We start from the raw sequence: 56,325 nt of genomic DNA on the forward strand, positions 1-56,325 counted from the left end.
AGCGTTACACAGGGAAACATTCTTACAAGTATTAGAAAAACACTTACCACCAATGGAAGTTACACTGCAATTGGTGGTGCCACGGTTAATTATGTAGCAGGTACAGCAGTTACGGATTATATTTTATACGCTAATACTGCGGGAACTCACTTTTATGTGCTTGCAGATTCTCAAATATCCCCCGCAGGGGTAGCTAGTGCTAATGATGCAGTTTGGACCACTGGCTATAAATCCAATATCAGAACAAATTCCAGTACGAATTCTCTGATTAGTTGGTCTCCAAACACCAACTCATTGCAACTGGATACCAATAGCACATATACCGTTGGAGCATCAGCTTCAGCCACAGGAATAGCTCTTAGCTTTAGCTACTCTTGGAAGGGTGCTCCTTCAACAACAATGCAGTCTGTAGGGGATAAAGTAACTGGTCTGACCACTGAGTATGTTTATAAGACCAATGGCAAGGCTCTTGCCACTGATAAATTCACAATCGGTCATGGCGCTTTGATTCAAGCTACAAATCGCGTGCTCTCATTCTCGGCAAGCCATCAATTTAGAAATGAGGTTGTTTACACTTCTGGAACAACATGGTACTCTACAAATGCAACAAACTTATCTTATAGTTTCTAATTAGACTAACTTTTCACCAAAGAGATGGAGTTTTCTCTTTGGTGAAAAGTAATTCCAGGAGGATGATTATGCTCAAATTACTGCTCGGATGTACTTCCATTTTGTCTTCTGTAATTATCCTGTGTACTGGCTTCATCATTTCTGCTCTAAAGTCTGTTCAAGAAAGCTCAAATGAAAATAGCGGAGCTTTTAATTATGGAATCTTTGATATTAACTTCCTCTGGTTTATCATTCCTTTAATCCTTTTGATAATAGGCTTCACATTTCTCTATTCATACAGCAAAAATAATAAGGTCCCCCAGCATTAACAACCAACCAAATAACCCACAACAAAAAAAGCTCCAGTGACAGCCACAGGAGCTTTCCCTTTACATCTTCACTTCGCCAACAGATCCGCCAGCTCTTCCGAATTCTTCGCTCTTAGGTCTAGCATCCTCTCACTATTGCTGTCCTTAATCAGAAAGCCGTTTTTGGTTTCAAAATCCATGTATACACTGTATTGCACGGCTTCAGAATCATCATAGGTAACGGTCATCCGGCAGGATGGCGGGCCTACATCAACAGCTCCGGGCATTTTTTTAACAGTCCTTATAGCATCTCCGATGATTTCAAGGCTTTCAGCATCAGTGTAGGTGATTGTGGCTGTGTCGGAAACGAGGCTAACACTAACAATTTCTCGCTTAGGCAGGATCATTACAATGATTAACGTCACCAATACAATTAATGAAGTGATGTAGATGATTTTCCTCTTCATAAGCTCCTCCTTCATACCTTAATCCAAGAGCGCCCATAAACATCCCAACAGAATGGCAGCAACTAAATGAACCAAAGGCAACAGGGGCAGCTTCGATACCAGAACAGCACCATTCTTATTTTTGTTTTTGATCTTTTTTATCAAATACAGCACCAAACAAATAATATAGGTTATAGGATATGAGCTCGTTAATATTATAAATAAGAGCACGATTGCTTTTAAAATAGATTCTTCTTGCCCTGACCAGCTTCCGGCTAAAGACATTATGTTAGCTAACAAAACGAACGGATAGATAAACAAAGGTAATGCACCCAACACAAAAAACGTTATATATCGTATATTCCTTGACATTAATACACCTCTTATATTCTGATTATAGGTCCTGCCCCTCCCCGGCATAAACCTCCAAATACTCCATCATCTCCGCGATTCCCTTAAACTGTAGCTTAAGCCGCTCATTCAGATTCTCCAGCGCCACCTGAAAAGAACGCTCGAGGCGTTCTCGGTACAGCAGGAATCCGCTCCTGCTCTTCATACCTTCTCAGTGTTGTGGTGCTGACCTGCAGGATGCCGGCAATTCGGTTCGGGGTGTATGTCAACTGCTACGATAACATAACTGGCTTTTGCCGGGGAAAAGGATACGATTGTGTACGGTGAGAACTTCGGCAGTGTTACCCTCGATATTGTCGGCAAGTACAAAGCTCACTAAATTTCATGCTCTACCAGTTTTTTGCGCTTAACAAAGAGGTCAGCTTCGACATCTTTTTTTATCAATCCAAATTTATTATTAAACATACAGATTGCTTCCGAAAAATTGATGACTGTCATTGTTTTTCCCGATGGCGTTAATTCTTCTGCTACGAAAAACTCTACGCCCGCAAGATTAAGACTAGATGGCTCCGTCTCTTCATCGTTACTTAAGCACAGCTCACCTTTAATGTTCAATCTTGCATTTTCAATGGTCCAATGAAAGGTCTCAATAGAAATGGAGCCCCAATTCATGATTTCAATCCAGCCAAAGCCATTTTCCTGGAAAATAACTCTTTCGTCTCCCTGCGCTCCAGGCTCGTACATGCAATCCACTGACCAGATTCCTTTTATATCTTGGCTTGTCATCACTGCTCCCCCAATGTATAACTAAACACCGTCTTCACTTTCTTTCCGTTCGTGAATTCGAACTGCAGCTCTGACCCGTTCCCGCCGCTTCCGGTAAACCGGAGGCCATCGTTTTTGAAGCCCGGCATATCGGTTGGGTTAATACCAAACTCCGTATAGAGCAGTATTGCTTTATTAGCCTTAAGATCAATTAGCGTCAGCAGTCCTTCCGAAGATGAACGGGCTACCAGGTAGTTCTCGCCAATAGCTTCAATAGCGTAGCTGTCATCCGGTGTGCCTGCTAACTTGGAGACATTCCAGGTTTGCTTAACCGAAGCATCCGGGGCAATTAAACGGACCGTATAGCCATCGTTCATAACAGCGTTACCGTCATATGTCTTGATATTCTCGGGATAGAACTGCCAATAATGAGCTTCAGACTGGCGAAGAATGGCACCCTTTTTCACAAAAAGATTAATGACGGTCAGGTTTATCGAAGGCTCGCCGCTGGAATTTTCAATGGTTACTAAGTCTGCATCCTCGGCAATTTTGACGAATGAAATCCGGGTATCTGCAACATAACCTGGAGCTAGCTTTGCTATGGATGTTCCCAGAGAACGGACCACTCCTGCCCCATCCCGCTTATATAAAGTTCCGTTCACACCATTGATAAAATACGCATCATTGTTAGTCCTGCCGTCGCCAACAAATTCCGGATAACTGATCACGGCCTCGCGGCTTGCTGCATTCCAATTCAGTGTGCCTCCGATGGCATCACTGACAAAACGCAGGGGCACATAAAGATGCTTATTGATCTGCTGAGGTGCTGCTGAATATGTAACCTTTTTCCCGTTAACGGTTGCGTTCCGCTCCCCGGCCTTCATGGTGCCTTTTGTGAACATATTCTCGATCGAGATTACCTTCGTACGTTCGTCATACTTAACTGTTAAGCCGCTAATATAATAGAAGCTGTCCAGCGGAAGCATAACCGTCCCTTTTACCAATGAAGGAGCCCCTAAGGAAGAGGTTATTTGCTGGTTGTTAAGATAGACCCGGATCACAGGTAATACGGAGGACTGCGCTTTACCTGCTGCTGCCGCTGCAACGGATGGAGCGGACTGAATGAAACCGATGATTAGAATGCCAAGCGCGAGCATCCGGATGAACAATTTTAAGATTTTCACTGATGACCCCTCTTTCTAGTTTCAGGAATTATTTTCATTAATATAACATATTAACATCCCGGCAATATTCTTTATATGAAAAAACGGCGCAATCCCAAACGCAGGACTACGCCGTTCTTATTATAATCCCGTTCTAATGTTTACTGCATCCCCTGCATAATCGCATTAATAATTCCCTGCTGCGTTACCGTATTATTCGTACGGTTGAACAGACCAAAGCCATGCTGGCCGTTATAGCCGTTATCCCAGTAGACCGGTACTGCGCCGTATTTCTTCGCTGCTGCTGTTACCGCTCGGGCAAAAGCTGCACGGTACACGTTATTGCTGGAATCATAAGCCGTTTTATCAATGGAGCCGAACTCGCCGATTACGACCGGATAGCCTTGGGTCACAAATTTGTTGTACATGGCTTGGAGCTGGGAATTCAGGTAATCCTCCTGACCCCAGGTTGATTTCTTGGACGGGTTGGTGGCCGACGCCCCCCACTGCGTAATATTTCCTGATTCCTCTCCTGCAAAATCCCACGGGGAATAGTAGTGCGCGGAAATCATGATTCTTTTCTCCGAGCTCGGAATGGTAGAGGACCGGAACGTATCGGTTGGCAGAACAAAGCCGTAATTGCCGGCCGTGTAGTCGATATTCGTATTCCAGCCCGGAATCAGCAGCCATCTTGCGCTATTGTTGCCGCTGGTTTGTCTGACCGTATCCACAAAGATTTGATTGTAGGCATTCAGGTTGGCATAGTAAGCAGCATTCGGATTGCCATAATTGCCGTCAAACACCTCGTTCATGGATTCAAAAATAAGCCGCTCGTCATAGCCCACAAACTTATTGGCAATCTGCTGCCATACAAGCTTGTACTTCTCTTTGATCGCCGTCTGGTTCCCGCTATTCACCAGCAGCCAGCTGCCCTGAACGGAATTATAGCCATCCCCGTGAATATTGATGACCACATACAGGCCTTCATTATATGCATAATCTACAACCGTCTTCACCCGGTTTAGCCAGGTTGAATTAATCGTATAGTTCGGAGCGCTTCCAATGTAATTCAGGTAAGACACGGGAATGCGGATCGTTTTAAAACCCGCAGCCTTCACCTTCTTGATCAGTTCCTGGGTGACAACGGGATTCCCCCACGCCGTTTCGCTTGGAGTACCGTTGCTGGATGCCTCAAGCTGATTGCCCAGGTTCCATCCGGCACCCATTTCACTGACAACTTGTGAAGACGACAGGGATCTGAAATCCGAGGTAATAGGGGTAGCAGCGGCTGCCTTTGCACTCCATCCGGTCACAGCAGCAGAAGCCAGCAAGAGTAGAGCCAAACCGTAAAACCCACATTTTTTCATTTTGGCCAGCATGTCAAAACCTCCGTTTAAATTGTGGTTATGCATCATGCAAACGCTATCAATAAACAAATCGATTGGACCACAAAAAAATCCGAGTGCCCTCCTTCCCAAGGAACTGGATTCTACCAAGCCAAGAACCGGATGCCACTATCAGAATAACATATATTTGGAAATTATAGTATGTTTTTAGAAAATAAATAGAATAGGCTTATGGGATAATCCGCAGCAAAAAACTCCTGTGATAACCACAAGAGCTTTTGCCATTCGTCTATGAAAATCGTTATTCCCTCTCCGCTTATTGTCATGCTCAAGCCAGCAAAGCACCAGCCACCTGATCCAAAATACAATTGATCCCTGTCGGCCCATAGCAGCCGATCCAGGTAGCGGCATCCACCGGGTAGATCTGCGGCTGCTCGTTCGTATGCAGCATGACCCGGGCACTTTGCTCGGTTGCAGATATTCCGTCCTGCATTAGCTCGCCACTGAGCAGAAAGTAGTGATTGGCGTGCACCGCCGGCAGTCTGTCGACCGGGATATGATAAGCCGTATCGCTGGTATCTGCCACAAAAAGCGGAGCAGGCAATCCCAGATCCCGGTACAGCACAGCACCTGTGCGGTGTGAGGCGGTATGAACCCGGACCAGCGATTCTCGCGGGCGGATCAGGGCGACGCTCTGACCGGCAAGCACGGCTGCCAGGTCTCCTGACAGCAGGGCTGTACGCCGGTGATAGTCCGCAATAATAGCTTCCGCTCTCGCCTGCTTATCCATTATGATACCGAAAAGGCGTAATATCGTCTGCCAGCTCTCATTCCGTTTAAACATTAGGGTTGGGGCGATCCGGCTTAGACGCTCATAATACGGGGCGTGCACCTCGGTACAGACAATAAGATTAGGATGCAGCCGTTCGACCGCTTCCAGGTCCGGGTACTCATAGCTACCGGTCATTTCCGTTGCTTTAAGCCTCTCCCTGATATATTGGGGAAAATGTAACGAAGAACTGCTGCCCGTACCAACACTACCTGCCGGAGCTACGTCCAGAGCCAGCAAATGGTCGGCATACTGAACGTCGAGCACCGCGATGCGCTTTGGAACAGCGGTGACCGTATATTCGCCCCGCATATGGCAGATCACCGGGCCTTGCTGTGATTCATGCGAGGAGGCATAACGGTCCGGGAGCCCTGAATTAGCCTGTACTGCCCCAATCGCTAATGCGTCCGTGCGCCGGTACATCTGCGGAGGGAGTCCAAAATATTTTTTGAATGCCCTGCTGAAGTAATACATATCGCGGTAGCCTGTTCTTTCAGCGATTTCACTGATCGGGGCATCGGTATGGCGCAGCATCCGCTGTGCGCTCTCCATCCGCATCCGGATCACATATTCCATCGGTCCGACCAGCTTCTCCTGCTTGAACCGCCGCTGCAGCTGCCTTGAACTGCAGCCGGCAAGCGCGGCAAGCTCTTTAAGCTCCAGCTCCTGCCGGTAGCGACCCGCAATATAAGCAGTGACGATATCAACCATATCCGGTCCGGTACCGCCCCGGCCGCGTTCAACCTCCATCATCAGCTCGTACAGCATACCTTGCAGCAAGGCATTAACATGAAAACGCTCCAGCCCTTCGCCCCTGCTCCATTTGATTCTGATCTCATCTGCCGCCTGATGCAGTTCAGCCGGCTGCTCAAGCTGATGAACAAACGACGTGTATAGCGGGTGATTCCGCTGCGGATACAGCAGATGTGAAGCGCCTTCCATTAGGACGCCCTTATAGGTAATAACAGTATAATGAATGCTTTCTGCTCCGGCAGTTAAAGCAAATGCTGACCCTTTAACAGCATGGCAGGCAAAAAAAGCCTGGACACGGCAATCCTCACCGTTCATCTCAAGCCTTCCTTGCCCGCCGCCTGCCAGCAGCAGCTGGTTGGCAGTCAATTCTGCTTCGCTTAGAACGCCGCCGGGCGGAACAGTTCCGCTGCTTACGTCAAGCGTTTTGATTGCCAGATCACTCCATAAACTTGCCTGCTCCTGCAGCGGCATCCTCTCATCTCCTGACAATAGCATTCTGTTGCTGTTGTCATTTTAATTGAGATTCATTCTCATTGTCAATTTTCGGACACTTCCGGCAATATTCTCCCGACATCCGGTAGTAGAAGCAACAAGTAATCCGCTTGCTTTTGGCAGCCTGAACCCCGTCATGGGATTCGGTGAAACGTGTTAACGGATTACGCCTCATGCCAAACACAGAACCAGGTGCAACATGGGTCAGATAAGTAAAATCTTCGATCATCCGCTGCCTGTCTTGCCCGGTTTCAGCTGTCTCAGATGAATACAGCGGCGCTATGCGCACCATAATATTTTCCCAGAGTACCGCCATGGAGACGGGGCCAACTGCGGCAAGTGTCTGCATAAGCGGCGCAAGGCCTGCAGTGAAAATCTCCCTGACGGCCTCTTCCCGCCATCCTGCCCTGTTCTCCAGTGGTGCAGCCACCGTCCGCAGACCGTCTATAGCAAGGAATGGAAATCGCGTATCCCCTTGTCCGGCGGACCAATCGGGATGATAGAGAAAGCTTTTATTTAAATCGATTGAGACTTTCCGGTTATGAAAGGTCATTGCATTCAGCAGCGGTACAATCCACAGGTAACCGATCCGCTTGGCCAGCATGGAAGCGGCAACCTGCGTATCCGGCGCTCCGATATAATTCTTGAGCCAGCTCACATATTCACGGCAGGCAGCCTCATCACTCAGCTGGCTCAGGGCAATGGTACAGACACTGCTTGCCGTCGGTTCGCCCAGCCATAGCTGATAATCCTCCGTCAATTGTTGCCAGGAGACAGACGACAGATAGCCGTCCATTTTACTGCGCTCCCAGCAGTGCTTCCGCAGCCTGGTCTACAATAATGTTAATGGCAATTGGACCATAATAAGCGATCCAAAGCGTGGCGTTCACGTCGTAGGCACGGTTATTTTTAACGGCATCCATGGATTTCCAGACCGGGCTATTCGCCAGTTCTTCTGCATCTTTGGCAAACAGATCATCCGACAGCAGGAAATAGCGGTCCGCTCCGATATCCGCAACAGTCTCCATGGAAATCTCAACAGAGGTATCCTCTGTGATGGCTGTAACAAATTCAGGTGCGTTTAATCCCAAATCATCATAAAGAATGCTGCCTGTCCGGTGCTCCGGCCCGTGGACACGAATCCCTTCCGGTCTCGGACGGATCAATGCCACCGTTTCGTTGCCCAGCTTCGCCTTCAGCTGCTCGCGCAGACCGGTGAGTTTGTCCTCGTACGCCTGCTGTACGGTTTTCGCCTCCGCTTGTTTTCCTGTTATCTCACCCATGGTAGCCAGCGTAGCCCGCCAATCCTCGTAGAAATCGAGTACGATTGTCGGCGCTATTTTGCTGACGCTCTCATACGCTTCTTCCTGGAAGTCGGTCATCAGGATCAGATCCGGCTTCAGCGCTACGATAGCCTCCAGGTTAGGCTCATCCCTCGTACCCAGAACCTGCACATCCCCAAGCTCGCCCAGATATTCCGGGAACGTCGCGCCTTTTGCTCCAGCTACCACACTTCCCGCCGGCTGCTCGCCAAGCGCAATCAACTGATCGATGAATTTCACGTCGAGTGCGGCAATAACCTTCGGCTTCTCAGTCAGCGTGTATTCGCCTTTGATATGTTTAATCGTAACCGGGTAGGCTGCTGCAGCCTGTGCCTCCGGTGTTGCCGAAGCCTGCGTTTCGGATGCCGGAGACGGCTCGGCCGACGCCGCAGTTGCCTGTGCTGCATTCCCCGTATTTACGTTCCCTCCATTAGAACCGCAAGCTGTAAGTACAAGGACCAGTGCCAGCATCCATACCATTAATAGTGATGATGACTGCCTTTTTGTTGCTCTATTCATGCTGACTCCCCCTTATATGTGATAATGATTTTCATTATCAGATTTATAAGATTGAGTATACTCTACCGTTACACACCGGTTCCATGTACTTTTGCGACATCGCGGCCGGATTATTGCGACATTTTACACTTAAGGAACGGATGAAGTACCTCCTTTTTACTCATAAAAAATCATATGCTCCTTCTCCGCGCGGTAATAATCAAGCCGGTCCTGCAAGCTCCCCGTGTGAAACTCAAACATATGTCCATCCGGATCAAGAAAATAAATGGAATGCTTGTCCCTGACATCCCGTTCCCGCCCGGGCAGAATCTCAACTTGTAAACTTTTCAACTTATTGAGCAATCCCTCATAATCCGCTATATCCATTGTAAAAGCAATATGCGTATACGTCCTATTCTCCCGGTCCCGAACCACATCCTCCTGATTCAAGGCGATCCACAGCCCGTTCAGATCAAAATAAGCCAGCCTCCGGCCTTTAACCAGAATCTTCGCTCCGAATACGTCTGAGTAGAACTTGATGGACCTGTCCAGATCCGATACAGAGAAGCAAAGGTGGTTTATGTTTTGGATGTTCAATTTATACACCTCTCCTCCACCACAATATCCTCACACCGCACAATCAGCTCAGGCATCTCTCTCCCGGAAAAAAGTACATGAAGCTCATACCCATCATTCACACGGTACAGCTCATCATACAGCCAGCTGCTGCCCACGATATGCTCATCCAGCTGTATAATTTCCGGGACAACCAGCGTAATTTGGTTCATATCGGTCATTTCCCCCTCGTTGTCCAGCCGGATGATTACATCCTGCTCGGAGTGAATCTCCATCACCCGGCAATCGTGAAAATGCAACCGTTCCCGGATATAATCCGGAATCTGCTCTGCCTGCTGCGCCTCCCGGTACTGTTTTCCTATAGCGTTCATTTGTATTTTATTTTCTTCACTCAGCCGCTTAAGCTCTTGCATAGTATCCTTTGTGCAATAGCCCAGGGCCAGAACCCTTATGTCAGCAATCTGCTTGATCAGCTCTTCCGGCAGCCGATCAGCCTCATCACTGCAGTACCATTCATGAAGCTCCTTAAACTTTTGCCTGCAGCTCGATAGGTCAAACGGAGGGCGGGCATCGTAGTCCGCAATCCTCTGCTCTATCTCTAATTTTTGTTCGGGCGGCATGTGATAAATGAGAATGTCCTCTTCCGCGATCTCTTCGTTACCAAACAGCTTCCGTGCTGGTACAAGCTTGGCACCCTCCTGTTCCAGCAGGGAACGGGGGTCGTAGTCGTAAGATTCACGCTGCTCTTTTATGTATTGTTTCTCTTTTCTCGCATAGAGCCTTGAATACAGGGACTCATCCCGTGTATACGCTCCGCTATGTACTCTTTTGCCAAAATATAAACCGGTCCGCTGGCACAGCTCATACCATTCTTTCGTTAAATATCTCATTGCTGTTTCTTGTTCACTCCTTCTGCCTTTCTAATTCTCCTATTTAAAAAGAATACACAAAAAAGCCCCCGTCAGCCACCGACAGAAGCTCTATCCACCACTCTATTCAACAGTTCACAGTAAAAATATATACAGACTAAACCTTGAAAAGCACAATAATCTCCGTAAGCAGCACAAGACCGGCAGCAGATACACCAAACGAGTTAATCAGCGTCAGCGCCTCCGGATAGCTCTCTTTACGGAATTGAGAACACAGCGAAACCGTCCACAGCACCGTGAAAAAAAGCCCCACCGACCCGCAGCCCTGCTCCGCCAGAGCACGTCTTCTGCGCTTAAAGAATGAACCCAGCCCCGCAAAAGTGAACAGCATATAAATGACAAGCTCAGCGGTTGAAATAGCAATGATCTCCCCGGCCGAAAAAAGATGCATCAAAACGTACTGAATGCATAGCCCCATAAATACAAACAGGTTAAAGGAAACTTTGTTTAAACTCAAGTCCTATTCCTCCATTTGCGTATTGATGTACAGCATTATTTTAGATAACGCTTACATTATAATTGCAAACGGTTTCCTTTTCTGTGATTTATGATTCTCTATGCCTAATATTAATCAGCAGCTACCAAGCAGTCATCTTTGTTCTGAAGTCATTTTCGTCGGTCGTGTATTGTACATTGGTATAGCCATGTGATTGTGCATTCAAATACAGCTCCGTCAGTTTCTCCTGATCCTTGCAGTAAATCGCAACATGCACGCAATCAACTATGATCAGTACGAATTGACAGTCACTTTTTACGTATTCTTCATACGTCTGAACATCAACCACTTTGCTCCCCTTCGGAAAGGCCTTCAGATCTGCAAAAATAACATAATACTCATTGTTCTCCACAATATCTATGAGCTGGACACCATCCATACCAAATACCTGTTCAGGGAAAAGCGTTTCTGCAAGCGTCCCTGTATTCGTGAAATAGGCTTCCTCACCCCCGTTATACCACTGATAGTCGGCGGTATCGAACGGTTGCAGAAGCTCTCCCAGGAAACGGCCAAACTCATTAGGAATCTTGCAGGTTATCCCTCTTTTCGTATTTCCAGTATTGCTTGTCACATTCATTTCTTCATCCTCCTGTCATCCAATTGCAACTATAAGACTGCTCAGCAGCATGACTATGGACACTGGCGCCCAGATTCTTTTTTCGCGGACGCTTTTTGTAATCAGATTTAGAATGGACGCAATTACGGAAAAAGCAACCACAAACCAAATTGTCGACTCAGCAAACTTCTGCCAGCCGGGCAAAATAACCTCCGCTTTACTTAATACAATCAGCGCGAGTAATGCCAGAACTGCAATCTGAATCAGGCATGCCACACGCATTGAAGCCGGAAGTCTGCCGGGAAACTTTCCTCCCATTGCATACTCTCCCCAGGGCATACCTGCAGCAAGAGCTGCCTGGAACAGGATGACAACGGTGATAAGGATTGAAAAGACGTTTGCTGCGAGCGATAACGTCATCGGATGGTTACCCCCAAGGTCCTATTTTATTTTTTATCCCTTATCTCAAGCAGAATGGCCTCGATCTCCTCCATTCTTCTTATCATCTTTGTTTGGTTGCCTAGCAGGCCCGATAAACCAATTACCAAAATCATGATAATAAGCAGTTCCACTCTAACACTCCTTTATCCGGTTTGTCATGCTGTTTTAACATTCATCGTTAATTAGTCTTCACCCTCAAAAGTTACACCAGGTACCGGAGAATACTCTTTCAGCTTTTCTTCTTTGACTCTCCAAACGCCCTTAATAAAGTAACCGTAATCCGAAGCTGTTTTAGCCGGTTCTAATACAAAATCCAGCGTTTGTTTGACCAGACCATCCTCTTGCTTAATAAGAGCAACTCGTACGGTAGTAATAAAATCTTTATCCTGCTTAACATCTATAAATTGGGTGTCAATAAGGGCCGGATAGATTCCGCCTACAGGGGTAACATTTTCCGGGCCAATCACATCGCTGTCGAAATGCTCTGAACGAAGCGGTTCTACCATATTATCATTCCGGGTATCAAACCCTATGATGTACTGCATGATCATGTCATGGATGGATTGCCAGTGGAGTCCTTGAGCCAAGTCATCATCCCATACATTGTCCTTAGTATTAATCTTAACGGTTTTGGATTTGCTGTCCCAAAGAACTGAGGCATCGAGTGCTTTAGCTATGGTACTAATCGGTACGAGCACCCGCCCTTTCTCTATTTTAGGCGTAACGTCCGTAGATACCGGATTTCCATTCACTACAATACGAATCGGGGTAGCTGCACTTACCCCAGTCGCTACCGAGAGTAGAAGCACACACATAAGTGTGACTTTAAAACCCTTTTTAAAATATCTCATAGCTGCCATCTCCTCTTATCAAAATGAGTTCAAAACTTTCTCCTTTAGATTTATCGCAATTTTAACATTACATGGAAAAATAAACCACAATCATACGGGTCTGATTGTTAGTAAACCTGAATAGCTGTAATTATCTCATTGCATTTTTTTCCAAAATAGGTTAACTTAAAAAAGCTTAGCGATAAGCAAGTTCCTACTCGAAAGGGGATGTGATTTTAATGGCAACTACAACTTATATGGTGGTTTCGTCTTAAAACTGCATAGCAGGCATACGTGAATAAAGCGGGATAATGCCCGTACTATTTGGTGTGCCATCCTAAGTAACCTTTCGTGAATATTGCTGTTTGCACGATACGATAAAGGTCGTATCTTTTTGGTGTCCTGATGCCGCGCAACAGCAGCTTCTCTATTAGAGGCTGCTTGTCCGCGGCATTTTGCGTCCAAAAAACAACATTAAAAGGAGCTAACCCTAAAATATGATTGATCTAAAAAACTATGGCTACACCGAAATAGAAGCAATTCAAGACGGATTAACACCCGGCAGAGTGACGGAGCTGCGGCGCGAGCGTTACACAGTCATGACCGGACGCGGTGAAGTAACGGCTGTGCTCAAAGGGGCATTCTATCATAGCGCGGAAATGCGCGCGGATTTTCCATGTGTCGGTGATTTTGTTTTGCTGCAGTACAACGAGAGCGGAGACTCCCTAATTGTTACGGTACTGCCCCGCCGCTCCAAGTTTTCACGCGCAGATTACTCCGGGCACGCTTCAGGCTACGCCAAAACCATACGGGAACAGGTTGTTGCAACCAACTTTGACTATGTGTTCATTCTTTCTTCTCTGAACTTAGATTTCAACGTTACCCGTATCATGCGGTACCTGACCCAGGTCAGACAGAGCGGCGGTCAGCCGGTCATTCTTTTGACCAAAGCTGATCTCGTAGACGATTATAATCTGCACCTATCTGAAGTTACACACAGTATTCCTGATGTGCCGGTTCATGCGATTTGCAGTCACACCGCTCTGGGGCTGAACGAACTTGCTCCTTACCTGATGCCCGGCAAAACAGTCGTCTTTCTCGGCATGTCCGGCGTCGGCAAATCGTCCCTTGTAAATGCGCTGCTGGATGATAACGTCACAAAGGTTCAGGAGATCCGGGAGGCCGACAGCCGGGGGCGGCATACGACAACACACCGTCAGCTGTTCATGCTTCCCTCCGGTACGATGGTCATTGATACGCCGGGCATGCGTGAGCTTGGACTTTTTGATGCGGGTGAAGGCATACACGCAAGCTTTTCGGATGTGGAGGAATGGTTCCCGAAGTGCCGGTTTACAGATTGCCGCCATCAGGCCGAGCCGGGTTGCGCCGTTCTCGCTGCGCTGGAAGATGGTTCGTTACCGCGTGAACGGTGGGAGCAATATGTTGTCCAGCAGCATGAGCACAAATATGTCCAGAATCGAACGGGCTACCTCATCGACAAGAATGCACGTAACAAAACAATAGCTATGCGAAGCAAACAAACGAAGAAAAACGGGGGTTACAAGAAATGAATATTAAAACCGAAACTTTAATTTATGCCTTAAGCCAACAATTCAAGCAGGACATTCTCTCGGCTGACTACCAGACTAGGTCTTTACAGGGCGGAACGGTAGGAAATGTGCAGCTTGTAACAGGAACCGCTGAAACCGCAAATGAAGAAAAATTGCCGTATCATATCGTACTGAAAATCCAGCATAAATGGGAGCGTTACGGTGATCCGGGCTCATGGCGACGGGAATATGATCTCTATACGTCTGACTTGGGGACAACGTTCTCGGACGCTTTTCGCTGGCCCGTATGTTATCACGCTGAGCTCAACGCCGAAGAAAATGAATTTCAGCTGTGGCTGGAGTTCATCGATGGCGTATCCGGTTTAGAGCTGACTGGCGATATGTATGAACTGGCCTCGCTGGAGCTGGGGCGTTATCAGGGCAAGCTGTATACAGGGCAGCCTGCTGCGCTGCAGAGCCTGACCAACCTGAGCCATGCGGATTTGATGAAAAAAACATATCTGCACTACCGGTCATGGCCGCTTGTCTACAACTACATTCGTTCGGCGGAATGTGAATTCCCGCAGCACATCCGGCAAATGCTGATCGATATCGATGAGCAGTCAGACGAGATATTCGCCCGCATCGAAAAGCTCCCCCTCGTGTTATGCCACCGGGACTTCTGGGTGACGAACCTGATTTATGCTGACGGCGCAATCGCACTTATCGACTGGGATACCTCCGGCTGGGGCTACCTCGGCGAGGATCTTGCCAGCCTGATTGCCGATGAAGCGGATATCGGACACATGGTTGAATACTACCAGCGGTGTGTTCCGGCGTATTACAAAGGCTTTGCGGAGTATGCGGCGGATGCCCCTCCTGTCGCTGCTCACTGCGTCTACGAAATGATTCTGATCGTGTTCGGGTACAGGCTAGTAGAGTCCTATATCCACTCAGAGGATGGCGGCAAGGCCCAGAGTCTCCAGACGCTGCAAAAAGTTTATGAAATGAAAAATACTCCTCTACTGCGCTGATTGTAGCAACAGGTTAAAGGGCCATCCTTGAACAGGATGGCCCTTTCTTTGTTCTCGCCACGTTCTATAAAAGTTTCAGTTGCCGTAATGTTAGTTTGACAGCAGAACTAACACTACCCGTTAATTCAATCAACTATTCTAACATTTTTGAAAAGTATTTAGGAGCCTCCTTAAAACCTTGTCTTTCATAAAATCTATGAGCATCTATTCTTCTGGAATGACAGTGAACCTGGATACTGCTGCATCCTCTTTTTGTGGCAGAAGCAGAGGCAAATTCCTCTAATTCCTTTCCAATTCCCTTACTTCTAATTGAGGAGTCCACAACAAGATAACTAATTGATGCAATATCTCCTTCCATACCCAGTTGCGGGATATAATGCAGGGAGATACAGGCGATAACACGCCCTTCAGCTTCATATACCATTAATTCCTCATTGGGATCTGCAAGAAGTCTTTCCATATTTCTTTTAATAAAAAATTCTGTATCCTGGTAGCCTAATTGCATCAATAGTCTGGATATATCTTTCTTATCCTCCAAATTTGCTGGTCTAATCATACCTTTCATCTCCACTCATTTCTCATTTTATAAGTGCCGCCCGACATAAGCATGGCATTCAATTAACGGAATTACCAGAACCACGATGTGACTGTTTTAATGCAGGTATGGTCTATTAATGATAAATGCATAACTTTTAATGTTGTTGGACGGAATGCGTTTATTTACCTCATATTAACTCTGCAGCTCACTTAAGTTCATAACAAAACCTCCCCATAGAAGCTGTTAAACCTAGTTTGCTTCTAAGGAGAGGTTTTATTGTGTCTGCTGTATTTAACTACTGTTTCCTGTACGCTCAGCATAGAGGAAGATCAGGCCGAAAAATATCTCCAATTCCCTTCGGAAATAACCTCGGCTGCTCCATCGATTACTTTAATAGCGGTCTGATCATCAATGGCGTAGGATGGCCCTTGCTTCCCGGCAGCCCACTTCTCTGCAGCTGCCATCGTATTCCCAGGCAGCAGTTCATGGTCCAGATGCGGGAATATTGCAAAATCAACCAGACCAAGTGCTTCATCACTACCAGCGGGCGGTGTCCAACCAACGAAGAACTCCCCAATGTTAGGTGCCATCACCATACTCCCGGCGCTCATCCCCACATAAACAGCCTGCAGCGACGGCAAGAGGTCGGCCAGTCCGGATTCCTGCATCCAATGGTACAGATAGAGAGCATCGCCGCCCGACACCAGCAGGACATCTGTTTCGCGGACCAGCGGTACCCAGCGGTCTTGGCCAATGCTTGGCAGCGCTGTAAGCTCCAGCACACCGACGGACTTCCAGCCCAGTTCGACCATGGGATTCTCAGATTTGCCGCTGATGAACTGCCAGGCATTGACGCCGGGCCCAACCCATGGGTGTCCGTACATCGCGGTCGGGATACACAGAGCGCTACAGTCGGCAATTGGTTTGTCCAGCATGTCAACCAGAGCATCGTATATACTTTTGTTATTAACGCCCGCAGAGGTAAGCAGTAATTTCATAACTTCACTCCTTGTTGTTGTGTATACGCCTGATGTAACTTTTGTTTCTATTAAAGCTAACTTATGAACAGTCCTCTGCCAACAAAACCGGCACTAACCGGCTCTTTGCCGATTTCCCGGGCCCAAATGGACAGCTGACCGATGTGGTGGATTTCATGGGCAATCAGGTGACGCATGACCTCGCCGCATGGATGGGGCACTTCTCTGCCGTCGTCCAGGATGTCGGTCATGATCCGGTTCTCCAGAATGTCGTTCCAGACCATTCTTTGGGTACCTGCTAGTTGTATTCGAACAGCTTTTGCATGATTATAGCCTCCTGTGAGCCTATTGTTGAGCTTCCATTAATAATTCACAGATAACATTTCACCTGAACGGTCAATCAATTGGCGCAGCCCCGCTTCATCTGCTCCATATTGGCGGACATCTCCTCCGAGCAGCTTGTCAATCTGTCCCCGCTCGAAAGTATAGCTGTAGGACGCGCTGCCGTATGGACTGGATTTGTCTGTGAGCGAGTAAGTAACTTGCCCAACCGGGTCAGTAAGCACGTAAGTAATACTGTCGACGTTGTCAATCAGACTGAATAGCACAATAGCATTCCGGTAAAAGACATCTCCGCTGATTGCCTCATCTTTTTTCACTCCGGCAGAGTCATTCATGTCATATTTAATAGTTAAGCCATAGGGCGGAGCAACCGTCTGAAGCTCCATCCCGGCAGCCTTCAGCCCTTCGGGCACCGGCGTTCCGCCGATCAGACCGCCGACCTTGCTGGCAGCACCTATGTAGGGTGTGCGGTTTGTTAACAACTGCTCCACATGGTATCCATTATAAAGCAGCGGTGACTCTGGTAACGCTACAGGCTTGGGATTAACTATACAGACAGCAAGAATAACGGTGATAAGCACAAACGAAATTACCGTGACCCAGGGTGAAGGCGGGCGGTAGGCGAGAATATTTTTAATTCTGGATTTCACATTCCCCTCTCCAAAAGCAAGCGGACTCCCCGCCGGTACACCTCTCCTGCCCGTAGCAAGTGTTAGTAAAGAAGTAGAATAACCACCCTTTATGCCGCTGCCCAGCTTCCGGACGACAGCTTCGTCGCAGGACATTTCCATATCTTTTCCCATAAGCGCATAGGACAGCCACATCAGCGGATTGAACCAGTGCAGAATCACCAGTAGAAAAGCAAGCGGTTTGATCAGATAATCTAATCTGCGGATATGCGTCTGTTCGTGCAATACAATGTAAGTCAGCTCCTGGTCGCTCATTCCAGTCGGAATGTAGATTCTCGGCTTAATAAACCCGCACACAAAAGGCGCGTTAATCTGATCCGACTCAAAAATATTCTCCCTGACCAGCGTCGCCGTCCGCACTCTGGCCGTAATGCGTATATACGATATGACGCTGTAAAGCAAAAGAACCGCCACACCTGTCAGCCAGATTATACTTGAGGCCCATAAAATAATCTGTAGCGGATTTATACTTGCCATCTGGGCTGCCGCCGGAAGCGAACTATTAATCAGGCGGCTGATTCCGCCAATCCCGGCATCAACAGCTGGTCTTAGCTGTAACGCAATATCGGAAGGGACAAATTCCATAACACCTATTCCCGCCGGGTTGTTTGAATGGGGCTGAACCAGCCGCAGCAGGCTGAAGCCGGAAGTGAAGCTGACAGGCAGAATCAGTCTGATTAATACTGCTGACCATAGCAGGTAGGAGAATATTTTGGGGACACGCCGCAGAAATAATCTCGCCAGTATCACTGCTGCTGCCACATAGCCCGCTGTGATACTCATATTGAGGACAGTGACGAACAGCTCCGTAATCATCGGGTGGCCTCCTCAATGATCCGCTTCAGCTCCTCAGCCTCCTGTCCGGACAGCTTCTTTTTGCCGAGAAAAGCAGTTAAAAATTGCGGCAGCGATCCGCCGAAGGCTTTTTCCACTACGGTCTCGCTCTCGTATTGCTGTACTTCTTCCTTTTTGATGATCGCAGTCACGGTTGCATCCTCATTCTGCAAAATCCCCCGCTCGCACAGCTTTCGGAGCACTGTATAGGTCGTGGACTTTTTCCAGCCCAGCTTGGCCTGGCTCAGCTTCACCAGCTCTGTTGAATTAATCGGCTCATTATCCCAGATCAGGCAGGCGAATTTATACTCGGCATCAAACAATTTATAAGTTTCCATACACTTCCTCCTCATAAGTTTACTCCAGTAAACCTCTTAAAGAGAGTTTATTGCAGTAGACCTTGGAAGTCAAGCCGCTGTCAGCCCTTTAGCAGACTCTCTGGCAAAGTCGTTCCGGAAATTTTAATCAGTCTGGCCCCAAGCGTAACAAACCACACTGCAAAAACGAGCTGTCATACAAAGATTAACGCAGTCCCGATCAGCCAAGGGAAGGATCCGATCAGATCAAGAATTCCGGCAGCAAAACCAAGATAGGCACAGGGTTTACCTAATGGGGCTTAATAATTACAAAGCTCAGTACAATCGTCCAGCTTAATGGAACAGCTCTACAAGATCGCTCAAACGGTTAATCGTATAATCCGGCTCTTCCCTAACCTCACCAAATCCGTAGCTTGCAAAAACGAATGGAATTCCGGCAAACGCGGCCGCCTTCCGGTCTCCCTCCGTATCTCCTACATAAACTGGGTTAACTAGATTGTTACGCTGCATGATCAGCTTGATATTTTCACCCTTGGACAGGCCGGTCCGGCCCGGGTTCTCATAATCTATGAAAAACCGGCCCAGCTGGTGATATTCATAAAAAGCCTCGATATACCCCTTCTGACAGTTGCTTACGATGAACAGCTTGTATTTTGCCGACAGTGCAGTAAGGACTTCCTCTAACTCTTCGTATAATACTCCGCCCTGTTTGACAAGGTGCTGACACTCGGCTTCACAACACTCATCCAGAAGTCTTTGCTGCACTGCCTCCTCCATCCCGGGAAGCAGGATTTTGCCAACCTCGGCAGGCAGCAGACCCATAATCCCCTGTAAATTTTCCTTGGTGATCACATGCGGAACATCCGCATACCTGCGCAGCACATCATTCCACGCTACTGTCACAACCTCCGAAGAATCCCACATCGTCCCGTCCAGATCAAAAATAATGCTGTCCATATTAGCCTCCTGTATTGAGTTGTTAGTTATTGATACCTGTAAATTCCTGCATCATTCCAGCGCCTTATCAAACTCCGCACCATTCCCATTGTACAAATAAGTGTATTCTCCAAATTCATTCGTGTTAGGATTCGAATAGTACTTATCTATTAAGTACAGTACCTGATTGCGGTATAAGTTGGCTTCCTCCCTCATAAAACCACCAAATGCCCCTGTCCCGGATATACGCTCACTAGGTGCTTCAGACGTATCGGACCAGTTCATCCATTCCAGTTCCGATCCTTGTTCAACAAAAGCCTCATACCTTTTCTTGTATTCTCTCAGTATGTTTTTGTCTTCTTCAAACGGGTAGTGCTTGATTAAGCCCTCAAATAGATGGTTCCACTCGGCCTCCCAGGCATCCATATATGCATGAGATACATACCTGTCCTCGGGTGTTGAAGACGCGTTTTCGAAGTCTTTACTGAAAACCCTGTCGATCGGGTTATCTGAGGCTGCATCTGTGTCAACCTTTGCGGTACAGCCGGCGGTAAGAAGAGCTAGAGTGATAATCGCGATCAGACTTACCATTCTTCTTTTGCTCTTTTTACTCATCAGATTCACTCTTCCTTGCTTGATGCTCAGCCAAAAATGAGGCAAGAAATGCCTCCAGCTTATCATCCTCCAGATGAAACAACTCAACAATATTATAAGGAAACAAATTCCCCCTGCTTTCCTCTTTTTCAAACAGCTCACGTTTTCCGAATGCATTATTCGCCTTCGAGTATCTGCTCTCGAGCACAGCCATTAACTGAAAAAATCGCATATCAGGCTCCTGCTTCCATAACTCCTGCACCATACCCATTATCCGCTCTATTCTCTCCGGATCCCGCATTCTCTCTCCCCCTGCATTTGTGTTATACAAACATAATATCAGCTGCCGCACCATTTACATATAAAGGATTGTATAGTATGGCAGCCCCTGCGCACAAAAAAACAGGCCGCCTCACCGAGGCAGCCCGTCGCATCGTCATATATTAGAATACTTTTGTCGTCCACGATTCGCAGTTCCACGTATCGGTTACGATATCACGGTAAAATTCCGGTTCGTGGGAGATCAGCAGGATGCTGCCCTTGTAGGCTTTGAGCGCACGCTGCAGCTCTTCCTTGGCATCTACGTCAAGGTGGTTCGTCGGCTCATCGAGTACGAGCAGGTTGGATTCGCGGTTGATCAGCTTGCAGAGCCGGACTTTGGCTTTTTCGCCGCCGCTCAGAACCGCAATCTTGCTCTCAATGTGCTTGGTGGTCAGGCCGCACTTGGCAAGTGCCGCGCGGATTTCGAACTGGGTGAAGGACGGGAACTCGTTCCAGATCTCTTCGATACAGGTGTTGTAGTTGGCATCCTTCATCTCCTGCTCGAAGTAGCCGATTTCCAGTAGGTCACCAAGTCTGGCGGAACCGGAAATGGTCGGGATCTGGCCGAGAATGCTGCGCAGCAGTGTCGTTTTACCGATACCGTTGGCGCCGACAAGGGCGATCTTTTGTCCGCGTTCCATGCTCAGATCAAGCGGTCTGGACAGCGGGGAATCATACCCGATTACCAGGTCCTTGGTTTCAAAAATCACTTTGCCGGAAGTACGGCCCTGCTTGAAGTTGAACTGCGGCTTTGGTTTCTCCTTGGCCAGCTCGATCACTTCCATCTTGTCCAGCTTCTTCTGGCGTGACATCGCCATATTACGGGTAGCCACACTCGCTTTATTCCGGGCAACGAAATCCTTCAGGTCGGAGATTTCCTGCTGCTGACGCTTGAAGGCAGATTCAAGCTGCGACTTCTTCGCCTCATACACCTGCTGGAAATACTCGTAATCGCCGACATAACGCGAAAGCGACTGATTTTCCATATGGTAAATCAGGTTGATTACGCTGTTCAGGAACGGAATATCATGGGAGATCAGAATGAAGGCATTCTCGTATTCCTGCAGATAACGCTTCAGCCAGATGATATGCTGCTCATCCAGATAGTTGGTAGGCTCATCCAGGAGCAGGATATCCGGCTTCTCCAGCAGCAGCTTAGCAAGCAGTACCTTGGTGCGCTGTCCGCCGCTCAGATCGTGTACATCCTTGTCCAGACCAATATCGGTCAGGCCGAGACCGCGGGCCGTTTCGTCGATTTTGGCGTCGATCATATAGAAGTCCTGGTTAGTCAGCGTATCCTGAATCGTACCGACATCCTCCAGCAGCTGCTCCAGCTCCTCAGGAGTGACATCGCCCATCTTGCCGTACATATCATTCATTTCCTGCTCCATATCGAACAGGTACTGGAAGGCACTGCGCAGCACGTCACGGATCGACTGTCCTTTAGTCAGTGCAGCATGCTGATCCAGATAGCCTGCGCGCATCCGCTTGGCCCATTCCACCTTGCCTTCGTCAGGCTGGAGTTTGCCGGTGATGATGTTCATAAAGGTAGACTTACCTTCACCGTTGGCCCCGATCAGACCAATATGCTCACCCTTCAGCAGGCGGAAGGATACATCCGTGAAAATAGCACGGTCACCAAACCCGTGACTAAGCTTTTCTACATTTAATATGCTCATGAAGTTAACACCTTTTCCTTTACAAAGTATACTCGTCATATTATAAAGGTTTTGGGGCCGCAACTCCAGACGGGATTGAAAAAATAAACAGCCTGACTCCTGCTTTTATTTTATGTAAAGCCCAGGTAAAATATATTTGATTTTTACATAGGAATTTTCAGTATTTTCAGGTAATCTAATAGAGTTGAATTTGGAAGCTGCGATGTAATAGAATGAACTAATTAAAGTGAAAAGGATGCGCATAAGAAATGCGGTTGAAGGAACCACGTACACTCAGTAAAAGATCCATACTCTTCTTCTCTATCATCATGCTGGCGAAAAGCTACTTTGCCTGGTACTACCTGTTCGAGGACGGGCCGACCTGGAGTACCTGGATTAAAGAAATCCCCTTTGTCCTGATTATCTTCTGTCTGATTGAGTGGTTCGCCACCAAGCGGAAAATTGCCATTTACATGCTCGTCAATCTATTAATCACGATATTATTCTTCTCGCTGATTGTCTACCATAATCATTTCGGGATCATTGCCACCTCACAGGTAATCGGCCAGGCGAAACAGGTAGGCGCTGTCAAAAAGAGTATTTTTGCCGTCATCCATCCGCAGTACATGCTGATCTTCCTGGATATTATTATCATCAGCCTGATCATGCTGAGCCGCAAGAAGGCACTGGCCTGGAAAAAAGCGATGTCGCGCCGCAGCAACCGCAAGGTTGTAGCCGCCCTCTTCTGCATCTCGCTGGTCATCTGTATGATGAATATTTTTCCGAACAAAGCCAGTATGAACGAGACGGTTCAGGCGGAGCAGATGGGCATTCTGAATTATGAGGCCTACGCCCTGCTGGCAGGTCAGGAGGAGGAGCTGATCGACAGCTCGGCGATTACGCAGGCTGTGATTGATCAGACTAAAGGCATTACGGCCACGTCGACCCCGATCCTGAATGGCGCTGCCAAGGGTAAAAACCTGATTATTATCCAAATGGAATCTTTTCAAAACTTTTTAGTCCATCTGTCGGTTGACGGGAAGGAAATCACTCCCAACATCAACAAGCTGGCAGACAGCAGCATCTACTTCCCTCGCTTCTTCCAGCAGGTCGGCCAGGGCAATACTTCGGATGCGGAGTTTATCGTCAACACTTCGTTCTATGTCCCGCCGGATGGTCCGGCAACCGAAATTTATGCGCCAAAAGAGCTCCCAAGCCTGCCTAAGCTGCTGCAGGAGCAAGGCTACGACACCGCCACCTTCCATACGAATGAAGTGGATTTCTGGAACCGCGGTGAGCTGTACCGGGCGCTTGGTTTTAACCGTTATTATGACAAAGCCTTTTTCGGCGAGGATGATACGATTTTCTACGGTTCGTCCGATGAAATCCTTTACTCCAAGACTTCTGCTGAGCTGGCCCGGATGAATGAGAGCAGTCAGCCGTTCTACTCCCATGTCATCTCGATGTCCTCGCATAATCCGTTCACCATTCCGGAGAACAAGTACCAGATGAAGCTGCCGGAGCGGTATGAAGGAACGTTTGTCGGTGACTACATCCGCGCCCAGAACTATGCGGACTACGCACTGGGACAGTTCATCGCTGAGCTCAAAGAGAATGGCGTATGGGACGACAGTCTGGTTGTATTGTACGGGGATCACCGCGGGCTGCCGATTTTTTCGCTGAAGGATCAAGACAATGTACTGCTCGAGGAGATTCTGGGAAAAGAATACACCGAACGCGATCTGATCAACATTCCGCTGATCATTTCCTCTGCCGGTGTACCTGCACCAAGTGTGCAGAACCAGCTGGGCGGTCAGGTGGACATTCTGCCGACAGTAGCGAATCTGCTCGGCGTTTCAGTGGATGACCACATTCACTTCGGCCAGGATATTTTGAATCACAGAGATTACAACCTGCTGCCGCAGCGTTATTATCTGCCGACCGGATCATTTGTCAACAATGAGGAATTGTTCCTGTCCGGCAGCGGATTCGAGGACGGCCAGCATTACACGCTGTCCGGCGACGGCGACAAGCCGCTGCAGTCCACTGAGGACGAGTTCAACTCCGCGCTGAAGCTGCTTCAGCTGTCTGACAGCTATGTATCGCAGCTGCCGGACCGCGAAATAGAAGAGGAATAATAGATTTTTTTGGCAAAAGAACAGCCACTCCTGTTAAACGGGGGTGGCTGTTTCTTTATGATGTTACGGTCCTAGAAGCAGGTGAACGAGCTGATCCGGTTCAAATCAATGCCGAAGTAGGCCCAGGAGAAGCCGAACCATCTGAAGCCGGCAACCGAATTACGGCCGACGAATACCGGGAAGAACCAGAATTGCTCGCCGTTGTTCAGCCAGACGTAGGTGTTGCGGAACAGGCAGCGTCTAATCCCGCCGGGATCGACGGCATAAGCGGTAGCCGTCATTTGCGGTACGAATTGCGGTGGAGGAGCCGTTGGCGCTTGAGCACCGCCCGGTCCGCCTCCGGGTCCTCCCGTTCCTCCCCCCGGTGTCCCCGGAAATCCGCCTGGAAATCCCGGTCCTCCCGGTCCCCCTGGTCCACCTGGTCCTCCCGGGAACCCCGGAAATCCTTGGCCGCCACCCGGCCCTGGAAAAAATCCCATATATGATCGCTCCTTTTGATTGAGTAGGCATTATCATCATATGCATTCGCGGAGAGGGCGACTGGGCGGATGCCAAGAAAAATCCGCGTCCAGCCAAACTGAGCTTCAGGGAAATAGGCTGGCGATCCGCGGGCCGGCTCATACAATGGACGGCTCTTCATCTAAGGGGATTGCTTCGCACTAACCAGTCTTACTCACATTTATAATTGATTGATCAATTACTCTCATCCGAGAAAATCATTTCTTTTTCTGTAATTCCCGAATGGTCGCCGCTATACCAACCTCAGGTCTGGTTGCCGGAATAGTCCCGATATGGCTTTGATACTTCTCCCCGCTTAAGCGTAGCGGTTCTTCCGTTAAGTACAGCATCTCTACAACTTCCTTCATGACGGGAACGAATAATCCGAGCAGCGACAATCCAACCTTTTTAAGGGCAATAACGGGCTTATTCGTGCCGCTTGCCTGCTTAGCAATGCGGACAATCTCACGGCCGGAAATAATGTCCGAACCAGGGATATTCCAGTTCTGCCCATAAGCCTGCTCGCTAGCCGCAAGCTCCACAATCATCATAGCCGCATCAGGCAGATATACATATTCACGCGGCGTATTCATATTCCCTACGAAAAAGGCCATTTTCCCGGCTGCGATTGCTTCGAGCGTTCCGCCCAAATATGAAGCTTGATTGGCGGTCGGACCGTAATAATCGGGGAGGCGTACAATCATGGGGCGCGCATGACTCCATTTGCTGCTAAAAATCATTTGCTCAAAGGCAAGCCGCACTTTTCCCTTTTTCGTGTGTGGCTGTTTGGAATGCTCCTCCGTTACGCGATCCATTTGTCTTCGTCCATAGGGATAAATGCCATCAATGACGACAACCTTCAGGCTCAGCCGGTCGGCCGCCTCCATTACAGATTCACCGAGAGGAATCAGCTTGCTCTCCATCTCATTGTAAGGGACGTTAGCGCAATGGAATAATACATCCGCATCTTTGGCCGCAGCCGCAATATCATCCGTCCGGGAGGCATCCCCGGTTGCTAACAACAGGTGAGCAGGATTGCCTAACCCGCCTGCAAGCTCCTCCAGCTTATGGCGAGACCGTCCGAAGGCAACCGTCGGTATCCCCCGTTTTACAAGTTCAGATACAATAACCGCTCCTGTACCGCCTGTAGCACCAACAACAATCGCTTTTTTCATCATTCTTCAACTCCCATTCAGTTTTGTAATTGATTGATCACTAACTTTTAATGAAACTATACCATTTAGTTAGTGATTGATCAATAACTAAATTTAAAATTATGGCTTTCGCCATATTAAACTTCCCGTTCGATGAGTTCCGGCATATCAAGTGCCCAGGAAATATTACACAACATCCCCCTGGCAAGGAAATTAAACGTCCGGTCCTCTGGATTCTGCAGCCCTTTCTCGCGGAAAGCACTCAACACGATTTGGCGTACTTCCCGAAAACCGTTGCGCATTGCTTCACGAATCGCCTCCTCACGCATCGTCTGGGCTTGCATCTGCAAGTAGGTCTCGTTCATATAGGAGGCCAGAATTTCCTTGTATGCCTCAATCAGATCGTTCTCCAGCTGCTCAGGGGCTGCTGCGCTTTCCACGACCAGTCGAAAGGATTGCTGAATCCGTTCCCAGGAAAGCTCCAGTGCGCTGAGCAGCAGTGCTTCCTTCGTTGCAAAAAAACGAAACACATAGGGTTGGGAAATTTTCGCCCGTTCTGCAACCTGTGCCGTTGTAGCGCGATAATAACCCGTTTCCGCAAACACCTCAATCGCTGCAGAGATGATTTCGGCTTTCCGGTTTACGCTGCTTTTATCATCCTTTGCCATAAATCCAACACTCCTTCTCTTTAGTTAGTGACTAATCAATAATATAAAATCAATCAAGTATAGCCTATTTACGGCATCAATGCAAACGCTGGGGTTGGACACTGCTCAGACCTTCTCCAGCTCACTTTTATACAGCGCAAAATTCTCTTCATCAAAACACACGAAGACTACCTTCTTAATTATCGACTCGTTATTTAATACATACTTGACTACTTCATCTAAAGCTATGCGGCAAGCTAAGTCTTTCGGATAACGGTATATACCAGTACTTATATTTGGAAAAGCAACACTGGTAACCTCGTTTAAATCAGCTTGTCTTAGTGCGTTCTTATAACAGTTCCTCAGCTTCTCTTCTTCATCGTTCACTCCACCATTCCAGACCGGCCCAACCGTATGTATAACCAAACGGCATTTCATATTTCCTCCCGTGGTTACTACCGCTTCGCCCACCGCGCAACTACCTTGCCTGCTGCGAATCTTCATGCATTCTTCTAATATTGCTTTGCCTCCAGCTCTATGGATAGCGCCGTCTACGCCCCCGCCACCCATTAAACTCGTATTAGCAGCATTAACGATTGCATCAACATCTGTTTTAGTAATATCGCCTTGAATTAACTGGAGTATTGAGTTGTGAATGGTAACTTCCATGAGTGTCCTCCGCTATGTGGATAGAGTAAGTGAACATTTTATTTTGTTAAAAAACAACCTATTGAGCTCTCTAACAATCAAACGTTATGATCAATCTGATATCCGCCGGATTTTTCGGTCCAATAAGACGGTTAAGAGCTTCTAAAAATGACTGCCCGCATTCTTTATAATTGACGGTTTCAAATATTATTTCACCTGCCATAGTCTCATCTTCATATTCAAACACTTGGTCCCAGTTATATTCCAACAGTTCCTGTGCAGTAAACCATGTCGTACTATGGCCTTCTAAAATTCTAATTTGAGGCGGGATCTCCGGACTAACGTCTTCAGGTAAACCACGCGGATCACTAATATAGGGCATATCTTCGGCATTCCGCTGGTTGGCTAAAATTGCAAACAGGCTATAATTTCTCTCTGTAAAAAACATCTCTTTTCGTTCGACTTCCCAAATAGGCCCCTCATCCCGTTCAGGATAAAGGATGGCCAAGCTGTTTTTAGTCCATTTATCAATCGATATCCACTTTCCAGTCCGGTCAGTCTCGTATATGTCGAACCGATACATTCTTTCCTCTACAAAACAGTGAATATCCGTCCCCATGGAGTTCCTCCAATTTTTTAATATTTACCAAATATATTTTAGGTTTTCATTAGTTATCCTGCATTGCCCAAGGCCCCGCCCCCCAAACCTCTCTACGCGCCAGAAACAGCCGATCATCATCATATGTATAGTAAAATAACGGCTCGTCCGGCCGGCCATACCGCTCAAAAAGTTCCTGAGGTATTACCGCAGCATCAAAAGTCCACAGCTTTCTGCTATCACCAGTGATGATGGCCTCCCAGGGCTCACCGTCCGTAGCCTCACTGGTAAAATACACCCCGCTCTGCTGGTACTGGTCTGAAAACTGCCGCATTAAATCCCAGATGTACGGTTTCGCTTCCTTTACCAACTCACCTGTCCTATAATCCGCTGTTATCTCTTCAGTCCAAAATAACAAGTTTATCTCAAGCCAAGTCTCTGCCAGTTCGGGAAACACTTCTGGAGTAAGACCCACCACATAAGGCCTTACATGCAGGGAAAGCCCCTCTACAGGGACCTCCTCTGCATCTGTATTGCCTCCCTGATACATAAAGCCGTTATCCGCCAGCTTCCATTCAAGCCCGCTGCAGAAATAGCTGTTATCCAAGCCAATTCCGGCGAGGAACGTGGCAAATTGCTGAATAGTCTCCTTAAAATTGCCGGCGCCACACCTTACATAGGTCTGAATATGTGAGTACTCCGGCACTATTTTTCCTCCTCCGGCACCCAATCCCTAACCGCTTTCCACTCCCCGTCCCTGCTCTCCCGCTCAAAAGCACTGCCAATCTCTCCCTTGAACGGCTCCAGCAGACTGGGGTCCTTATCCATTATCGAATAAACATGCATGAGCCTCACATGATCGGAATTGTTCAGATAGGCTTCATCCTCATCTCCCGCGAACAGCCGCCAGCCGCTGTCCTGCTCCCGCTCAGGCGTCTGCCGGTACATCCAGTGCACCGCGCTGCCCGGCTCCAGGCATTTCTTGGAGACCAGCGCCAGCTTCTCCCCGACTGCCAGCCACAAAGGGTCGCCTTCGCGGAGCAGGGTCCGGGCAATATGCCTGGCTTCAAAGTGCACAGTATCTCCCGGCTTCAGTGTCTTCAGGTACTCCGGAGCATTCGTTAGAATTCCGGTGTACTGGCGGCTAACCTCATCCTGGCCGGTAACCTCCACCCACATCCGTTCAGCACGCGGCCCGCCCTCGCCGGGATTCGTTAATAAAAAGTGCAGTCTGACTAACTTTCCTGGCTGCTGTGTACTTCTTTCCTGCTCGGAGGGGATGATGAAGGTTTCCGGGTGCAGTAAGCTCGTCTCTTCTACGTTTTCTAAGATCCATTCCATTAGGCATTCCTCCTCAAGCGGTTATTACCCAAATTTTCATTCCTCTTCATCGCTTAACCTCGACTGCAAAATAGTACGCCGCCGAATGCCGTTCATCCCAAACCGCTGACAGCTTAAAAATATATTCCCCAGGCTCCCCCGGGATGGTGTAGCTGTACTGATTCTGCTTGGCGGTCCATTCCGGACTTTCTTCCGGCTCAATTAAGCTCAGATACAGCGTCTCCGGCTTCGGCGAAAATCTGAACTTTAGCTTTGCTCCGCCGGCGGCGGTTACCATAGCTTCTTTGACCGTTTCATAGAAAAGATCGGGGTGCGGCGGATCTCCGCAGATTCCCTCAGTCTCTGTTACCGCCCAGCAGTATTCTCCGCTTGTGACGGGAATCTGCTCTTTGTGCAGCGTTACTTCCGGTTTAACCGGTTCATCCGGCATCACTAGCGGTCCCGTGCATCCGGAGAGCAGCAGACAAGCCAAGGCGAACGCTAATAGAAACAGCATGATTTTTCTCATTTTATGCCTCCCGCACTTTACAATATGCAGAATCCGCTTTATTCTCCCTCCGGGTCAACAGCCTGCTCTCCCTGCCAGTATTCATGCTCCAGTATTGAATACAGATACGAGTCATGCCAGGCGCCCTTATGCCACATATGCTCCCGCAGGTGGCCTTCGTATCGCATACCGATCTTCTGCATAACCTTCGCGGAACCGATATTTTCCGGACGGCAGGTGGCATAGATCCGGTGCAGGCCGAATTCCCCGAACCCGAGCCGAAGCAGTGCTGCTGCAGCCTCACTCGTATATCCCCGCTTCCAGAACAAAGGGTTAAAGCAGTACCCGATTTCGCCCTGCCGCGGCCCGGTGAGATGAATGCCGCAGCCGCCCAGCAGCCGGCCGGTATCCCGCAGCACAACTGCCAATTCATAGCTCTGGCGCGGTGACTGATTCTGCATATCTATCATCGAACGAATATATTCTCTTGTCTCCTCTTCCGTGTTCGGGCCCCAGATCATATACCTGGTCACCAGCGGATCTGAAGCATAGGCATGGACCGCCTCCAGATCCCCAGGCACGAGCTCCCTTATGATTAAACGTTCCGTTTCCAGCTGCACAGCCAGACCACATCCTTTTATATATCAGTTTTAATGACTTTGTTATATTCTCTCAGAAATACAAAAAGGCCACAATGACCAGCATTGCGGCTTAAAGCATTTTTATAATTAATCTTCGTACTTATTTCCGCCAGAAGGTGGCGCAGTCTGCTTTATCCAAAACGTTGAATTCGATCATTTCTGCAAGCAAGGTGTAGTCTACCGGGCTCTCCCATTTAATCCTCAGCAGCTGCTTCGTATGATCATAGCCTGCTTCTACGATTTTGTCCGAGAAACGATTGATTCCCGCAACCTCCGGAGCCACTGCCAAATGCTGTTTGGATACGCTAAAGCCGATAATAAAGGTACCATGATCGGTGTACATCGGCTGATTCCAGGCCATCTTAGGCACCAGATCAGGATACTTCTCCGCTACCCACTTCAATACTTCCTCTGTCCGGGCACGGTGAGTGGGATTGTTGATTCCCTCCAGATACTCTGCAAAAACCTCCATATTCGCCTCCCGTCTCTTTACACCTGATTATTTGGTTTCAACTATATCGGATACAGAATGGTTAGTCAAAAATACAGGTTTACGTCAAATCCTTACTCTTGACCGTAAAGCTGCGCACCTTCATCCACTTTCCGCCGACTGCTTCATCAACTGATCCGTTTTTGGTCCGGACACAGAATTTATGAGACGTTCCCCGGTCAAAACCGGTTGCCTCATACAGCAGATCATCACCCGCCTGTCCCTTGAAATACACCTGCTTCAGGCCAAGCCGGCTTAACAGCTCCTGTTTTACACTTTCGATATAGGCTCTTGAATATTCTTTGGACATGCTTCTTCCTCCCGGGATGTTCATTCATGTAATTTTTTTTATAAGGAATCCGCTCTAAGCTCACTCCTCCCCGTCACTGAACAGCTCCCGTAACACAGCTTTGCGGTTCTCCAGGAATTGTCTTGTAAGAATGTAATGCAGCGTATCTTCGTACCGGATCTCTGCGGCAGGCTGACTGTCAAAATTCAGAATCTGCGCATCCGGATAACCGAGCAGGATCGGCGAGTGAGTGGCAATGATAAACTGCGCTTCCTTGTCCAGATCCTTGATGATACGCATCAGCGACAGCTGCCGGGCGGGTGAAAGAGCAGCTTCGGGCTCGTCCAGCAGGTAGAGGGCTTTTTTGCCGAAACGGTTGTTGAACAGAGATAAAAACGCCTCCCCATGCGACTGCTTATGCAGCGACTGCCCCCCGTAATACCGCAGGCTCTCAGGCATCGTATCCAGATGGGAGGCAAAGTGGTAAAAGGTCTCGGCCCGCAGAAAAAATCCGTTCGTGATCTTCGGCAGCCAGGACAGCCGGATATGATCACCAAGCGCAGAATGGGCAGCATCTACCTCATAGGTATTGTTCCGTCCGCCGCCTGCCGTATTATAGCCGCACTGATAAGCAATCGCCTCAAGCAGGGTGGATTTGCCCGACCCGTTTTCTCCAACCAGAAAAGTAACATTAGTCTTGAACTCAATGGTATGCAGCTGCTTCAGCGCCGGGATGGAGAAGGGATAGCGGCCGGGGTCCGGAACATTTTGCAGCAGGAGCTCCAGTCTTCGCAGGAACATGTTATCAACTCCAACCTCTTTTGATAGTAAAATAATCTGTCCGTTCAGTCCCCGCCCGTTGCTTCATAATACAGCTCATCCTGCGCCTTAACGAGCACGCCATCCTTAATAAGGCTCATGGACTTAATGTCCTTACTGGCCGGATAGCTCATCAGTGCCTTAGTCACTGCTTCCCGGTTCTGCTTGGTGCTGATCTGATACACCAGGATCGAATCGTCTTCATTCTGCAAAATAAGATCGTACATCCGGAACTCTTCCCCATCAGCTTTGCTGGTAACCGGATGCTCGGTCAGCGTCTGCAAATCCATCCAGGACATGACTGAACGGTGCACGCCTGACCCGTAAGAGTAAGCATACACAAGATCCCTCGCTCCGTCACCATTCACATCATAAGGTACAACGCTCGTTACCCCGCTGCCGCCAAAACCGGTCCCCAGCACCGCAGCTTTTCCATCCGCCACCACATAGGTCTCCAGACTGCCGCTATCCTTAAACAGCTGATGTCCCGTCTCCTCCCATACATCCTCCGGAGTCATTTCAGACAGCTTGCCTGTTATTGCAGAGGAGTTCCCCTTCTGTTCCACTGACTCTTGAATAATCGTCTCCGCTTCCTGTACAGACAGCTTAGTGGGCTTTGCATCTGTTGTACAAGCAGTGAGCAAGAGGCCGGCTGCCGCCACACACGTACTCAATCCTGTGAAATATTTTATCCGCATCATACCCTCACCTTCCTGATATCTTTATTGAACCAGTGGACGTACCCGCAGCGGTCGCAGGTCAGAATATTAGCCGAACGGTTGGCAAAATCCAGATTTAAAAAGCTTAATAAAGCCGTATTCAGCTGGGCAAAGCCATGATCAAACCGGTCATGCCGGCAATGAACACAGTTGACACGCAGGCCGTTCACCTCATAGGGTGCCGGACCCCGCATCTCCTTGATATTTTTAGAAAATATTTTTAAAAACCTTCCAGCGCTGTTTGCCACTATGCAGTCCTCCAGTCAGTACGCTTTTGTGTTTATACGCCTCCTAATTTTGGAAGTTTCAGCAAAAGACCGATTTGACGGGGAAGCTGTGACAGATACCATCTTGCAATACAACCGGTAAGCCTTTATTCTAAGGTTTATTGTTTGTCAATACGGGGAGGCTTTGAGTTTGAACACGATTCCATATTATATTGTAGACGTTTTTGGCGAAAAGAGATATGCCGGCAATCAGCTGGCCGTGTTCCGCCACGCCTCGAATCTGCCGCAGGAGCTGCTGCAGACGATCGCGAAGGAGATCAATTTTGCCGAAACTACGTTCATCGGGTCGGACGAGCAGGTTGATGGCGGCTATAATGTGCGGATATTTACACCGGATACTGAGGTACCTTTTGCAGGTCATCCGACGCTCGGGACAGCGTACATTATTCGGCAGGAGATTGAACAGAAGCGTAAACAGGGGCTTGGGCTTGCAGCGGATTCCGGCGGCACCATTACCCTGAATCTTGGCGTCGGGCAGATTCCCGTTACTGTGGCAGATCAGCAGGAGCTGTGGATGAAGCAGAAGCCGCCGCAATTCGGGCGGACGGTTGACCCGGCTGTAATTGCAGGAATTCTGGGTATTAACGCCGCAGAGCTTGACCCGGATTTTCCTGTACAGGAGGTATCCACCGGCCTTGCTTCGATTATTGTGCCGCTCCGCTCTCTGGAGGCGGTGAATGCTTGCCGGCTTAACCATGCGGCCTTTGAGGCCTTTCTGGCGACAGCTTTCCGCGCGAACATCCTTGTCTTCTGCAAAGAGACGGTTCAGGCAGACAATAATCTTCATGTGCGCGTGTTCTGTGAGGACTCCGGATTTCCGGAGGATGCTGCTACTGGGAGTGCGAACGGTAACCTGGCAGGCTATTTGCTGAAATATGATTATCTGGGCGCGAGTGAGCTCCGGTACCGTGTTGAACAGGGATACAAGATCGGCAGGCCCTCGCTGATTCATGTCAAGGCTTCTTTAAAAGACAGCTCGTATGACATTAACGTCGGAGGACAGGTGCATCCGGTTGCCCGGGGAGAATGGATTATCGATTAAAAACAGGCGCTAGGATTCCTGTGCAGGAGTTCTTGCGCCTGTTTTTCTTTTATCTCAGCAAAGGTTTGTTATAGCCCTTGTCCTCATACGACTGCAGCTTGTCGAGCCAGTGCTTGAGCATCTGCTTGCATTCCCATTTAATATCGGTGATATCATCCGTCTCTTTCTGCTCCAGCACCTCATAGGTGAAGCTGTCCGCACCAAGCTCCTTCCAGTCCTTCTGCAGGCCCGCATTGGCGAACCGTCCCATATCCAGCTGCATCTGCAGGGTAAACCACTTGTTCTTCAGGTTGGAAAAGGTGTCCACATAGATTTTTCCGCTAACCTTATTGGTGATCTGAACAGCCCCCATATAGGTTTTGATCTGTTTATATTCTTCCTGCAGCTCCTTGCGCTTGCTTTTGTCCATTTCAATTTCCCCTTTCATTGCTCAGCCCTTCGTTTTGCCCAAGCTTAATAGCCCATTTCCTTCAGCACCCGTGCCAGAACGCTAAGCCGCTCCCCGATCATTTCGCCGTCCTCGCCCAGTGCCTGGGCAAACAGCTTGATATCATTACCGATCATCGGGTTGTCGGTGCAGACCGATACATTCATGGCATCGCCCTGCAGTCCGATGCGGTCAATCTGCGGGTTCTCGGCATCATACAGATCTGGCATCCGGTAGGCCTCCTGAAAATACAGGCTGCTTCTGCAGATTAGAATCGCCAGATCCAGCACCCGGTGCATCGGCAGCTCCTCCGACTGTCTTGACCACTTCTCTCCCGTATGTCTCCACACCTTGGCTGAAATATCGACCTTGCCCCGGTCATTCCACTGGGCCAGACCCAGGGACAAGCCTTGGGCATCCGTATTTCCGGCATACCGGCCGTCCACCTGCTCATAATTTTCGGACACGATTACAGGCTTATGTTTGAGGGTTGTTGGTATTTTCATTTTGCACGCTCCAGTTTTAGAATAATTCATTTGTCATTCGCTGAAATTCAATTTTAGTAATTTAGTAATTTAGTAATTTACTAATTCACTAAATCCAAAATCATAATACCCCTTCGATCCAGCATCTGTCAATCACCAGACAAAAAAAAGGAATGCCCCAGACTATCCGTCTGTGGAGCATTCCTTAGTTAGAAGATGCCACTTAATCCGGCTATTTGGCTTACCGGCTGAATTCAAGGGCATTTATGCCCTTCTTTTCGCGCAGATAGCCCCAGAGGCTGAATTCAAAGGCCTTTATGCCTCTCATTCCGCCTATTTGGCCTCAGCGGCTGAATTCAAAGGCATTTATGCCCTTCATTCTGGTTAAGCAGCCGCGGATTCTCCTAGGCAATCCCCCACTCAAGGAGGATTGCCTGCCGCTAGTCAAATATTTACGTGCGGCGCATATAAGCGCGGACCGTAATTGGTGCAAAGACCGCTACAATTACCGCTGCTCCAATCAGCGAATACACCAGATCAGAGCCTACCGTGCCTGAATTAGTCAGATTACGGACAGCGGTAACGAGATGGGAGATCGGGTTGATTTTGACGAACCATTGCAGCCAGCCGGGCATCGTATCAGCGGGAACAAAGGCGTTGGACATGAAGGTCAGCGGGAACAGCACGATCATCGAAATCCCCTGTACGCTGGAAGCCGTGCGCGCAATGACGCCGAAGAAGGCAAAAATCCAGCTGATTGCCCACGAACAGCCGATGACCAGCAATGCCGCGAGAGCTACATAACCAAGGCCGCCTTCCGGGCGGTAGCCCATCAGATAACCCATTGTGAAGGTTAGCACAGTAGCAATCGTATAGCGGACGGTATCAGCCAGCAGCGCACCCGCCAGCGGGGCAATGCGGGAGATCGGCAGTGACTTGAAGCGGTCGAATACACCTTTTTCCATATCCTCACGCAGCTGCACGCCCGTTACAATCGAGGTGGTGATTACCGTCTGCACCAGAATCCCGGGGATAATGACCGGCAGATAGCTGACCACGTCGCCTGAGATTGCACCGCCAAAGATATAAGTGAACATCAGGGTGAAAATGATCGGCTGCAGTGTGACGTCGAACAGCTGCTCAGGTGTACGCTTGATTTTGAGCAGCCCCCGGTAAGCCATGGTAAGTGAATTGCGCACAGACTGGCGTAGACTGGAATGATTTTTTAATTGGCGCTCTGCGCCCGGTTTAATGAGTGTACTCATAGTGCTGACCCTCCACATTTTTTACTTTTCCCGTTGCCTGTAAGGCATCATCTTCTGCTCTGCTTCCCGTCAGCGACAGGAATACTTCATCCAGTGTCGGCTTTTGCACGCTCATTTCCGACAGCAGAACCCCTGCCTCACGGAGAGCAATAAGCAGGTCGGTTACGGCATCGGCGTTGCCCATCGGAGCTGTAATCGTTGAGGCTTCTGCTGAAATAGCGCTCTGGACGCGGAGTACACGCTCCACCGTCTGCCGGGCCAGCTGGATCTGCTGCGGATGCTCTACCCTGAGATGCAGTGAAGAGCTGCCGACCGAGGATTTCAGATGATCCACAGTCCCCTCGGCGACGACCCGGCCATGATCGATTACGGCGATCCGGTCAGCCAGCTGGTCCGCTTCCTCCAGATACTGCGTGGTCAGCAGCACAGTGGACCCCGAACCTACCAGCCGGCGGATCGTATCCCACATCTGGTTACGGGTCCGCGGGTCAAGCCCGGTTGTCGGCTCATCCAGAAAAATCAGCGGCGGCTGGGCGATCAGACTCGCCGCCAGATCCAGACGGCGGCGCATCCCGCCGGAGAAGTTCTTCAGCGGCCGTCTGGCCGCTTCGCTCAGCCCGAATTCCTCCAGCAGCTCAGCTGCCTTGCGTTTGGCCTCGCTGCGTCCCAATCCAAGCAGCCGCGAGAAAATCACCAGATTCTCGGTTGCGCTAAGCGATTCATCCACTGAGGCATACTGCCCGGTCACACCGATTAACTGCCGCACAATCTGCGGCTCCTTTACTACATCGTGCCCGAAGATTCTGGCTGAACCGCCGTCGGGTCTGAGCAGTGTGGCCAGCATGCGGATCGCGGTTGTTTTTCCCGCCCCGTTCGGCCCGAGTACCCCATAAATCGAACCTGTGGGCACCTGCAGATCAACGCCATCCACCGCGCGGTTGTCCCCGAAAATTTTGACCAGACCCTGCGCTTCAATCGCCAATCCGCCTTGCTTCGCAGCCTTGCTCGTTAGTTGACTCATTATCTTCTCCTCCTGCACTGCTAATATATAAGGATCTTAAATCCCTTATTTAAACTGAATGTAAACGTGTATGTATCCTTTCAGCAGTTCCAGTGCTTTCAACCGTTCACTGCTGCCTCATTATACTCCCGGCCTCCCGCCTTGCTTAACCGTCTGCAAGACCATTTATGTCTCCGCCCCGGGACGTAGTGACAATAGGTCATTTATTGCATATACTAATTACGTAACTGGTTACCTTTATTTTGATTGAAGGAGATGAGTCTTTTGGAGGAGAAGGATCAGCAGGCGTATATTCTGGGTGCTTTACTTATGCTTGCCAACCGTGTTCAGGTACTGGGGGATAAGCTCGACGAAAAAATTACGATGAAGCAGTGGCTGCTGATTGCTGTTATTTTAAAAAGCGGATCAGCTGCACCTGCCCTGAGCGATCTGGCTGCCATGATCGGCAGCTCCAGGCAAAATGTGAAGAAGATGGCTTTGCTGCTGGAGAAACAGGGCCTGGTTACGCTCGCCAAAGATCCGCAGGATGCGCGGGTTGTCCGTGTGCGGCTTACGGATAGCTGCATGGTCTATTTTGCGGGCAGGAGCAGGGATGAAGAACAATTCATGGCAAGGTTATTCAATGATTTTGACGAGGAATTAACGGGCAGCCTGTTCCGCGGATTAGCCGGGCTGAGCCGGAATATCACCCGGATGGAAGATGGTTCGAGAGCTGATGACAAAGGGGTAGAGTAATCATGATTGCATTGATCATTACTGTAGTATGTCTTGCCGCCATCGCTTTCTTTTGGAACATTGCCTATTCCTCAACCAGGGCTCAATTTCAGAAGCTCACCCTCGGCCTGATGACCGGCGAACCGGCTATAGATACCGTATTTACCGCAGAAGATTGGACGGCACTTCCACCGCCGGTGCGGAGATATTTTGAAACGTCGGGATTTACAGGTTATCCGAAGATGTCCGCGATGAAAGCTAAATTCCGTAATGTAAAGTTTAGCCTGGGTCCCGGCAAACCCGCTATTACGATCGGATATACTCAATGTAATTCCGCTCTGCAGACGTCCAGAATTGCCTTTATCGATACGAAGATGTACGGCATTCCTTTTCAGGGGCTTGATACCTATGTAAATGGTGCAGGGGGAATGAAGGGTGTTTTGGGCAAGGCGTTCACTCTGTTTGATCAGCGGGGTGCAGAAATGGACCAGGCCTGTATGGTTACCTTTCTGTCAGAAGTAATGCTGCTGCCAAGCGCTGCAATTCAGAACTGCATCACCTGGAAACCAATTGATGATCTGCATGCTGAAGCCGTTATTTCACGGTATGGCAGCACAGCCAGCGGAGTTTTCAGCTTTCACGAGAATGGCGAATGCCAATCCTTCACTACAAATGACCGGACTGCTGTTGGCATGGACGGCTCCAGGCAAAAGGTGCGCTGGAGCGCTTATATGGATGATTACAGCGTTATGGACGGCATCCGCCTACCTACCCGTCTTAGAGCCGTATGGCACTATGATGAGGGAGACCTCGTATACTTTGACAGCAACAATTTCCGTTTAGAATACCGTTGAGTCTGAGCCCGGCGATCTAAACGTAATCCTTCACCTTGCACAGCCAGACCATATGCGGATTGCCGGGGCCCCAATAATCCGGAACAGTCACGTAAGGCTCGCCGAACTTCCGCAGCCATTTCTGCTGGGCGCGGGTGTAGCCGCTGTCAAGACAGAACTGTCCAATTTCCTGTTCGTTCAGCCACCCGGCCATACTGCGGATCAGCGCCGATCCGATCCCGCGGTTCTGATACTGCGGCAGCACATATAAACTGCCCAGCTCGCCCACCCTGTTCAGCCGTCCGCCTGTGCATACCCGGATTTCCTCACCGCAGGGGCCGAAGGATATGGTTCCGGCCGCTTCACCCTCAACGGATGCCAGCAAGAAAAAAGTACCCGGATTAGTCCCGCAGATGGCAGACTTAAGCAGCTCCTTTTTCCCCTCAATTTCCTGGTCAATATCCTCACGCAAATCGCCAAGCCCTTCCTGCTCGAAGGCATCCGTAATCGAGATTTCAAAAATCCTGTTAGCTGCGCTCCTGTCCCCGGATGTTAGTTTGCTTATGGTCAGCTCATTATGCATTCTCTTAGACACCTCAAACCCAGATTAAGCATGTGCTCATGCGTATAGTTTACACAAAATCAGCGGGAAAGTCGCCAATTATTGCATATTACACCCCTTATATTCCGCTATTTTGGGCAACCAGATCATCCCAATCCGGAGCTGCTGCCCCTGACTGCCGCTTCAGCCTGTCAAAAGCCCCGTTTAATGCGGCAAGCTCATGCACCGATCCGTCAATCATCCGGGCAACGGGCAGATTATGATACAGCTTGAGGAACAGATACATGAGCTTGCGGTAGGAGCGGACTGCCTTAACCTGGCCTGCCGGAACAACTGTATAGCCTAATGTCTCAAGCACTTTAAAGCCTTCATCCATCGCACTGATGATCTGCAGCAGGAGCTTCTTGTTTCGCGCCAGCTTTTTGACATTCCCACCTACGGCAAATGTGGCAAGATTCATCGGCAAAATCGTGATAATGTGGCTTTTCAGCCAAGTATCTATATCGGTGAGAAAGCTCAGCTTATACCGGGTATGCTTAAAGACCTCTGTCAGCATGTCATGAAAAGGAACCGGTCCGTCCAGCGTCCCAAGCACCATCTGCCCCCCTGCGCGGACACAGATCATCCGGTCCTGTTCCCGCCGCCCGCCGCTGAGCTGGAAGCCAAACGCAATATTTTTCTTATGCAGACTAAGCTCCTGCAGATTTCTCTGTGTATCATGCGCCTCCGGATTATTGCCTACGAGAATAATATTACTGCTGGCATTCTTCGCAAGCACGGGCAGGACAGCCGGAAAGTCATTAAATTTCATCACGACAAATATAAGATCATACTGCTCCTCCGGCAAAAGAGTGCTGATTACCTTCACCTTATCGGTGGTCGTCTTACGCTGAAAATAATGGCGGATAACCAGCCCGTCCCGCTTCAGCTCCTCCGCCCGGCTTCCTCTCGCCAGGATGGTCACCTCATTACCGCCCCGGATCAGCACATGCGCCAGATAGCTGCCGAGTACCCCTGCACCATAAACTAATGTCTTCATCGATTACTCCTTTTTTTGAACAAATGTTGTTTTTCATTCATTTGTCCAATATAATTCAGCTTATTCTTATGTACAATTGTTAAAATCGGCGTTTTTGTCGGTTACCCGACAGAATGTATGCAGATGTTCGATAACGTTGTATAAGCCGGATCAAAAGAGGAGTTTGCGCATGGACAGACGAGTCCGGAAGAGCCAGGAATCCATTATGGATGCCCTGATTAGCCTGATGGCCGAAAAGGAATTTGAGAAGATTACCATTAATGAAATTGCCGGGCGTGCTGATGTTAACCGCGGAACGGTCTATGCCCACTACACGGATAAATACCAGCTGCTGGAGCTATGTATTGAGAGTCATTTGGATCAGCTGATCGCAAGCTGTATGCCGCAGGAAGAGCTGAATGAACCGCCTTATCCTACAAAAGACGCCTTATTGCGTGTATTCAGCATGCTGGAGCAGCATACCGCCTTTTACACTACCCTCTTGACTACAAAAGGGGTTCCCGCTCTGCGCAGCCGTCTGCTGGAGATGATCTGCCTTAGCATCAGGGAGCAATTTGCAGAGCAGCTATTCCCCGCCGGTGTGGATCAGGAGGTCCGGATTCAATTTATAGCATCGGCGACGGTGGGTGTTATCGAATGGTGGTTCACGAACCCTGTGCCCTACTCTGCCGAAGAGATTACCGGGCAGCTGTGGAGCCTGCTGGAAATGAATCATATGCTGCCTGATAAACAGCCTGTCTGAGTAAAATCGGCTGCTGCAATAATATACTATAAGCCTCACAGCCTTTCAGTGTACGATTCTTGTTGACTACAGATCAGGAGGTCATCATGAATCTTACCGCTTTTCTTTTATACTGCGTTGTTGTTACCTTTACCCCGGGACCGACCAATATCGTGATTCTGTCCGCTGTGCAGATCAGCAGCATCAGGCAGGTGATGAAATATGTCTGGGGCGCAACGCTTGCCTTTGGCTTATTGCTCGCCGTGTCTGCCCTGCTGAACCGGATGCTTGTTGTCCTCCTGCCGGGTGTACTTACAGTCATGCAGCTGGTTGGCAGCCTGTATATGCTGTATCTTGCCTTGCAGATTTACCGGATGAACGCAGCAGCACAGAATTCCTCCACATCCAGCTTCACCGCCGGTCTCCTGATGCAATTTGTGAACCCCAAGGTGATCCTGTTCACCTTAACCGTAATACCGAGCTACGTGCTGCCTTATTACAGCTCTCCGTTCATTCTGACAGTGTTCGTTATTGTAATAACGGTAATCGGCTTTTTTGCTTTTATGGCCTGGCTGTTGTTCGGCACTTTATTCAGAGCTTTTCTGCAGAATCACCGGCGGCTGGCGAACACTGTTATGGCGCTGTTTATGGTATACTCGGCGGTAATGGTTTCAGGCATTTTATAGAGATGGAGGCGGAAGCTGTGGAGCAGTTTATTTACAAAAAATCAGACGACATCCTGGCCCTGACCGCGAGCATAAGCGACTTCACTTATAAAAAGCACTGCCACGAGGAGTTTGCAGTCGGTGTCACACTGCGCGGCATCCAGCAGTATCAGCTCAGCGGCAGCTTGCAGTCCTCGCACCAGGGCGGTGTCATGCTCTTTAACAGGGAACAGTATCATGACGGCAGCTCTTATGACCGTGACGGAATTGACTATGTGATGCTCTATCTGCGGCCGGAGCTGGTGACTGAGGTGCTGGGCAGCCGTGAGCTGCGCTTCGATACTCCAATTATGTATGACCGCGGGCTGGCACAGCATATTTGCGCCATTTCCGATGCGGTCCAATCCGGCAAAGACGAGGCACTGGGCAGTGAACTGCTGCTGTCCCTGATTGAACGGCTCGCCCGTACAGCTGACGATACAACCGTAAGAACCGCTAAAACCGACACCCTGTTCATGGAACGGGCCAAAGAAATGATGCTGAACCGCCTCGGGGACGTACTGGGGCTGGACGAGCTGTGCCTGGAATTCGGCATGTCCAAGTTCCAGTTTATACGCGGATTCAAGCAGCATGCCGGCATTTCGCCTTATCAGTTCTTTCTGAACTGCAAGGTTGAGCACGCGAGACGCTCCATCGAACAGACCAGGGATATCTATGCGGCGGTGGCAGAATGCGGCTTCTTCGACCTGACCCATCTGAACCGGCATTTTAAAAGCATGTTCGGCATCACGGCCTATGAATATCTGTCCCAGCTTAACTAAACAAAAAGAAGCTCCACGGTAGCACTGGCTACCTGCGGAGCTTCTTTTTGGCGTTTGGCTATAGCTGCTGTTTCTTCCTTACAGGAATCCAGATTTCGCTTCTGTACGCCGGTGACGACGTATCTTTACTTTCATTCCAGAGGATTTCGGGACCCTCCACCAGCTCGTAATGCGAGGACGGGAACCATTCCGAATAGATTCTGCCCCATACATTCTGCAGCGTCTCCGGAAAAGGGCCAACCGCTTCAAAAACCGCCCAGGTTCCCGCAGATACCTCCAGCCGGGCGAAGTGATCCGGAATCTCTAGTGTCGTAGCTACCCCGATATAGTGGTCCAGCTCCCCTTTTTCCTCCATCCGTCCTTCCGAAAAATTCACCGAGGCACTAATCATTCCCTGCGGAGCTATGTTGGAGAGCGCCTTGAGCTGACTGATCAGCTCCATGTTCAGGCTTTGCCACATTGCGGCAATTTCCGGGTTCACCCCTTCAAAAACAATCGGCACTCTTTTGTGCAGTCCGGTAATGCGGAACGCTTCCTTGTCTTCAATCCGGTAATTCATTTCATTTCCTCCTCTGACCGTTAACTGGAATGTCATCCGGGGAAAGGCCTTCAGCGGCTGTCCATTCAATCTGGCCTCCGAAGGAGTCACACCGTGGAACAGCTGAAACGCCTTGGTAAAAGCATCGGGCGAGCTGTAGCCATAGGTCACGGCAATATCGATAATCCGCAGCGGGCTGTGCTGCAGGTCAAATGCGGCCAAAGTAAGCCGTCTGCGGCGTACATATTCAGAAAGCGGAATCCCCGCCAAAAAGGAAAACATCCGTTTAAAATGATACTCCGAGCACAATGCCAGCCTGGCCGCTTTTTTGTAATCAATATCTCCGGCCAGCTGCTGCTCGATATAGCCGAGGGCCTTATTCATCTCCTCCAGCAGATTCATGCGCCTGCCTCCTTTCCTTAACTCCAGAGTAACAAAATGATTACCAGACGTTCCGACAGTTGGTGCACAGGATTGACGGATTCACCGTTCTGCTCAAACAGCCGGCTCCTCAAGCGAAATCGTGCTCAGTATATCAATAAACTGCTGCTTGCTCTGCGGATCTTTGTCCAGGTTCGTAAATTCCAGAATGTAGATCACTTTATCCCGGATGGATACAATCCCGTAATAGGTATTATGCGTTCCGGTAATGCCCGACGCCGCTGTTCCGTTATCCGCATCGAGTGTGATTAATCTGCAGTCTCCAGCCGGGAGCTGCAGTGTTTCGTCATAGATCACCGAGCTGTGATTAGGCAGCGCGTGATTAAATTCAAAATCGGCTTCATAAGAACTGGAAGAAATCCGGCCTACTGCCATTCCCCGTTCGTTGTTCATCAAATAATTCATCTGGTCCCCTTTATCCAGCTCCCACCCGTCCGGCAGCTTAATAACGAGTGATGTCAGATCGTAGACCGGAACCTCTGCAGCCGCAACTACGCCGTCCTGACTATTGACCTGCGCATCCTCTTTGCTTCCGCTGACAAAACATCCGGTAAGGGTCAATATCAGGCATACGGTCAAAATGATGGTCTTACTCACACTTGGCATAACACTTTTCATCCCCCATGGTTTGTCAGGCTGATACAGCTGCTTCTCCAAACAGTATATCTGATTATTTAGAAATATTATCCTACAGGTAGTAATGCAGTAATCTTTCAGTTGCAATATAATTAGATATACATATAATTAGATATACATATAATTAGATTATATTCTAATCATAAACTGAAGGAGTCTGACAATGAAAAGTAAACTGGATAACTTTCTGGACACTAACCGTAAACTGCGCAGCTGGCCGGCCAAGCGTTCCAATCAAAGAATCGTCATGGAGTATCTGAGCACGAATTTTGCAGCGGATGTGGAATATTCCGAAGCGGAGGTTAATGAGATCATTAAAGATAACCACACCTTCAACGATCACTGTTTTCTGAGGAGAGAGCTGGTAGATTTCCGGCTGCTCGGAAGAACCGGTGACGGCAGCAGGTACTGGAAGCTTCCGCAGCCCGCAGGCCCTGAGCAGAGCTGAGCAACAACGCAATAAGCCTGCCGCCCCGGCTTACGGAGGCTTGCAGGCTTATTCGTTAACACCAATCCGCCCATTCCATCATACATAGTAGTAATAGGAAGGGCGGGATAGGGATGGGTACCAATAGCGGGTTTGAGCAGCGGGCGATTTTTCTGGCAGCCGTATGCAGTCAGACGTATGTGCAATTTAGTAATCCGGACGGCTTATTTGTGGTACCGCAGAATTATGCGCTGAGACATACCATCTATGCCAAATCCTTTAACAACAGGCGCGAACGGTTCGGCTTTATCCTGGAATCTCCGGATGAAATTATCGTTGCCTTCCGCGGCACCAGCCAGCAAGCCGACTGGATATCCGATCTGATCGCCTCGCAGCGCAGCTTTAAATATATCAAGCAGGACTGCCTGACCCACCGCGGGTTCACCGACATCTACGCCACCGCCAGAAATGAGCTGATCTCGGCACTCTCCGCACTGCCAGCCGGCAAGACACTGACCATTACAGGCCACAGCCTTGGTGCTGCCCTTGCCACCTTATGTGCTGTGGATGCAGCCGCCAACACCGCCTTTACCTCACCGGTTCTGTACACGTATGGTTCTCCGCGCGTCGGTGATCCTGCTTTTAAAAAAGTATTCAACTCGTATATCCGTACCAGCTACCGCATCGCCAATACCTTTGACGCCGTCACCTTTGTTCCGCCCACTGTCTACAAACTGCCTAAACGGGACAAAAGATATTATTACAACCACGTTCCCGAGCTAATTACACTCACCTTCCAGCTTGGAGCAGTCGGGCTGAATCATATCATCAGCAGCTACTTTGCCGAGCTTGCCAAGCTTGATCCGGTATATGCCGGGCAGCTGTGCCAGTCTAACCCCGGTTTCTGTCCGGCCACCATTCCGGTAGCAGTACCCGTCCCTTTAATTTGAGACAGGATGCCTGCTGATGAACTGCAGTGCCGTTTGTCCCGCCTCCGCCGGCTGCAGCAGCCAGACATAAGCGTGCATTGAACCGGAAATCCGTTCCTTTTCGGCCTGCTTCACCAGACCGGCAAAGTGATTCAGGCTGCTGCGGACGCGTTCGTCCGCCCACTCTGATTCACTCGGCATAAACAGCACCGGGCATTGGAGATGCCGGTAGTACTCTTCAAACTTAGAATCCCAGAATTTCTGAATATACTCTGTGCGTACACGATTCAGAAAACAGTAGGTGTATCTCCCGTCTTCCAGCTGCTGCAGACTGTTCTCATAGAACGGCTGGAAATACGCATTCCACAGGCCTTCTTTTTCCAGCTCAGCACGCTCTTCAGCGACATACTCCTCTCTTGATGTAAATATGCGCTCCTCCCTCTCCAACAGTTCAGCCCGCATAATCTCTTTCTTTTGTTCCATCTCCTCCGGCGCCCCGTTAAACAAACCGTGCTCGCCGAACTCATTGCAGAGCGCCCCTTCGCAGACCAGCGACTGCACCAGCTCCGGATGTGTGGCAGCCAGGCTTAGGCCGATTTCCGCCCCCATTGAGCTGCCGACAACATGGCAACGCTCAACCTGAAGCTCACGGAGCAGCAGATAAAGATCCTGTGCCATATCGTCGATATGATAGCCGGTCTGCGGCTTATCCGATTTGCCGTGTCCGCGGAAGTCCGGTGCGATGATACTGTACCGCTCTGCAAACTGCGGAAGGATACCGTTCCACATATGCAGATTGCCGCCGCTGAAATGGAGAAATAGTATGGTCTCCCTGCCCTCTTTTAACGAATGCATTACGTTCAGCCTGATCGGACCCAGTTCAATGATTTCCTCAAACATAATATGATGTACCTCCTATGTACTGCTTGCTTATGCACCGCCTGATCGTTTTGTACCCGCAGCGTACCTCGTAAAGATAGGTAATATCCGGAAAACTGTCAACGATATTTCTGCTATCCGCAGTATAAAAAGACAGCCCCGTACCGCCGGAAGCGGACTGAACTGCCTATTTTTCATCAACCTATGTTACAGAGACTCTCTGATCACACGCTTGTAATACAGCACAGACAGGAAACCGAAGATCGAATACAACACTGTATACAGCACCATCACCAGAATCATCGGTGTCAGCATTTCTGTACCGAAGAAGAACCAGCCGGATTTGACTGCAAAATAGCTGTGGCACAGTCCGATTACGAGCGGGATACCGAAATTAAATAGCTGCTTAAACTGTATGCCGCGCAGCAGATCACCCTGGGTAAAACCAAGCTTGCGCAGAATAGTATAGCCGTTCTTTTCCTCTTCACCTTCATCCATCTGCTTGAAGTACAGAATACAGCCCGAGGTAATCAGGAAGGTTAGGCCAAGAAAGCCGACAATAAACATAATCAGGCCCATATTGCTCCGCTGGTTCAGTTCATATTCATACTGGGAAAAGCTCGGGTACTCCGGTTTCTGTTCCATGAAAATCTTATTAGCCTCAATCCGCAGTGAACGGTCGGCCAGTTCGATCCCGTAATACTCTCTTTTCCCTTCTCCTCTTTGCACCTTTGGATTCTGGACTTTAACAAATTCCTCATATATGCTCTCATCCACCACAAAGATGGCACCGCCTCCGCCATAATAATAGGGTAGAACAGCATCAGGAGAGCTGCCGTTAACCTGCAGGCTGACTGGTCCGTTTATCGTATCAAATTTGACTTCACCTGAATCGCTGAGTGACATGAACTTCTGCAGCGCGCCGCCGTAACCGACAATCGTTGTCTCTCCCGGCTGCAAATCCATACCTTTAATATCCTTTTCGCTGAGTACAGCGGTTAGAAGAAGACGGTCCTCCGGTGATTTAAAAGCTGATTTGTCCATGATCCCGCTGGCATCCACTTCCATCATGATGGGCTTCATGTAAATCTCTTTGTACTTAATCTTTTGCGCATCCAGCGCCTGGACAAACTTCTCCTTCGCTTCCACACGGGCAAACCCGAAATCATCCGGTGAGCTCTCTTTGGCCGTAGCCTCTGCCGAATAATAGGAAATGTAACTGAGCGAGAGCAGGCCAATTGCAAGCGCTGATACAGTCGTGATGATTGTCAGCAGCAGCGCGTTCGACTTCATCCGGAACATGATAGAAGACAGCGAGAGTACCTCATTGATCGACAGGTAGCCCTGTTTGCTCTTGCGGATGGCATTGAACAGGAAGCTGACTGAACCTTTATAGAACAGATAGGTTCCAATAATGACCAGGGCCAGAATCGTAATCATCGCCCGCATCAGCTCGGACATTTCTGTATATTTGCCGCTGAACAGCTGGGTTGAAATGTAATAGCCGCCCCCGACAAAAGCGATGCCAAGGAGTCCGAGAACAATCTCCCACAACGGCATTTTGCGGATCTGTGTCTGCGTGGTGGCATTTACTTTAAACAGGGACAGAATGCTCTGGCCTTTGATAAACGTATAGTTCATCAGCATAATCAGCACATAGATCGCCGCAAAAACGATGATCGTCCGCACCAGCGCCTCTGACGAGAAGCGCAGCTCGGCCATCGCGTCGATCTCCAGGATTTTGAACAGGATCATCAGAATCAGGCGCGACACTGCGAATCCGGCGGCAATCCCGGCAACCATGGATCCGAAATAGAGCATCAGGTTCTCGGCGCTGAGCAGCCTGAAAATTTTGCCTTTGGTGAGTCCGATCAGCTGGAATAATCCGATCTCCCGGCTGCGCCGCTTGATGAAGATCGTGTTCGCATACAGAAGGAAAATCGCGACGATTGCGACCAGCAGGATCGAGGAAGTTCCGATCGCTGCGCCTCCTTTTACCGAACCGGCAACCTCGTCCATCGAAGGATCAAACTGCAGGGTAACGAAGGAGAAATACAATGCCACACTGAAAATAAGGGCAAAGACGTACAGGTAATAGTTCTTGATGTTCTTTTTGAGATTGCGGTAAACAATATAATTCAGGTTCATGACTGGACACCGCCCAATACGCCCTGGGTTTTGATAATATCATTAAAGAAGGACTGCCGCGGTTCATCCCCCTTGTTCAGCTGGGTGTAAATTTGCCCGTCGCGGATAAACACTACCCTGCTGCAATAGCTCGCCGCCACCGGATCATGCGTAACCATCACAATAGTCGCCTGACGCCCCTGGTTCATGTCCGACAGCTTGTTCAGCAGGTCAGAAGCGGATTTGGAATCCAGCGCCCCGGTCGGTTCATCGGCAAAAATAATACTCGGCTCATGCACGAACGCCCGCGCTGCCGAGGTCCGCTGCTTCTGCCCGCCGGAAATTTCCGCCGGATATTTATTTTGCAGCTCGGCAATGCCCAGCTCGCCAGCCACCTGCGCGAACCGCTGATGTGCTTCCTTCTTGGAGATTCCGGTGATTGAGAGCGGCAGCAGCACATTTTCTTTGACGGTCAATGTATCCAGCAGGTTATACTCCTGGAAAATAAACCCCAGATGATGCTTGCGGAACTCCGCCAGCTGCTTCTCCTTCATTCCGGTAAATTCCTTGCCTTCAATTTCAATTGTCCCCTGGCTGACCCGGTCGATGGAGGACAGCACATTCAGCAGGGTTGTTTTGCCTGAACCGGACGCGCCCATTATGCCAACGAACTCGCCTTTGTCCACCTGCAGGTCGATCCCCTTCAGTACTTCCTGCTTGTTAAATTTATTTCCGTAGGTTTTGTAAATTTTATTGGCTTGTAAAATGACCACTTCGCAACCACTCCTTTTCTGTACCTCAATCATACCGGGGCCGGGGCTTACGTTCCTGCGTTTCACCTAACAATATGAACAGGCATGTGACATTATTGTCACATGCCCGTCTTCACAAAATCGTTCTCCCGCGGAAAAGTCAGCATAAAAACAGTACCTTTTCCAGGTTCCGACTCCACACTGAGGCTGATCAGCAGCGGTTCCGCCACCTGCTTCGTCAGGTACAGGCCCATCCCGGTAGCCGCGCCCTCCTGACGGCCGAGCACTGAGGTAAACCCTTTATCAAAGATACGCAGCAGGTCCTTTGGAGCAATCCCCTTGCCTTCATCTTTAATAATCAGCACCACATGCCCGTCCTGCTCCAGGCTCTGTATAACAATATCTGAGGCTTTACTGTACTTAACAGCATTGGTCAGCAGCTGCCGGAGCATAAAACCAAGCCACTTGCCATCCGTCAGCACCGTTTCCGCCTCCAGCTCTACGTCAAATCCGATGCCCTTCGGGATACACCAGGTTCTCAGCCCCCGGATTTCCTGGTTCAGAACCGGCTCAAGCGCTGTACGCTCAATGAAAAGATCGTTGCGCATAAAAGGTATTCGCTTCTGGTGCAGCTGCTGGTCGAGCAGATGGTGAATCCGCAGCCATTCGTACATCATCTGATTCTGCAGTGTCTCATCCGGAAGACGCTCGATCATTAGCTGCATTGCTGTAAGCGGCGTTTTCACCTCATGAATCCAGGCCAGCAGATCGTCCTTTTCCTCCTCCAGCAGCCGGAAGTTCGCCGCAGATTCCCGCCGGTAGCGTTCCGTCTGGAGGGTTACCGCATCCTGCACAATTTGCTCAAACGGACTGTCCGCTTCCCGGAAGGCCTCCAGATCATACACCTGATCCCAGGCCTCTATCGTCCTGTAGAACCGTGTCTCCTTCTGATACCGGAAGAAAACAAACAGCGTGCAGACCAGCACATTCAGCAGCACGATATACAGCACGGGCAGGAACGGGATCGACGCATCGACAAAAGCGACGAACAGAATCAGCAGTTGCATTCCGGCCAACAGGCAGAGCCAGCTTCTTTTTTCAGCTATGTATTTAGTAATCATAATGCCGCCTCTTCGGTAGCCATGTACCCCTGTCCTACCTTGGTTTCAATGTAAGCATCCAGCCCGAGCGGCTCCAGCTTTTTGCGCAGCCGGTTCACGTTCACGGTTAAGGTATTGTCACTCACAAAATGTTCATTGTCCCACAGGTTTTTGATCAGCTCCTCACGGTCTACAATCCGGTCCTTCTGCTCGACCAGAATTTTGAGGATGAACATTTCGTTTTTGGTCAGCAGGGCTGCACCCTGGCTGTTGGTTACGGTGTTTTTTACATATTCGATCGTAGCGCCGCGCCATGTTTTCAGCTCTGTCCGTTCTGTGCTGTAGTTATACACCCGCCGGAGTGTAGCCTGGATTTTGGCGATCAGCACATCGAAGTGGAACGGCTTTTGCATAAAATCATCGGCCCCCAGCTGCATTGACATCACCATATCGCTCGGATGGTCACGCGAGGACAGAAAAATAATCGGCACATTGGAATGCGCCCGGATCATCCGGCACCAGTGAAAACCGTCAAACAGCGGCAGCTGAATATCAATAATGACCAGCTCCGGCTGAACCGCCGTGAATTCCTGCAAGACTTTGGCAAAATCGGTGACACCGTACACATCATACGACCATTGGGATAAACGTTCCTTAATTTCGGTGAATAGCGTAACATCGTCTTCAATCAGCATGATTTTGAACATATATGGCACTCCGTTTCTTACAGCCAGCGGCTGAAATTCTTATGGGCCACCTTAATTTGCCTCTGCTCCGCCCACTCCGTCAGCTTCTTTATGTCATTGATATTTTCAAAACGGAAGCAATTTTCATACGGAACCAGCACGTTTCCCTTAGGTCTGATGCCGATAACAGGCTTAAAGTAACCTCTTACAAATACAGTCTTGATGTGGTCTGCCGGGATAATTTGGTTCTTTACAGCAAGACTCTCTGCATTTAGTGTGATGTCAAAAGACCTTTTGTCCGTAACGATCCGGTAGATCATAATCCCTTCGGCAATAAAAAGGATACTCAGGTAGACAACAGCAAAATAAATGTTTGTGCCGACCGAAAGAATGAAGTAACTCCACACCACCAAATTTAAACTTATTGCTACCAGCAGAGATTTTTCTGAGGGGCCTCTGGCTTTATAAACTTTTGTAAGCTCCATACGCTTCTCCTCCTGACAGTCAACCGTATATTCAGCTTTCCATATCCCATCCTTATGTACCAAGACCCAGCTGCTTCAAACATTATACTATAATCTGGGAAAGTGCGGTCGCGAACCTTCCTCCAGTCCCCGCAATATCATCCAAGAACGTAGCTGGCTCCTGTATTATAATTGCCTTACACTATAAAAAAAGAGGGTAAAGCTGTTGTCCCGTGAGGTCCGGACCGTCGTTTTTGATCAGGAATTGAAGCTGGAAGCTTACCGGTTTGAGGGGATTATGCAGAAGTTCCCTAATCCGAAACCACTGTGCAAAAATAATATTGAAGTGATTTTTATCCTATGCGCTTTTTCAGGTATGGTTTATTTTAACATTAAGTGATAACTTAATGTTGTGAGAATAATCTAATATTTAGTTCCTACTTAATTAGATAGCGGAGGTACTGATGAAATCCACTCTTAACGAACAGCTGCTGAAAAACATCCGGTTCACCTACAACGAGGCGCTGGAGTTTATCGTCGCAATGGGCATGGCCGCCTGCGGAGAGCAGATGTATGCCATGGCTCAGGATTACAAGATTGAAATTGATTCATTAGCTGATTCCTTTTACGAGGATACCATGGCCCGTCTGTCACCGCATACTTTACGCGAGCTGCAATTTTTCTTCGGCCATAATTTTCTCCATAAGACGCTGGACTTTGGCTTCTATGTATCCATCTGCAGCAATCCTGAGCCGCAGACAGCGGAAGACTGGATTAGATCACTGGAGACCGTACCGGCGGAATGGATGCTGACTGAAATGGTATACGGGGTATATCACGATAAGCTGGATGAGCTGCTGCAAGGAAGGGATTGGGAAGCAATAAAAGGCAATCTCATTCTGCTGGCCGCATTAGTCAGGGATACCCCTCCCCATCAGGAGATCATTCAAACACAGGAGCCGCTGCTGGAATGCCTGGCCCACCCGGAAGAGTGCAAGCAGCGGTATATGCAGCTTCTCCGACAGTTTTACAAGGATGTATTTATCCACTGGAAAAAGCAGCTGCAGGAGCGTTCTGAACAGGCTTCCGCCCATTACGAGGCAGTATTCGCTGCCAAGCCTGAGCAATTTATCCGGGAAATCCATAAAAATGAGCCTGACATTTTCACGGCCGTCCCCACTGCCTTTCACGTGAGCCAGGCGTCACAGGTCGGGAACCATTTCTTGAACTTCACTACAGAGTCCGGCAATGTAGGCTGGGTTATCTTCGGTATCCATAATGAGCGGGTATTCGGCCCGGCTGCGGACCGTGAACAGACAGAGCTGTTCCTGAAGGCCTTCTCAGATAAAAGGCGGCTCGATTTTGTACTGCTGCTGAAGGAGCGTCCGCATTACGGCCAGGAGATCGCCTCCGCACTCGGCATTACACCGGCAGCCGTGAACTATCATTCCAACTTCCTGTTCTTTCTCGATCTGATCAGTGTGAAACGGGAGGATCACCGCTTATATTATCATCTGAATACAGAGCGGTTACGGGAGCTGCTGGCCTTGACAGCAAAAGTTATGTTGGATTAGAGCTAAATTAATCAGCATTCTGCAATAAGCGTATATCTGATAACAGGGAGGTTCCCACATGAAGAAACCAGCAGCTTCCGGCACGTTCATCCGTTTACTAAAGCTTGGCAGGCCTTATATCGGCTGGTACATTGCACTCTGTCTGGCTGCGGCCGTAATATCACTGACCTCAGTCGGGATGGCTGAAGCCTTGCGGCGGATCATTAATGCAGCCACGGAGCACAATCTATCGGGCCTGACTTCCAGCGCTATTTTTGCTTTAGCTATTGTACTTGTCGATGTTGTCTTTAATTTTCTGAAAAGCTATTTATCCGCGGTGCTCGAGTATAAATCTACGTCCCGGCTGCAGTTATCCCTGCTGGATAAGCTGCTGAAGGTGAAGATGAAAGAGCTGGACCGCTATCATTCCGCCGATCTCATCAGCCGGATTCATGACTCCGCACCTGCCGCTCAGCAAGGCATTAACCTGAAGACGGTTGAGCTGTTCAGCAGTCTGCTGCAGATCCTCTTCCTGCTCACCTATCTGATGTCACTGCATTTCACGCTCACCATGGGCATCTTGCTGATCTGTGCCCTGCTGCCGCTGGTTATGCTTCCTTTTACCTCACGTATTCGTGCCCTGTACCGCAAAAGACAGGAAGCGGAGTCCGCCCAGCAAGTGTTGATTCAAGACTCCGTACAAGGTGCCGAAGTAGTCCGCGCCTTCTCCCTGGCTTCCCGGCTGCAGCGGCAATTCATGGAGCGGGTGCAGCACTACTTCAAATTCCATATTCCGCTCTCCCGGGCAGAAGCTGTCGGTTATAATATGAACTTTACCGTTATCCTCGGCGGCCTGCTGTATCTGCTAACTTACGGGGGCTACCTTGTAATCGGCGGACGGCTTGATGTAGGGGCAGTGGCCGCTTTTCTGATCAGCTTCGAGCAGATTACGAATCCGGTCTCCAGACTGTCCAATCTCTGGGCACAGCTGCAAACCTCCCTGGCTCAGGGCGGCCGGATCTTTGAGCTGGTAGAGCTGCAGAATGAACGTCCGGAACAGGAGCGAAAAACTAAAACAGCAGGAACCCGGGAGCTGCCTATTTCTTTTAACAACGTGAGTTTCGGCTATAGCGGTACTCAAGTTCTGCAGCAGGTGCAGCTGGTTATTGAACCGGGCAAAGTAACTGCTCTCGCCGGACCAAGCGGAAGCGGAAAAAGTACTCTGCTCCACCTGCTGCTCGGAGAATACGAACCGGAAGACGGTACTATCTGCTGCGGATCGCAGCCCTTAAGCAGCCTGCCGCTGCAAGTCTGGCGCAGCAGTCTGGCTTATGTATCACAGGAGCCTTACCTTTTCTCAGGCACCCTTTATGACAACATTGCCTGGGGCAGACCCGGAGCTGCAAAGGAAGATATCCTTCAGGCTGCGCAGGATGCCGGCATTCATGACTTTATAATGAGTACCCCGCTGCAGTATGAGACTGCCATCGGTGAACGGGGAATTACTTTGTCGGGCGGTGAGCGGCAGCGTTTATCCATTGCCCGGGCCTTTGTCCGCGGACCTGAGCTGCTGCTGCTCGATGAGCCGACAGCCGCCCTGGACAGCCACAGTGAAGATATTGTCCAGCAGGCGCTGCAGAAGCTAATGCAGGGGCGGACCACCGTAGTGATTGCACACAGGCTGTCGACGATCCGCAATGCGGACCGGATTTATTTTATGGAGGCAGGCTCAGTCTTGGAAGAAGGCAGCCATCAGGAGCTGATGGCTTTGGAAGGCAAATATTACACCATGGTGCAGTCTGTCCAGCGGACAGATTATCAGGCTGTAGCAGACGGGAGGATCTGAATGAAAACAAAGGAAGCCGGAAAATTACCGCTGCGCGCCGTTCTGCGCCGGCTGCTGCCTTATGCCGCACCATACCGGATCGGACTGCTGCTGGCTACGCTGCTGCTTACCGCCAGGTTAGTAATGGACATCGGTCTTGCAGCAATCCAGCAGCTGTTCATTGATACCATTAACAATGCAGATATGGATTCACTGATGCGTCTGAGCGTCATCGTCGCCGCTGTCTGTGTCGTGATCATCCTTTGTCTGATGCTCCAGCATTTTTACCGGTTTGTCGTCCAGAGCCGGATGTCTTGGGATCTGCGGGCAGCATTGTTTGACAAGACACACCGCCTGCCGTTCCGGCAGATTCAGTCCATGCATTCCGGGGATCTTACCTCACGCAACACCAAGGATGCAGAAGCCGCGATGGGCACTGTCAGCAGCATTATCTACGATCTGGGCTATAATCTGCTGCTCTGCTTCGTTTCTTTCCTCTACCTGGCTTCAATGGATGTATGGCTCGCTTTGCTCGCTCTTGGTTCTGGACCGGTCGTCTTTCTCTCCAGCCGCTTCTTTGACCGTAAACTGCGGCAGCTGTCAACCCGGATCTACGCCGCTGAAGCACAGCTGCGCAGTATTCTGCAGGAGACACTTCAGGGCGTGAAGATCGTCCGGGCTTTTTCGCTGGAAACGATGCTAAAGGACAAATATGCGGCTGAACGTACCAAGCTCAACCGGCTGCTGCTGCAGCGGGCGCTTTTAACGACATTATTATGGAACAGCGCCGCTTTTATCAATAATCTGGTCATGGTCATCTGTGCCGGATTCATTGCTTACTCGGCTATAAAAGGAGGGACCTCTGCCGGGGAAGTACTTGCTTTCATCATTCTGATGGGCCGGGTCCAGTGGCCGTTCGTCCATATGTCGCAGACCTGGGGCGGAGTCCAGCAGTCGCTTGGCGCGGCAGACCGAGTGTTCTCAGTTCTTGATGCTCCGTCTGAGGATGACCAGGGACATAAATACAGGAACGCCCCGTCAGAAACTTATCCGGAAGAACCTGCTGCATTAATTATTCAAGATGTACACTACAGCCACTCCGCAACCCCGGATGATC

Annotated in this window: 65 protein-coding genes and 1 pseudogene (2 of these 66 cut by a window edge); 15 read left to right on the plus strand and 51 right to left on the minus strand. The window is 49.4% G+C overall.

Features of this window, described 5'->3' with window-relative positions; translation table 11 throughout:
* Positions 1-630: the 3' portion of a hypothetical protein gene (locus tag NST84_RS18240; protein WP_342561586.1), read on the plus strand. 573 nt of this gene lie to the left of the window's left edge; the window shows 630 of its 1,203 coding nt (coding positions 574-1,203); the start codon falls outside the window, past its left edge; its stop codon occupies positions 628-630.
* A 376-nt stretch (positions 631-1,006) separates the two neighbouring features.
* Here the strand turns inward: NST84_RS18240 and NST84_RS18245 are convergent, their stop codons facing one another.
* The 14 genes from NST84_RS18245 to NST84_RS18310 all read right to left on the minus strand — a co-directional run bounded on the left by NST84_RS18245 (position 1,007) and on the right by NST84_RS18310 (position 12,731).
* Positions 1,007-1,384 (minus strand): hypothetical protein, encoded by a 378-nt coding sequence (locus NST84_RS18245; protein ID WP_342561587.1) that lies wholly within the window; start codon positions 1,382-1,384, stop codon positions 1,007-1,009.
* Between the two features lie 373 nt (positions 1,385-1,757).
* A complete protein-coding gene (locus NST84_RS18250) occupies positions 1,758-1,919 on the minus strand; it encodes a hypothetical protein (RefSeq protein ID WP_342561588.1) in 162 nt (53 codons plus the stop codon).
* A 170-nt stretch (positions 1,920-2,089) separates the two neighbouring features.
* On the minus strand, positions 2,090-2,500 hold the full coding sequence (locus tag NST84_RS18255) for a hypothetical protein (RefSeq protein WP_342561589.1): 411 nt from the start codon (positions 2,498-2,500) through the stop codon (positions 2,090-2,092).
* Positions 2,500-3,663: a copper amine oxidase N-terminal domain-containing protein gene (locus NST84_RS18260; RefSeq protein ID WP_342561590.1), complete on the minus strand. Its 1,164-nt coding sequence runs from the start codon at positions 3,661-3,663 to the stop codon at positions 2,500-2,502. Before NST84_RS18260 ends, NST84_RS18255 begins: the two co-directional genes overlap by 1 nt.
* A gap of 140 nt (positions 3,664-3,803) precedes the next feature.
* Positions 3,804-5,009, minus strand: a complete 1,206-nt coding sequence (locus tag NST84_RS18265) for a glycoside hydrolase family 5 protein (RefSeq protein ID WP_342561591.1) — start codon at positions 5,007-5,009, stop codon at positions 3,804-3,806.
* 307 nt (positions 5,010-5,316) lie between these two features.
* Entirely contained in the window at positions 5,317-7,041 is a 1,725-nt protein-coding gene (locus NST84_RS18270; protein ID WP_342561592.1) for a helix-turn-helix domain-containing protein, read from the minus strand.
* Positions 7,042-7,078: 37 nt separating this feature from the next.
* Positions 7,079-7,858 carry a (2Fe-2S)-binding protein gene (locus tag NST84_RS18275; protein ID WP_342561593.1) on the minus strand — a complete coding sequence of 260 codons (780 nt, stop codon included), beginning with the start codon at positions 7,856-7,858 and terminating at the stop codon, positions 7,079-7,081.
* A 1-nt stretch (position 7,859) separates the two neighbouring features.
* A complete protein-coding gene (locus NST84_RS18280) occupies positions 7,860-8,903 on the minus strand; it encodes an iron-siderophore ABC transporter substrate-binding protein (RefSeq protein WP_342561594.1) in 1,044 nt (347 codons plus the stop codon).
* 156 nt (positions 8,904-9,059) lie between these two features.
* Complete coding sequence (gene fosB, locus NST84_RS18285) at positions 9,060-9,479, minus strand: metallothiol transferase FosB (RefSeq protein ID WP_342561595.1); 420 nt, start codon at positions 9,477-9,479, stop codon at positions 9,060-9,062.
* Positions 9,476-10,348: a DUF4085 family protein gene (locus tag NST84_RS18290; RefSeq protein ID WP_342561596.1), complete on the minus strand. Its 873-nt coding sequence runs from the start codon at positions 10,346-10,348 to the stop codon at positions 9,476-9,478. The genes fosB and NST84_RS18290 overlap by 4 nt, the downstream gene beginning before the upstream one ends.
* Positions 10,349-10,484: 136 nt before the next feature.
* Positions 10,485-10,844, minus strand: a complete 360-nt coding sequence (locus tag NST84_RS18295; RefSeq protein WP_342561597.1) for a hypothetical protein — start codon at positions 10,842-10,844, stop codon at positions 10,485-10,487.
* A gap of 121 nt (positions 10,845-10,965) precedes the next feature.
* Positions 10,966-11,460, minus strand: coding sequence for a DUF2691 family protein (locus NST84_RS18300; RefSeq protein ID WP_342561598.1), 495 nt, complete (start codon positions 11,458-11,460; stop codon positions 10,966-10,968).
* A 15-nt stretch (positions 11,461-11,475) separates the two neighbouring features.
* Positions 11,476-11,859, minus strand: coding sequence for a hypothetical protein (locus NST84_RS18305; protein ID WP_342561599.1), 384 nt, complete (start codon positions 11,857-11,859; stop codon positions 11,476-11,478).
* Positions 11,860-12,062: 203 nt separating this feature from the next.
* Positions 12,063-12,731: a stalk domain-containing protein gene (locus NST84_RS18310; RefSeq protein ID WP_342561600.1), complete on the minus strand. Its 669-nt coding sequence runs from the start codon at positions 12,729-12,731 to the stop codon at positions 12,063-12,065.
* Positions 12,732-13,207: 476 nt separating this feature from the next.
* Between NST84_RS18310 and rsgA the strand changes: the two genes are divergently transcribed.
* The gene (rsgA, locus tag NST84_RS18315; RefSeq protein WP_342561601.1) at positions 13,208-14,281 is read left to right on the plus strand and encodes a ribosome small subunit-dependent GTPase A; all 1,074 of its coding nucleotides are present in this window, start codon (positions 13,208-13,210) and stop codon (positions 14,279-14,281) included.
* On the plus strand, positions 14,278-15,294 hold the full coding sequence (locus NST84_RS18320) for a phosphotransferase (RefSeq protein ID WP_342561602.1): 1,017 nt from the start codon (positions 14,278-14,280) through the stop codon (positions 15,292-15,294). Before rsgA ends, NST84_RS18320 begins: the two co-directional genes overlap by 4 nt.
* 133 nt (positions 15,295-15,427) lie before the next feature.
* Here the strand turns inward: NST84_RS18320 and NST84_RS18325 are convergent, their stop codons facing one another.
* The 9 genes and pseudogenes from NST84_RS18325 to NST84_RS18365 form a co-directional block, all read right to left on the minus strand.
* Positions 15,428-15,850: a GNAT family N-acetyltransferase gene (locus NST84_RS18325; protein WP_342561603.1), complete on the minus strand. Its 423-nt coding sequence runs from the start codon at positions 15,848-15,850 to the stop codon at positions 15,428-15,430.
* Between the two features lie 311 nt (positions 15,851-16,161).
* The gene (locus NST84_RS18330; RefSeq protein WP_342561604.1) at positions 16,162-16,830 is read right to left on the minus strand and encodes a Type 1 glutamine amidotransferase-like domain-containing protein; all 669 of its coding nucleotides are present in this window, start codon (positions 16,828-16,830) and stop codon (positions 16,162-16,164) included.
* Between the two features lie 56 nt (positions 16,831-16,886).
* A pseudogene (locus NST84_RS18335) lies at positions 16,887-17,087 on the minus strand (DinB family protein); the annotation flags it as partial.
* A gap of 84 nt (positions 17,088-17,171) precedes the next feature.
* Positions 17,172-18,656, minus strand: coding sequence for a M56 family metallopeptidase (locus NST84_RS18340; protein WP_342561605.1), 1,485 nt, complete (start codon positions 18,654-18,656; stop codon positions 17,172-17,174).
* Positions 18,653-19,012 (minus strand): BlaI/MecI/CopY family transcriptional regulator, encoded by a 360-nt coding sequence (locus NST84_RS18345; RefSeq protein ID WP_342561606.1) that lies wholly within the window; start codon positions 19,010-19,012, stop codon positions 18,653-18,655. The genes NST84_RS18340 and NST84_RS18345 overlap by 4 nt, the downstream gene beginning before the upstream one ends.
* A gap of 312 nt (positions 19,013-19,324) precedes the next feature.
* Complete coding sequence (locus NST84_RS18350) at positions 19,325-19,948, minus strand: HAD family hydrolase (protein ID WP_342561607.1); 624 nt, start codon at positions 19,946-19,948, stop codon at positions 19,325-19,327.
* Positions 19,949-19,999: 51 nt separating this feature from the next.
* Positions 20,000-20,542, minus strand: coding sequence for a hypothetical protein (locus NST84_RS18355; RefSeq protein WP_342561608.1), 543 nt, complete (start codon positions 20,540-20,542; stop codon positions 20,000-20,002).
* Positions 20,535-20,792: a hypothetical protein gene (locus NST84_RS18360; protein WP_342561609.1), complete on the minus strand. Its 258-nt coding sequence runs from the start codon at positions 20,790-20,792 to the stop codon at positions 20,535-20,537. Before NST84_RS18360 ends, NST84_RS18355 begins: the two co-directional genes overlap by 8 nt.
* Before the next feature lie 172 nt (positions 20,793-20,964).
* Positions 20,965-22,521 (minus strand): ABC-F family ATP-binding cassette domain-containing protein, encoded by a 1,557-nt coding sequence (locus NST84_RS18365; RefSeq protein WP_342561610.1) that lies wholly within the window; start codon positions 22,519-22,521, stop codon positions 20,965-20,967.
* Positions 22,522-22,769: 248 nt separating this feature from the next.
* Here NST84_RS18365 and NST84_RS18370 point away from each other — a divergent pair, with 248 nt between their 5' ends.
* Positions 22,770-24,638, plus strand: coding sequence for an LTA synthase family protein (locus NST84_RS18370; protein ID WP_342561611.1), 1,869 nt, complete (start codon positions 22,770-22,772; stop codon positions 24,636-24,638).
* Positions 24,639-24,709: 71 nt separating this feature from the next.
* Here NST84_RS18370 and NST84_RS18375 read toward each other — a convergent pair whose 3' ends face one another.
* From NST84_RS18375 to NST84_RS18440, 14 genes are all read right to left on the minus strand, one after another.
* Complete coding sequence (locus NST84_RS18375) at positions 24,710-25,117, minus strand: collagen-like protein (RefSeq protein WP_342561612.1); 408 nt, start codon at positions 25,115-25,117, stop codon at positions 24,710-24,712.
* A 237-nt stretch (positions 25,118-25,354) separates the two neighbouring features.
* Positions 25,355-26,311, minus strand: coding sequence for an SDR family NAD(P)-dependent oxidoreductase (locus tag NST84_RS18380; protein WP_342561613.1), 957 nt, complete (start codon positions 26,309-26,311; stop codon positions 25,355-25,357).
* Between the two features lie 116 nt (positions 26,312-26,427).
* The gene (locus tag NST84_RS18385) at positions 26,428-26,958 is read right to left on the minus strand and encodes a helix-turn-helix domain-containing protein (RefSeq protein WP_342561614.1); all 531 of its coding nucleotides are present in this window, start codon (positions 26,956-26,958) and stop codon (positions 26,428-26,430) included.
* Between the two features lie 105 nt (positions 26,959-27,063).
* Positions 27,064-27,606 (minus strand): O-acetyl-ADP-ribose deacetylase, encoded by a 543-nt coding sequence (locus tag NST84_RS18390; RefSeq protein WP_342561615.1) that lies wholly within the window; start codon positions 27,604-27,606, stop codon positions 27,064-27,066.
* Positions 27,607-27,676: 70 nt separating this feature from the next.
* Positions 27,677-28,204, minus strand: coding sequence for a hypothetical protein (locus NST84_RS18395; RefSeq protein ID WP_342561616.1), 528 nt, complete (start codon positions 28,202-28,204; stop codon positions 27,677-27,679).
* 49 nt (positions 28,205-28,253) lie between these two features.
* Entirely contained in the window at positions 28,254-28,889 is a 636-nt protein-coding gene (locus tag NST84_RS18400; protein WP_342561617.1) for a hypothetical protein, read from the minus strand.
* Entirely contained in the window at positions 28,889-29,524 is a 636-nt protein-coding gene (locus tag NST84_RS18405) for a DUF2185 domain-containing protein (RefSeq protein ID WP_342561618.1), read from the minus strand. Before NST84_RS18405 ends, NST84_RS18400 begins: the two co-directional genes overlap by 1 nt.
* A gap of 46 nt (positions 29,525-29,570) precedes the next feature.
* On the minus strand, positions 29,571-30,032 hold the full coding sequence (locus NST84_RS18410; RefSeq protein WP_342561619.1) for a hypothetical protein: 462 nt from the start codon (positions 30,030-30,032) through the stop codon (positions 29,571-29,573).
* A gap of 38 nt (positions 30,033-30,070) precedes the next feature.
* A complete protein-coding gene (locus NST84_RS18415; RefSeq protein ID WP_342561620.1) occupies positions 30,071-30,631 on the minus strand; it encodes a GNAT family N-acetyltransferase in 561 nt (186 codons plus the stop codon).
* A 121-nt stretch (positions 30,632-30,752) separates the two neighbouring features.
* The gene (locus NST84_RS18420) at positions 30,753-31,124 is read right to left on the minus strand and encodes an iron chaperone (protein WP_342561621.1); all 372 of its coding nucleotides are present in this window, start codon (positions 31,122-31,124) and stop codon (positions 30,753-30,755) included.
* 79 nt (positions 31,125-31,203) lie between these two features.
* Positions 31,204-31,452 (minus strand): hypothetical protein, encoded by a 249-nt coding sequence (locus NST84_RS18425; RefSeq protein ID WP_342561622.1) that lies wholly within the window; start codon positions 31,450-31,452, stop codon positions 31,204-31,206.
* Positions 31,453-31,512: 60 nt separating this feature from the next.
* Positions 31,513-32,232: an AAA family ATPase gene (locus NST84_RS18430; protein WP_342561623.1), complete on the minus strand. Its 720-nt coding sequence runs from the start codon at positions 32,230-32,232 to the stop codon at positions 31,513-31,515.
* A 44-nt stretch (positions 32,233-32,276) separates the two neighbouring features.
* Positions 32,277-32,951, minus strand: coding sequence for a hypothetical protein (locus NST84_RS18435; RefSeq protein ID WP_342561624.1), 675 nt, complete (start codon positions 32,949-32,951; stop codon positions 32,277-32,279).
* Positions 32,948-33,217 (minus strand): hypothetical protein, encoded by a 270-nt coding sequence (locus NST84_RS18440; protein ID WP_342561625.1) that lies wholly within the window; start codon positions 33,215-33,217, stop codon positions 32,948-32,950. The genes NST84_RS18435 and NST84_RS18440 overlap by 4 nt, the downstream gene beginning before the upstream one ends.
* Before the next feature lie 169 nt (positions 33,218-33,386).
* Between NST84_RS18440 and NST84_RS18445 the strand changes: the two genes are divergently transcribed.
* Complete coding sequence (locus NST84_RS18445) at positions 33,387-34,298, plus strand: PhzF family phenazine biosynthesis protein (protein ID WP_342561626.1); 912 nt, start codon at positions 33,387-33,389, stop codon at positions 34,296-34,298.
* A gap of 49 nt (positions 34,299-34,347) precedes the next feature.
* Here the strand turns inward: NST84_RS18445 and NST84_RS18450 are convergent, their stop codons facing one another.
* The 4 genes from NST84_RS18450 to NST84_RS18465 form a co-directional block, all read right to left on the minus strand.
* Complete coding sequence (locus tag NST84_RS18450) at positions 34,348-34,707, minus strand: GIY-YIG nuclease family protein (RefSeq protein WP_342561627.1); 360 nt, start codon at positions 34,705-34,707, stop codon at positions 34,348-34,350.
* Between the two features lie 44 nt (positions 34,708-34,751).
* On the minus strand, positions 34,752-35,231 hold the full coding sequence (locus tag NST84_RS18455; protein ID WP_342561628.1) for a DUF6530 family protein: 480 nt from the start codon (positions 35,229-35,231) through the stop codon (positions 34,752-34,754).
* A 431-nt stretch (positions 35,232-35,662) separates the two neighbouring features.
* A complete protein-coding gene (locus tag NST84_RS18460) occupies positions 35,663-36,475 on the minus strand; it encodes an ABC transporter permease (protein ID WP_342561629.1) in 813 nt (270 codons plus the stop codon).
* Positions 36,459-37,496 (minus strand): ATP-binding cassette domain-containing protein, encoded by a 1,038-nt coding sequence (locus NST84_RS18465; RefSeq protein WP_342561630.1) that lies wholly within the window; start codon positions 37,494-37,496, stop codon positions 36,459-36,461. The genes NST84_RS18460 and NST84_RS18465 overlap by 17 nt, the downstream gene beginning before the upstream one ends.
* 264 nt (positions 37,497-37,760) lie before the next feature.
* On the opposite strand from NST84_RS18465, the gene NST84_RS18470 reads away from it, so the two are divergent.
* Complete coding sequence (locus tag NST84_RS18470; protein WP_342561631.1) at positions 37,761-38,231, plus strand: MarR family transcriptional regulator; 471 nt, start codon at positions 37,761-37,763, stop codon at positions 38,229-38,231.
* Between the two features lie 2 nt (positions 38,232-38,233).
* Positions 38,234-39,064: a DUF6544 family protein gene (locus tag NST84_RS18475; protein WP_342561632.1), complete on the plus strand. Its 831-nt coding sequence runs from the start codon at positions 38,234-38,236 to the stop codon at positions 39,062-39,064.
* A gap of 16 nt (positions 39,065-39,080) precedes the next feature.
* On the opposite strand, the gene NST84_RS18480 is transcribed toward NST84_RS18475, so the two are convergent.
* Entirely contained in the window at positions 39,081-39,638 is a 558-nt protein-coding gene (locus tag NST84_RS18480) for a GNAT family N-acetyltransferase (RefSeq protein WP_342561633.1), read from the minus strand.
* A gap of 85 nt (positions 39,639-39,723) precedes the next feature.
* On the minus strand, positions 39,724-40,644 hold the full coding sequence (locus tag NST84_RS18485) for a 2-dehydropantoate 2-reductase N-terminal domain-containing protein (RefSeq protein WP_342561634.1): 921 nt from the start codon (positions 40,642-40,644) through the stop codon (positions 39,724-39,726).
* Positions 40,645-40,813: 169 nt separating this feature from the next.
* Between NST84_RS18485 and NST84_RS18490 the strand changes: the two genes are divergently transcribed.
* From NST84_RS18490 to NST84_RS18500, 3 genes are all read left to right on the plus strand, one after another.
* A complete protein-coding gene (locus NST84_RS18490) occupies positions 40,814-41,386 on the plus strand; it encodes a TetR/AcrR family transcriptional regulator (RefSeq protein ID WP_342561635.1) in 573 nt (190 codons plus the stop codon).
* 86 nt (positions 41,387-41,472) lie between these two features.
* Positions 41,473-42,051, plus strand: a complete 579-nt coding sequence (locus tag NST84_RS18495) for a LysE family transporter (RefSeq protein ID WP_342561636.1) — start codon at positions 41,473-41,475, stop codon at positions 42,049-42,051.
* 17 nt (positions 42,052-42,068) lie between these two features.
* Positions 42,069-42,851, plus strand: coding sequence for an AraC family transcriptional regulator (locus tag NST84_RS18500; protein ID WP_342561637.1), 783 nt, complete (start codon positions 42,069-42,071; stop codon positions 42,849-42,851).
* 58 nt (positions 42,852-42,909) lie between these two features.
* Here the strand turns inward: NST84_RS18500 and NST84_RS18505 are convergent, their stop codons facing one another.
* Together NST84_RS18505 and NST84_RS18510 are read right to left on the minus strand one after the other, a co-directional pair.
* On the minus strand, positions 42,910-43,791 hold the full coding sequence (locus NST84_RS18505) for a GyrI-like domain-containing protein (RefSeq protein ID WP_342561638.1): 882 nt from the start codon (positions 43,789-43,791) through the stop codon (positions 42,910-42,912).
* Positions 43,792-43,884: 93 nt separating this feature from the next.
* Positions 43,885-44,448, minus strand: coding sequence for a hypothetical protein (locus NST84_RS18510; RefSeq protein WP_342561639.1), 564 nt, complete (start codon positions 44,446-44,448; stop codon positions 43,885-43,887).
* 181 nt (positions 44,449-44,629) lie between these two features.
* On the opposite strand from NST84_RS18510, the gene NST84_RS18515 reads away from it, so the two are divergent.
* Positions 44,630-44,914 carry a DUF2087 domain-containing protein gene (locus NST84_RS18515; RefSeq protein ID WP_342561640.1) on the plus strand — a complete coding sequence of 95 codons (285 nt, stop codon included), beginning with the start codon at positions 44,630-44,632 and terminating at the stop codon, positions 44,912-44,914.
* Positions 44,915-45,027: 113 nt separating this feature from the next.
* Positions 45,028-45,843 carry a lipase family protein gene (locus NST84_RS18520; protein ID WP_342561641.1) on the plus strand — a complete coding sequence of 272 codons (816 nt, stop codon included), beginning with the start codon at positions 45,028-45,030 and terminating at the stop codon, positions 45,841-45,843.
* Here NST84_RS18520 and NST84_RS18525 read toward each other — a convergent pair.
* From NST84_RS18525 to NST84_RS18550, 6 genes are all read right to left on the minus strand, one after another.
* The gene (locus NST84_RS18525; RefSeq protein WP_342561642.1) at positions 45,835-46,722 is read right to left on the minus strand and encodes an alpha/beta hydrolase; all 888 of its coding nucleotides are present in this window, start codon (positions 46,720-46,722) and stop codon (positions 45,835-45,837) included. The two genes, NST84_RS18520 and NST84_RS18525, sit on opposite strands and share 9 nt — an antisense overlap.
* Before the next feature lie 186 nt (positions 46,723-46,908).
* Positions 46,909-48,849 (minus strand): ABC transporter permease, encoded by a 1,941-nt coding sequence (locus NST84_RS18530; RefSeq protein WP_342561643.1) that lies wholly within the window; start codon positions 48,847-48,849, stop codon positions 46,909-46,911.
* Entirely contained in the window at positions 48,846-49,601 is a 756-nt protein-coding gene (locus NST84_RS18535; RefSeq protein ID WP_342561644.1) for an ABC transporter ATP-binding protein, read from the minus strand. The genes NST84_RS18530 and NST84_RS18535 overlap by 4 nt, the downstream gene beginning before the upstream one ends.
* Before the next feature lie 98 nt (positions 49,602-49,699).
* Positions 49,700-50,701: a sensor histidine kinase gene (locus NST84_RS18540; protein WP_342561645.1), complete on the minus strand. Its 1,002-nt coding sequence runs from the start codon at positions 50,699-50,701 to the stop codon at positions 49,700-49,702.
* Positions 50,698-51,387, minus strand: a complete 690-nt coding sequence (locus NST84_RS18545; protein WP_342561646.1) for a response regulator transcription factor — start codon at positions 51,385-51,387, stop codon at positions 50,698-50,700. Before NST84_RS18545 ends, NST84_RS18540 begins: the two co-directional genes overlap by 4 nt.
* 17 nt (positions 51,388-51,404) lie before the next feature.
* A complete protein-coding gene (locus tag NST84_RS18550) occupies positions 51,405-51,851 on the minus strand; it encodes a hypothetical protein (RefSeq protein ID WP_342561647.1) in 447 nt (148 codons plus the stop codon).
* 443 nt (positions 51,852-52,294) lie between these two features.
* Between NST84_RS18550 and NST84_RS18555 the strand changes: the two genes are divergently transcribed.
* The 3 genes in view from NST84_RS18555 to NST84_RS18565 are tightly spaced (at most 58 nt apart) and all read left to right on the plus strand, a layout consistent with a single transcriptional unit that may run on beyond the window.
* The gene (locus tag NST84_RS18555; RefSeq protein ID WP_342561648.1) at positions 52,295-53,404 is read left to right on the plus strand and encodes a hypothetical protein; all 1,110 of its coding nucleotides are present in this window, start codon (positions 52,295-52,297) and stop codon (positions 53,402-53,404) included.
* 58 nt (positions 53,405-53,462) lie between these two features.
* Complete coding sequence (locus NST84_RS18560; protein WP_342561649.1) at positions 53,463-55,229, plus strand: ABC transporter ATP-binding protein; 1,767 nt, start codon at positions 53,463-53,465, stop codon at positions 55,227-55,229.
* Positions 55,230-56,325, plus strand: the 5' portion of a protein-coding gene (locus NST84_RS18565) for an ABC transporter ATP-binding protein (RefSeq protein WP_342561650.1). Its footprint extends 701 nt past the window's final position; the window shows 1,096 of its 1,797 coding nt (coding positions 1-1,096); it begins with the start codon at positions 55,230-55,232; its stop codon lies beyond the right edge, outside the window. It abuts the gene before it with no gap.

The organism is Paenibacillus sp. FSL R7-0345 (genome assembly GCF_038595055.1).
Classification (GTDB): Bacteria; Bacillota; Bacilli; order Paenibacillales; family Paenibacillaceae; genus Paenibacillus_AQ.

Coding starts and splice junctions, on each gene's coding strand:
- NST84_RS18245 (WP_342561587.1), bottom strand. CDS start 1,384: ATGAAGAGGAAAATCATCTACATCACTTCATTAATTGTATTGGTGACG.
- NST84_RS18250 (WP_342561588.1), bottom strand. CDS start 1,919: ATGAAGAGCAGGAGCGGATTCCTGCTGTACCGAGAACGCCTCGAGCGT.
- NST84_RS18255 (WP_342561589.1), bottom strand. CDS start 2,500: ATGACAAGCCAAGATATAAAAGGAATCTGGTCAGTGGATTGCATGTAC.
- NST84_RS18265 (WP_342561591.1), bottom strand. CDS start 5,009: ATGAAAAAATGTGGGTTTTACGGTTTGGCTCTACTCTTGCTGGCTTCT.
- NST84_RS18270 (WP_342561592.1), bottom strand. CDS start 7,041: ATGCCGCTGCAGGAGCAGGCAAGTTTATGGAGTGATCTGGCAATCAAA.
- NST84_RS18275 (WP_342561593.1), bottom strand. CDS start 7,858: ATGGACGGCTATCTGTCGTCTGTCTCCTGGCAACAATTGACGGAGGAT.
- NST84_RS18280 (WP_342561594.1), bottom strand. CDS start 8,903: ATGAATAGAGCAACAAAAAGGCAGTCATCATCACTATTAATGGTATGG.
- NST84_RS18290 (WP_342561596.1), bottom strand. CDS start 10,348: ATGAGATATTTAACGAAAGAATGGTATGAGCTGTGCCAGCGGACCGGT.
- NST84_RS18300 (WP_342561598.1), bottom strand. CDS start 11,460: ATGAATGTGACAAGCAATACTGGAAATACGAAAAGAGGGATAACCTGC.
- NST84_RS18305 (WP_342561599.1), bottom strand. CDS start 11,859: ATGACGTTATCGCTCGCAGCAAACGTCTTTTCAATCCTTATCACCGTT.
- NST84_RS18310 (WP_342561600.1), bottom strand. CDS start 12,731: ATGAGATATTTTAAAAAGGGTTTTAAAGTCACACTTATGTGTGTGCTT.
- rsgA (WP_342561601.1), top strand. CDS start 13,208: ATGATTGATCTAAAAAACTATGGCTACACCGAAATAGAAGCAATTCAA.
- NST84_RS18320 (WP_342561602.1), top strand. CDS start 14,278: ATGAATATTAAAACCGAAACTTTAATTTATGCCTTAAGCCAACAATTC.
- NST84_RS18325 (WP_342561603.1), bottom strand. CDS start 15,850: ATGATTAGACCAGCAAATTTGGAGGATAAGAAAGATATATCCAGACTA.
- NST84_RS18330 (WP_342561604.1), bottom strand. CDS start 16,830: ATGAAATTACTGCTTACCTCTGCGGGCGTTAATAACAAAAGTATATAC.
- NST84_RS18340 (WP_342561605.1), bottom strand. CDS start 18,656: ATGATTACGGAGCTGTTCGTCACTGTCCTCAATATGAGTATCACAGCG.
- NST84_RS18345 (WP_342561606.1), bottom strand. CDS start 19,012: ATGGAAACTTATAAATTGTTTGATGCCGAGTATAAATTCGCCTGCCTG.
- NST84_RS18350 (WP_342561607.1), bottom strand. CDS start 19,948: ATGGACAGCATTATTTTTGATCTGGACGGGACGATGTGGGATTCTTCG.
- NST84_RS18355 (WP_342561608.1), bottom strand. CDS start 20,542: ATGAGTAAAAAGAGCAAAAGAAGAATGGTAAGTCTGATCGCGATTATC.
- NST84_RS18360 (WP_342561609.1), bottom strand. CDS start 20,792: ATGGGTATGGTGCAGGAGTTATGGAAGCAGGAGCCTGATATGCGATTT.
- NST84_RS18365 (WP_342561610.1), bottom strand. CDS start 22,521: ATGAGCATATTAAATGTAGAAAAGCTTAGTCACGGGTTTGGTGACCGT.
- NST84_RS18370 (WP_342561611.1), top strand. CDS start 22,770: ATGCGGTTGAAGGAACCACGTACACTCAGTAAAAGATCCATACTCTTC.
- NST84_RS18375 (WP_342561612.1), bottom strand. CDS start 25,117: ATGGGATTTTTTCCAGGGCCGGGTGGCGGCCAAGGATTTCCGGGGTTC.
- NST84_RS18380 (WP_342561613.1), bottom strand. CDS start 26,311: ATGAAAAAAGCGATTGTTGTTGGTGCTACAGGCGGTACAGGAGCGGTT.
- NST84_RS18385 (WP_342561614.1), bottom strand. CDS start 26,958: ATGGCAAAGGATGATAAAAGCAGCGTAAACCGGAAAGCCGAAATCATC.
- NST84_RS18390 (WP_342561615.1), bottom strand. CDS start 27,606: ATGGAAGTTACCATTCACAACTCAATACTCCAGTTAATTCAAGGCGAT.
- NST84_RS18395 (WP_342561616.1), bottom strand. CDS start 28,204: ATGGGGACGGATATTCACTGTTTTGTAGAGGAAAGAATGTATCGGTTC.
- NST84_RS18405 (WP_342561618.1), bottom strand. CDS start 29,524: ATGGAATGGATCTTAGAAAACGTAGAAGAGACGAGCTTACTGCACCCG.
- NST84_RS18410 (WP_342561619.1), bottom strand. CDS start 30,032: ATGAGAAAAATCATGCTGTTTCTATTAGCGTTCGCCTTGGCTTGTCTG.
- NST84_RS18420 (WP_342561621.1), bottom strand. CDS start 31,124: ATGGAGGTTTTTGCAGAGTATCTGGAGGGAATCAACAATCCCACTCAC.
- NST84_RS18425 (WP_342561622.1), bottom strand. CDS start 31,452: ATGTCCAAAGAATATTCAAGAGCCTATATCGAAAGTGTAAAACAGGAG.
- NST84_RS18430 (WP_342561623.1), bottom strand. CDS start 32,232: ATGTTCCTGCGAAGACTGGAGCTCCTGCTGCAAAATGTTCCGGACCCC.
- NST84_RS18435 (WP_342561624.1), bottom strand. CDS start 32,951: ATGATGCGGATAAAATATTTCACAGGATTGAGTACGTGTGTGGCGGCA.
- NST84_RS18450 (WP_342561627.1), bottom strand. CDS start 34,707: ATGGACAAAAGCAAGCGCAAGGAGCTGCAGGAAGAATATAAACAGATC.
- NST84_RS18455 (WP_342561628.1), bottom strand. CDS start 35,231: ATGAAAATACCAACAACCCTCAAACATAAGCCTGTAATCGTGTCCGAA.
- NST84_RS18460 (WP_342561629.1), bottom strand. CDS start 36,475: ATGAGTACACTCATTAAACCGGGCGCAGAGCGCCAATTAAAAAATCAT.
- NST84_RS18465 (WP_342561630.1), bottom strand. CDS start 37,496: ATGAGTCAACTAACGAGCAAGGCTGCGAAGCAAGGCGGATTGGCGATT.
- NST84_RS18475 (WP_342561632.1), top strand. CDS start 38,234: ATGATTGCATTGATCATTACTGTAGTATGTCTTGCCGCCATCGCTTTC.
- NST84_RS18485 (WP_342561634.1), bottom strand. CDS start 40,644: ATGAAGACATTAGTTTATGGTGCAGGGGTACTCGGCAGCTATCTGGCG.
- NST84_RS18490 (WP_342561635.1), top strand. CDS start 40,814: ATGGACAGACGAGTCCGGAAGAGCCAGGAATCCATTATGGATGCCCTG.
- NST84_RS18495 (WP_342561636.1), top strand. CDS start 41,473: ATGAATCTTACCGCTTTTCTTTTATACTGCGTTGTTGTTACCTTTACC.
- NST84_RS18505 (WP_342561638.1), bottom strand. CDS start 43,791: ATGAATCTGCTGGAGGAGATGAATAAGGCCCTCGGCTATATCGAGCAG.
- NST84_RS18510 (WP_342561639.1), bottom strand. CDS start 44,448: ATGAAAAGTGTTATGCCAAGTGTGAGTAAGACCATCATTTTGACCGTA.
- NST84_RS18515 (WP_342561640.1), top strand. CDS start 44,630: ATGAAAAGTAAACTGGATAACTTTCTGGACACTAACCGTAAACTGCGC.
- NST84_RS18520 (WP_342561641.1), top strand. CDS start 45,028: ATGGGTACCAATAGCGGGTTTGAGCAGCGGGCGATTTTTCTGGCAGCC.
- NST84_RS18525 (WP_342561642.1), bottom strand. CDS start 46,722: ATGTTTGAGGAAATCATTGAACTGGGTCCGATCAGGCTGAACGTAATG.
- NST84_RS18530 (WP_342561643.1), bottom strand. CDS start 48,849: ATGAACCTGAATTATATTGTTTACCGCAATCTCAAAAAGAACATCAAG.
- NST84_RS18540 (WP_342561645.1), bottom strand. CDS start 50,701: ATGATTACTAAATACATAGCTGAAAAAAGAAGCTGGCTCTGCCTGTTG.
- NST84_RS18545 (WP_342561646.1), bottom strand. CDS start 51,387: ATGTTCAAAATCATGCTGATTGAAGACGATGTTACGCTATTCACCGAA.
- NST84_RS18550 (WP_342561647.1), bottom strand. CDS start 51,851: ATGGAGCTTACAAAAGTTTATAAAGCCAGAGGCCCCTCAGAAAAATCT.
- NST84_RS18555 (WP_342561648.1), top strand. CDS start 52,295: ATGAAATCCACTCTTAACGAACAGCTGCTGAAAAACATCCGGTTCACC.
- NST84_RS18560 (WP_342561649.1), top strand. CDS start 53,463: ATGAAGAAACCAGCAGCTTCCGGCACGTTCATCCGTTTACTAAAGCTT.